The following is a 45,540-nucleotide window of genomic DNA, read 5'->3' on the forward strand; positions in this document are numbered from 1 at the left end:
TATAAGCATTTAACACTTTGTCATTAGCGCTCTAAATAATTCTTTATTAAAAAACTGTTACTTTAAAGCTGTTACTTTTTACGCAAGCTTACTTAATAATTAATAGTTAACGGTCAGCCGCTATAGGATGGACAACAGCTTTAGTTATTTTACCAAATTGTTCTTTAACAATGGGCTCGTTGAGATAACCTGTAAACTTTCGGCTGCGCCATTGCGGTAATAAAGCAGTATTACCTTTGCTATTAGCATTAACAATATTATTCACCATTAAATCAGTCGACACACTACGGTTAAAATCAACGCTTAAGTTAATAATTAAGCCTGTTGATTTTTGCTCTTTCGTTTTATTTTTACGGTAAATATTATCTTTATCTACATAAGTATCTACCGTTGCTTTAGCAAAGCTTTTCTCACGGCTAGCGGCAACAATACAAATTCTATTTTCAGTTGCTCGAGCTAATAAATTATATTCAACTTCAATAGCTTCCTGAATATCAAAGGGTGCTAATAACAACTGCCCTCCACTTTTAGCTGTTAGCTCAAACATTTCAGCAATATTGACATCATCAGCGGTAAGCATGGCTAGCTTCACTATACCTTGCTCTAAAGGTAACGCTATTATATTGAGTTTATTAGCTAAGACAGTCCATTGATAACGTTTACAAAAATGCAGTTGTTGTTGAGATGCGATTACGCCTTTATTACCAATGATCACAGCTTTGTGTACATCATTGTCAATAATACTTGTACACACATACTGAAACGGCCTGAGCACTGCGCTCACTTGTGTTATTAGCTGCTGACATAAATGCGCTATTTTTTGTCGTTGTTGTGCATTATGAGTAATTGTTTTATCAGCAATAAAAAATAGCTCTGGTAATTGAATAATATCACTGAGGTTATTTTCAATATAATGACAAACATCTTCAATTGCTTCTTCATCTGGCTTATAAGTAGCAAATATCGCAACATTTGCCGTGGCGGCTGTTGTTACTTTGTTTTCGCTATTCTTTATTACGGCAGTTACTTCGCTTTGTTTTTGACTATTTAAATAAAGTTCTGGCCGGCGTTGTTGTTCGATTAAAGTGCTATCAGGACGCTGCTTGCTGCTTAACCCGAGTTTTTTTTCTGCCGCTAAATCGATATCAGCAAAAGTAAACCCTTCATCGTTATGATTTAATTTGGCAAGTACGATACCTTGTGGTGAAATAATTTGGCTTTGCCCTGCACCGATTAAATATTGTTGGATAATCTTGTTTTGTGGCTCGTCATTTACATTATCACTGTGATACAAAGCACCTACTTTGTTCGCTGTTGCGAAAAATACATTGTTGTCACTAGCTCTAACAAAGTCGTGTACCTTGCTTTGGTCTATAGCAAAGGTATTAATCGAATTACAAAGTAATTTAGCCCCAGCTAACACTAATTGACGCGATACAGCATGCTCCATACTGTCATCCCCCGATAATAAAGCAAGATTAACCTCTCGCTCAGATTCATTAAACGGTATTGATATAACGTTTGCTATGTCATTACCCTTTATAAAATAGTGACTTTCATGGGGGCTTAATTTTTGTTTATCTTGGCTGTGTATTAGTTTTCCATTGGGTGCCAGTAAACAAGAGGTAATACTAATATTAGATTTAACCAAACCATCATCAGTATTGCGGGAGCTATCTCGTTGTAAACTCACATTCAGTATAATGTAGCAATGATACTTTTTAGCTTGTGCCGCTATTGTTGCAATAAACTCTCCATCAATTGCCACAGCCTCTTGCCAGGCTTGATTGTGATCTACATACGAAGGTAAAACATGGGAAAATTGTGTATTACAATATTCAGGTAGCACGATTAAATCGGGCTTACATACGGATATTTCGTCAATCATACGCTTACAAGTAGCAAGGTTATGGTGAATATTTGAAGTAATAGCAAACTGTGAAACGGCTACGCGCATGTTTTATTCCAAGTAAATGAGTCTGAGAAGTAATTTGATATGTTAGCCCAAGGCAAACTGTTATGTAATGTTTAGCTTACTATTGTGATTTATAAAACGATAAGCTCGGTGGTTCATTATATGTTGTGTTCAGAGCTGACTTTTTTTAGCTCTTTTTCAATAAATAACTCAACAGCAATAAAAGCAAACGGAATAAGTGATGCGATGAAGACTAATAACCATACAAATATTGACCAACTGCGTTTATGAGCCACATAGAATGACAAAATAATATAGCTAACAAATAAAGCACCGTGTGCCATACCTATAGCAAATACATATTCTCTATTAATGAAACCAAGTGTCACGCTAAGAATAAGTAAATATGAAAAACCTTCTAACAAGCTGACTAACCTAAATGCTTTCACAGCAACCTCTTCAACTGAGTACCATAATTTTATGGGCGCTATAATACCCTATAACTAGCTAAAAAACTTAATCCTTTAGCGCTTGTTTCTTGATGAATAACAAACAACAAAACTTTACATATGAAATTTCATATATATAATATTATTTATATTTTATTAAGTGGTAAAACTTATGAAAAAATTAAAATCCCTCAAAAAACAAAAAATACTTTTTCTCTGCACAGGTAACTCTGCAAGATCACAAATGGCTGAAGCTTTATTAAAACATAAGGCTGGAAATCAATTTGAAGTATTTAGTGCGGGTACATTACCTGAGCAAGTCGATGAACGTGCCATTGACGCCTTAAGTAAGTTTGGCTTAAACACTTCTGAGTTGGTCTCCAAAGATATCTCTGTATTTGAAGAAACAAAATTTGATTATGTGATCACCCTTTGTGATAAAGCGAATACTGAATGTAGAAATTATCCTAATGCTAAAAAGCAACTCGCTTGGGATTTTCCAGATCCAAAAGATCGCGCTGGTAGTAATGCTTTTTCAGTCACACTTAATGAATTAAATAATCGTTTATCAATGTTTTTATTAGTCGAAGACAAAGCATTACCTAATGCAAATGATGAACAAATAAGTGCTAATTCCAATGTAACAGCGGATGCAAATGCAGTAGACAGTAAATTACATAAAATAGATAACGATCTTAGTCAATTTGAAGATGAAAACGATACATTAACGGATATTATTCCAACAGATTTCTTCAAATGTTTAACCGATGAGATTCGTTTAAAAACATTAATGCTTGGTCATTATCATGGTGAACTTTGTGTGTGTGAATTGATGGAATCTTTAGACGAAGACTGCCAACCAAAAGTATCGCGTAACCTTGCTGTTCTAAAAAGAGCACGCGTTATTGTTGATAGAAAGCACGGCCAGTGGGTGTTTTATCGAATCAACCCTAAATTACCTCTGTGGGCTAAATCAATCATAGCGTACACAACAGAAAATAATATTCCTTTAATAAGTGAAGAGCTATTACGTCTAAGTGTGATGAAAAATAGGCCTGGGAAAAGTGATTTCTGTAAGTAATTGGCAATAATTTTTAAAGCATATTAAAGGCAAAGTTAAGGGCTTACTTAACTTAAAAAATATATAAAAAAGGAAATGAACATGGGTGTTTTTGAGCGTTACTTATCAGTTTGGGTAGGATTAAGTATTATCGCTGGTGTTGCTTTAGGTTTATGGCAGCCTGATGTTTTTCAAACAATTGCCAACCTTGAAATAGCACACGTTAATATTGTGGTTGCTGTTTTTATTTGGGTAATGATTTACCCAATGATGGTACAAATTGATTTTTCCGCCATTAAAGATGTTGGTAAAAACCCAAAAGGTTTAGTGTTAACTGTTGTCGTTAATTGGTTGATAAAGCCTTTTACTATGGCCGCTTTAGGTTGGTTATTTTTTAATGGCTTATTTGCTGATTTAGTCGACCCTACTTCTGCACAAGAATACATCGCCGGTATGATTTTATTAGGTGTTGCGCCCTGCACCGCCATGGTATTCATTTGGTCACAATTAACCAAAGGTGATGCAAACTATACCTTAGTACAAGTCTCAGTAAATGATGTGATCATGATTTTTGCTTTTGCGCCTATTTCTGCATTATTGCTAGGTGTTAGTGATATTCAAGTACCTTGGGAAACCTTACTTATCTCAGTGGTACTTTATGTATTGCTGCCGTTAGTTGCAGGTATTATCACCCGTAAAAAATTAAACAGTGCTAATAGTAAAGCTGATAACGGTAAATCACTTGAACAGTTTTTAGCTGCGATGAAACCTTGGTCTGTTATCGGCTTATTAGCAACGGTGGTTTTATTGTTTGGTTTTCAAGCTGAGACGATTGTTTCAGATCCACTCACCATTGGCTTAATTGCTATTCCGTTAATGATTCAAACTTACGGCATTTTCTTAATTGTTTTTATCGCCGCAAAATTGATGAAATTACCGCACAAGATTGCAGGCCCTGCGTGTTTAATTGGTACTTCAAACTTTTTTGAATTAGCAGTAGCGGTTGCTATCTCATTATTTGGCTTACATTCAGGTGCCGCACTCGCCACGGTTGTGGGTGTATTAGTTGAAGTGCCTGTGATGTTGTCATTGGTTTATATCATTAATAAAAGTAAACATTTATTTAAGTAGTGGAAACAACGTATTTAATTTTAAGTTAGATATTTTTTAATAAACAACGCGTGTAGCAATAGTAAGCACGCTTTATTCATCATACAAAATTACAAGGTTATACCATGCAAACTCATCCTTTTGATATTTTAACCCTAGACGATTCGGCCAATGAAAATAGCGCGAAACTTATTTTCACTCCTTGCCCAGGGACGAAAGAAGCCAACTTAGAAGACTCTATTGCCACACTTAAATCAGCAGGTACCGATATGTTGCTGACATTAATGTTTGATGACGAAATGGAGAAAAACTCAGCGCTTAACTTACCTGATGAATGTGCCAAACATGGTATTGAATGGGTGCAGCTGCCTATTTTAGATGATGCCGCGCCAGACGAAGTGTTTGCAACACAATGGCGAGCTTATAAAGCCAATATCCTTAACGTAATAAATAACAAAGGTACTATTGCCGTACATTGCAAAGGTGGCTCTGGCAGAACAGGTTTGGTTATTGGACTAATCATGTTAGCGACAGGTTTATCTGGCGATAAAGTTATCAGCGAAGTACAAAAAATTCGCCCTAACTCACTTAAAAATCCAGTGCAACTTAACTACTTCAACTCGTATTTATAACAAATGACTTTTAACCGACAATTTTAGGAGCAAAATGATGACAATTAAAATAGGAATTAACGGCTTTGGTCGTATGGGACGTTTATCTATGCGTGCAGCGTACGATTGGGATGATGTTGAAATTGTTCATATTAACGATCCCGCTGGAGATGCTGAAACACTGGCACATTTAATGACCTTTGATTCAGTACAAGGACGTTGGCATCATCAAGCAACGGCTAATGGCAACGTTATGATGATTAATGGGAAGGCTATTACGTGTACACAAAATAAAGCGACAGAAGACACAGATTGGTCTAAATGTGACGTTGTTATTGAAGCGTCGGGAAAAATTAAAACCAAAGCGCTTTTACAAGCTTATTTAAAACAAGGCGTTAAGCGTGTTGTTGTGACCGCTCCGGTTAAAGAAGATGGCGTATTAAACGTTGTTATGGGTGTAAATGATGACTTATATGACAAAGCCATTCATCCAATAGTGACTGCCGCTTCATGTACCACTAACTGTATTGCCCCTGTGGTAAAAGTTATTCATGAAAAACTAGGTATAAAACACGGTTCAATTACCACGATTCATAACATTACCAATACACAAACCATTATTGATGCGCCGCATAAAGATCTACGCCGTGCACGCTCGTGTGGTACTAGCTTAATTCCAACAACCACAGGCTCTGCTACCGCAATTACCCATATTTTTCCTGAGCTTAAAGGTAAATTAAATGGTCACGCTATTCGCGTTCCTTTAACCAATGCCTCTATTACCGATTGTGTGTTTGAATTAAATAAAAACACTACCGCGGAAGAAGTTAATCAATTACTAAAAGAAGCTGCTGATGGTGAGTTAAAAGGTATTTTAGGTTATGAAGAGCGTCCATTAGTCTCTGTTGATTATAAAGGCGATCCGCGTTCAAGCATTGTTGATGCGCTTTCAACCATGGTTGTTAATGATACCCAAGTGAAAATTTACGTGTGGTATGACAACGAATGGGGTTACGCAAACCGCACCGCAGAGCTTGCTCGCATGGTTGGTTTAGCTGACTTAGCCAATTAAATTTTTTAATCAATTTTGAGTTACTAAAGGAATATCCCTATGGGGCTTTTATCGTTTAAATCATTGTCATTGCAAAACTTGTCAACGCAAGTGAAGCAATATTTGGTGATAACGGGAAATTATTGGGCATTTACCCTAACTGATGGCGCACTGCGCATGTTAGTCGTGTTGTATTTTCATCAATTAGGTTACAGCCCACTAAATATTGCCATGTTGTTTTTGTTTTATGAAATCTTTGGCGTGATCACCAACTTGGTTGGTGGTTGGTTGGGCGCAAGGCTTGGTTTGAATAAAACCATGAATATTGGTTTGAGTTTGCAAATTATTGCCTTGGCCATGCTTGCCGTACCTGCAGAAATGCTTACTGTTGTTTATGTAATGATTGCCCAAGCATTGTCAGGTATAGCCAAAGACTTAAATAAAATGAGCGCTAAAAGCTCCATTAAGCTTTTAGTTCCGCAAGAAGCTGAAGATGGCGAAGCACGCTTATATAAGTGGATTGCTATCTTAACAGGATCTAAAAACGCCTTAAAAGGGGTTGGCTTTTTCCTCGGTGGTTTATTACTTACCTTAATTGGATTTAAAGGTGCGGTAATATTAATGGCGGTTGTTTTAGCGCTAGTGTGGGTATTTAGTTTAATCACCTTAAAAGAAGATTTAGGTAAAGCAAGTTACAAGCCTAAATTTAATGAAATATTCTCTAAAAGCCCAGCTATCAATACGTTATCTGCTGCTCGTATGTTTTTATTCGGTGCTCGTGATGTTTGGTTTGTGGTGGCGTTACCGGTATTTTTAGCCGTTACTTTTGGTTGGAATCATTGGTGGGTTGGTACCTTTATGGCAAGCTGGGTAATAGGCTATGGCATAGTGCAATCTGTCGCGCCAATGTTAACGGGTAAAAGTGACGGTAAAGTACCATCAGGTAAAGCGGCATTTATGTGGGCAAGTTACTTAACAGTTATTCCTGCTGCGATTGCCCTCACCTTGTATTATGATTTTTATATTCAAATATCAATCATTGTTGGCTTATTAATTTTTGGTGCGGTGTTTGCCGTAAACTCATCACTACATAGTTACCTTATTGTAAGTTACGCCGGTAAAGATGGTGTATCACTTGATGTTGGTTTTTACTATATGGCAAACGCGATGGGAAGATTAATAGGTACAGTGCTTTCTGGCTGGGTTTATCAAGAATATGGTTTAGCTGCCTGTTTATGGATATCGTGTGGATTTTTAGCCACCGCATCTTTATTGTCATTAAAGTTGCCTAATATTTCACAACCTCAAGTTAACATTAATACAAAGACTAACGCGGCGTAGTGTAGTAGCTGCTCTTAGCGCAATACAAAAATAAGTAACCTGAAATAAGGATGATTCAGGTTATACCAGTTTCATTAATTAGGTGGTCTATTATATACACAGTAAAAATCATCAAATACAAGGCATTTATTTAACTAACTAGTTATTCTAATTATTAAATAAATAACGCCGTAGTTGGTGATTTTAGTCAGTAGAAATAATCACATAATTATTGAGATTGGTATTAATTATGCCATACCTTTCCGCCTATCATCTTAAAAGCTGGCGTACCTCTAACTAAACAATCTCGAGCAAATTGCTTTTCACATTGCGGACATACGCAGGGTGTTTCAGTAAAATCTTGGCTGATCCGCTCTTTAAAACATTTAACCAAAGCGCCCTTACCGCCTTTTCTATATTTGAAAAGCAGAAAGTTACAGCTTTTACAAAATATATCGACGGTTTTTGTCGGACCTTTTTTATTGGGTTTTGCCATTAAATATATGCCATTAAGCCATTGCCATTAAGTATTTACTATTTAAGGAATAACCGGTTACATAACTTTTTTAGCTACACCTAAAGCCCCTAGCGTATTAGCCATATCTTCTGCGGCAGTTTTTGGTGAAACATCATCATCAATTTTAATGATCTTACCTTCTTTAGAAATATAGAAAGTCACACGACTGGCAACTCGAACAAAATTTAATACATCGTATGCTTTAGCTGTTTCTTTCGTCGGATCGCTTAACATAGGAAAGTCTGCACCGGTTTTTTCTGCAAAGTCACGATTATCATCTAGTGGATCGACACTCGCCATAAAATAACTTACGTCATATTCACGAATTAAATGGCCTTGCTCGGTTAACGATTTACATTCGATAGTACAGCCACGGGTATTTGCCATAGGATACCAAGCAAGTACCACTGCTTGTTTACCTTGGTAATCGCTTAGTTGATAAAACTCACCGGTAGTTGCTTGTAAATTAAAGTTAGGTGCATCATCACCTACTTTAAGATCGGTCGCTAGCGCAGAAAAACCAATAACGCTGGCGAGACTACATATTAATTTAATCGAACTTTTAATTTTATTTTTCATGGTGACTTCTCATATAGTTATTTTCAAAATGGCATTAATCCAACTAATTCCAAACTAACCCCAATTAAGCCAAATTAAGCATTAATTTGAATTCAGCTAAACAGCTAAGCGCTGTAGGAGTTTTAAGGTATGTACTGTTATTTTTTGATATCCAATATATAAGATATACGTAGCAACAAATAATAGGATCACATTATTTGTTGCTATGTGCCAGTAATAACTACCAACAATTACCATGAGTATTATTTCATTGCAGCAAATCGTTACAAGCGGTTAATTGCCATTAACTTTCGGGTAATAGCCGGAATGTCAGTTAATGACTCTCCTTGATTAACAAAACTTAATTCATCATCTAAGTATTCTGGAGCGGTAGAATAGTCAACAGAAGTCTTTTTTATGTCAGGCACTGTTGTGTCAGCCTCAGTTGTAGACATCAACGGTGTTTGCTCAGCTATTTTTATTGTTGGTTTTACTGTTGTATCGCTGCTAATGCCAGATCCTATAATCAATATTTCTATTTCAGAAGACAAGTTTGGATCTAAGGTAACCCCTGGTACTATTAATACTGATTGATTAGTGATTTTAGTGCGGATATGGTCAATTAAGCCATTATATGTTGAGAGTTTCGGCTCAGACTTACAAAATAGCTGAAAGATGATCCCTTTAGCAGTATCAATGTTTGCGATAGAAACTAATGGATTATTCAGGGCTTGATCAAGAGCATCAAAAGCTTCTTCTTCTGAATTGGCCTTGCCAACGCCTAATATCGATTCACCTTCGTACGATAATATGGTTGAAAAGTCATTCTTATCAACATTAACGTAGCCTGTTTCATTTAACATTTGTACCAAAGCTATTAATAAGTTTTTTAACACTTCATTACTTTGGTTAAAGGCTGAGAATAAGCCAACGCTTTCTCCTAATCCTTTTAATAACAAATCATTAGATAAGGTGATAAAAGCATGGATAGGCTCTTTTATATCGTCAATGCCTTGTAATGCATAATCTAATCGCTTTTGCCCTTCTGACTCAAAAGGTAGAGTAACAATAGCTAAGCAATTGATCTTTAGCTCTCGACATATTTTAGCAACTAACGGACTTGCACCTGTACCCGTACCACCACCAAAACCTGCAGTAATAATAACAATATCACTATCAACAATAGCATTGCGTAACAGCTCTTCACTTTCCTGTGCTGCTTGAAAACCAATATCAGGATCAGCACCTGCACCGTAACCATTGGTTAGGTTCTCGCCAATCAGGATCTTCTTTTCTACATTGATACTATTAAGTGCTGCTAGATCAGTATTTACAGCGATTAAGTTTACTTGCCCTGATAAATTGTTTTCGTGCAGCATATTAACGGTGTTGCAACCACAGCCGCCAATACCGATGACTGTTATTAATAATTCTGGATTACCGTGTAAAAGTTCTTTCATAATAGTCCCTATGAATAGCCTAATAAATAGTAAAATTATTTGTCTAAATTAAATTTTAAGTAGACAAATACGGCCTAATTTTTAATGCAATAATTGTTCAATAAAACGACAGAAAAACGCGTCATAATCTGTACATTTATAAACCAATATTAGGTCTTACTGATGATAATTTTAACTACATTGTATTTTCATTATAGAGATCAAACCCACCACGATCCACATAAAAGATAACTCTTAGATCTCTTTTATGATCCTTACCCTTTATCTTGTCACTTACTCAATTTTATAGTCATTTTTCAATAGTTATCTGACTTAATATTTATTACTTAAAAATAAACCCTAATTTAATTGTAGCTCTAAAAAATAGTAAACAGTCACCTACCTAAAAACATTAGAGTTATTAGAACCCCAAACAAAAACAACAAGGAGTTATCAGGGTTATAGATACAATTAACAAAGGGGTTGTCAGGGTTACTAATGTATTTACATTCAGGGTCATTAGGGTTATCATGGTTTTTACCCTGTTTTAGTGCTGTTAGGAGCTAAAAATGAACTATGCTGTGATGTTTATATTTGATGAAAAAAAAGACGATTATCAGGTGTCTATTCCTGACTTACCAGGCTGTGGAATTAGTGCTAAATCGATTGATTTAGGTATTGAAGAAATTACCAAATCGATAAAATCTCATTTAGCGATTTTGGCTGAATATGGAGAGAAAGTGCCAAACGCAACTAGCTTAGAATTACATAGAAAAAATTATATGCAGGAAAACCCATATACCTTTGCCCAAGCTTTTTGGGCAATAGTGAGTATAGATATAACGCCCTACTTGGGTAAAAGTCATAAAATAAATGTGACTTTGCCTGAATTATTGATCAGCCAAATTGATGAGAAGGTAAGTAAGTCGACGGATTATAAAACCCGTTCAGGTTTTATTGCCAGTGCCTGCTTTGCAGAGCTAGCGAAGTAAAATAATTGATAGATATTTACCTAAAAATTAAAATTAAGTTCACTTCAAGAGTTAATGATTACAAGTAAGTGTCGAAGACAAAAAAATCCGCTCAATTAACCTTGAGCGGATTTTTTGTATTGTATATCACTGTTCACATTTTAATGGTTGTCTTTAGAAGCTACGTGCTTATCTAATTACTTCGTTGAATGTAAGCCAAAATATTACCTTCAGTATCGATAGCCAGTGAAATATTTCCAAGTTCTCCAATAGACATTTTGCTTTGTTAAACCTTCCTCTGTCGCAATTAAATCCGTTTAAAACTGAATAAGTTTTAACCTGAAATATCAGCAGAGCCTAATATGAGTGAAAAAGGTTAACAAAACACTGCTGACTCGAGAATAATAAACATGCATTTTTAAAGAGTTAAGGCTTAAAACTGAAATCAAGAAAAGTTAACTTTGCTTAAATTATCTCTCTTTTCTTCAAACAGATAACCTTTATTTCTTATCGTTAATATTACATCTTTTGAAAAACCAGAACTCTTTAATTTACGACGCATATTACTGATATGCATATCTAAGTTACGATCTAGTATTGAATACTCTGTTCGTAATACTGCTCTTTGCAACTCTTCTTTTGAAACAGTTTTATTTTTGTTCTTAATTAAATGGTTCATCAAACCATTTTCTGTATTTGTAAAAGGGACTTCCTCAATTGCTTGCCTAAACCGCTCTGTGGATATTTGAGTTTTATAGGTAGACCTTGTCAATAAAGTACGTCTAAGTAAAGATTTCACTCTCATTAATAATTCCATATTATTGAAAGGCTTTGCTAAGCATTGATCTACACCTGCATCAAAAGCTTTTATTCTTGAGTGTTCATTATTATTAGTTAATAACATTAATATAGATAAAGTAAACTGTTGACTCACTTCTTTAATTATTTGCAAGCTATTAAAATTAGGTGTGATTATATCAAGTAATAATAAATCAATATTCACTTCACTTAATATAGGGTTCACTTCTTCAATAGTGGTAGCGATATAAAGTTGATATGGCTCTGTTAATATTTCTTGTAATAAGTTACGAGTTAGCAAGTCAGCTGCACAAATGAGTATTGACGGCATAAAAAACACCCCATGCAAATAGAAATTGTTATTATTATCCTTTAAATACAAAGATAAATGCAAGAAAAATCACTTAATGCTTTCTAATAATCTCGCCTTCTATTTGTAAAGATTGTAAAAAAACTGCAAACGATAACAATTATCATTTAGACTGCGCAAAATTATTTAAACACATAAGGTTTGTTCAACATGAAAATAGGTTATTTATCATTAATAATAGCAGCTGCCCTAAGTAATCAAGCGTATGCTAATGATATACAAGTATTAGAAACTAGCAAAGTTACTAGCCAAAAAGGCGATGATATCGAAGTTTCTAAAGAAAGATTAGAAGAAACTCAAACGACTGATATTAAAGGGATATTTAAAGAATCTGTTGGTATCAATGTCAGTAATAGTACTCCTTATAGCCAAAAAGTATACTTACGTAGTGTTGAAGAACATTCAGCTAATGTAACCATAGATGGTGCTCGCCAAGACGGTCAAATGTTCCACCATTCTGGAAATACGATGGTTGATGCATCTATGTTAAAAGCTGTTTCTGTTGAGCTAGGTGCTTCATCTGTACTTAGTGGCTACGGCGCTAACGTCGGTGCAATTAAATATGAAACAATGGATCCGTTAGATATTTTAGGTCCTGAACAAAAATTTGGTTTTAAAGCCACTGCTGGTATGGATACAGCAACTGAATATAGAACATTTAGTTTAAGCACTTACGGAAGATTAACCGATAACTTTAGTGCCCTAGCCGCTTTAAATTGGAGTGAATCAGGTGATATTGAAACACCTGATCAAGATCCTATTGTTAATAAACATAGTGAATTAGAAAGTGGTTTACTTAAACTTGTATATGACTTTAGTGATGTTGAACAACTTGATTTTTCAGCACAACGCTACGATGACAGTGGTTACAGAACACTTTCAGGAGAAAAACCAGGGGCTACAACAATCGATGAAGCGTTAGGCTTTAATGGTTATGTACGTGATACATACACCCTTAATTATCATAACAGTAGCGATAATCCTCTATTAGACTTATCGGTAAATGCTTATTTTAATGAACAAAAAATGGTTAGAGGTGGGAGCGAAGCTCCATATCAACCGGGTGGTAGTGATGTAGCATTAGGGACAATAGCAACACCAGATCGTGATTACTCATACAAAACAATAGGCTTAGAAATTCGCAATACCTTTATAATAAATGATATTGCTTGGACCGGTGGTATTGAAAGTTTTAAATCTGAACAGGCTGTTAGTGCTCGTAATTTAGAGATTATCAGCTTAGACGACGGCACTACTATGTCAAATGACCTATCTCTTAATACCACTCCTGAAGCATCTTTAATTGGTGCATATATACAAGCCGAATTATTATTTGGCGATGTAACAATCACACCGGGTGTTCGTTATGATGATTATAAATTAGGCGGATCTTACGATAATTCATTTAATCAATTTTCGCCTAAATTAACGGTTGACTGGCAAGCTAATGACAGTCTGATGCTTGGCTTCGATTATGGCCGTATTTTTAAAGGGCCTGGTTTACCGGAAACATTAACGCTCTCTGGCGGAGTAATAGATTCAAGCGATGCTAAAGCTGAAACAGGTAATCATTACGAATTTAACCTTATTCAAGATTTATCAAGTACGTTAAATGTTGATAGCGCTAATTTTTACCTAAATGTTTATCACTTTATTATTGATAATTATTACCACCCTACTAAAAATAATGCCCTTACAAGTAACTATGACTTATCGATGACAGGTACTGAAGCTGGCTTTAGATTAAATCATCAAGCGTATAGTACTTATATAGCTTATAGCTATGACAAAGGTGAAAACGCTTACCCGAATTACACTACTGACAATTTATATTCAGGTACCAATACTGTAAAAATAGGCGCTACTTATCAAGCTTCTGATTTTGTTGTTATTGGCTTTGACAGCGAATTTGCAAGTGGTGTTAATTTAGATGAAACATTTATTGAAGATGGAAACCTTGAAACAGCTGATATTAAAAAGAGCGGTTATGGGATAACTAATATCTGGCTTGATTATCAAGTATCACAATTTGACGGTTTATCTGTACAAGTAGCTGTTGAGAATTTATTTGATAAGGCATATCAAAACCATGAAAGTTTTGGCATGTATTTCGGTGATGCTGATTATAACGATAACGAAGTTGGTCGTAATTTCAAAGTTACAGCTAGTTATCAATTTTAATTAAGTAATACTCTTAATAAATGCAAATAGGTAATTTTTGAAACGTCATCTTTGAAGTGTTGATATAATCTCAATGATATTTTAATAAATGGGTTTCCGACAAGAAACCTCGAAGATGACGTTTTAGAACCAAGTGCATAGGAATGTTAATAAAAGGAAGAGTTATCTGCAGAAAAATTACTCGGATAATTTCTTCACTTTTTAGTATTGGACTTAGCATAAATGGAGGGTTAAATAATAAATTGCGTATACAGAATAAAGTTAAGAAAATAACGGCGCTAAATCAATTTGATTTTCGGTACGTTGAATTTTTTGCTCGAAACTTACTTTATTGTTCTGTTCATCAATATCCGCGATAAAATCAAACTGGGCAATTTTCGGCACAGGCAATAGTTGTTCAAGCTCCAAAATATTTTCAGTTAAATTACTCATTGGCTCTTCACTGGCACAATTCGCAACCCAACCAATACAAGTTAACCCGTCAGCTTTAATTGTTTCATAAGTTAATAACGCATGGTTTAAACAACCTAATTTCATATTAACGATTAAAATTACTTGTAGGTTTTCTGTAATAGCAAAGTCCGACAAAAATTGATATTTGCTTTCTTCACTATCGACACGTCCCAATGGTAAACGCCAACCGCCCGCCCCCTCGGTTAACACAAAGTCAGCATTACTTTTTTTAGCTTCTGTTTTGACTGACTCATAATGCTGGCTGATCTCACTAATAGTAATTTTCTGATTATGTTTTTTGGCGGCAATATGTGGCGCAATAGCTTCTTCAAAAGCGATTGGATTAATGTTTTGAATACTTTGCCCGCAATTAGCAAAATCACTGAGCAGTTTTGCATCTTCATTAATTAACTGTCCGTTAATTAACTCGCAACCAGCCGAAATAGGTTTAAACGCTGCTATTTTTATTGATCGTTTTGTTGTTAAATTTTGTTGTTTTGATAATGCATAGATAATTGCACAACTAACAAAGGTTTTTCCCGCATCGGTATCGGTTGCAGTAATAAATAATTCTTTCATTTGAAATCTTAAAGTTTTGAGCTAAAAAATAGAATGGCTATACACTATGGTTATACATTTATATAGCAGATAACTCGTTTGGTAATTAATCAGGAGTTAACGTTAAAAATAAAAAATAACCTTTATATCAAAGGTTAATGATTTAACTTAACCACTAATCCTGAAAATAATCGATAGGTAGCAGGGTAAATACCATCTGGCTCTAAAAAGTCTTGATAGTGTTCGGTCATTTTAAACCACTTATCTTTACCAGAAAGCCCGCGGTTTTTCTTTTCTGCTAAATGGTTTGCCCCTAAGCCTTTTAATTCACGGGCTAAATGAATCACATTTTGGTATTCCAAAATAATATCTTGACACTTTTGCTCTATCAACATAGATTTTTCATTGTGAAATAAAGTATTTATTTCTTTTACCGTTTTAAAATCAATCACGTGTTGGTCTTCATCAACTTTCGCCCATGAAGATTTTAGCTCGTGTAATGTTCCGTCAACAAGTGTGGTAAAAATAATTAGACCACCCGGCTTTAACACACGCAACATTTCAGTTATGGCTTCATCAAGAGGCTCAAACCACTGGATAACTAAATTGGAATATATAAAGTCAACGCTGTTATTTTGAAGTGGAATTTTATGTGCGTCACCTTGTAGCCATAAAATGCTTTCTTTTCTATTTTCTTCAGAAAATTTAAGCATCTCAAACGAGATATCTAAGCCAATTACTTGTTTATAAGTACTCGCCAATAAGTCGGTAAAAAAACCAGTGCCTGAGCCTAAATCTAACACGGTAAGATCATGACGGTTTGGCAACCAAGACATTAAGTGTTTACCGGAAAAACGTTGTAGCCTTGCCGAAACATCATAAGATTTACTGGCAGATCCAAAGCTTTTAGCAATATTTACTCTGTTGTTTTTTTCTTGTTCTATATTTGCCATTAAGCTATTGCCTTATTAATACATCCCGCTAGGTATATGATATCTTTAGTGTTGTGGTTTGCGCATATCGTAACGCGTAACCTAGAACTATTAACTGCAACCGTTGGTGGACGTATTGCTGTTAACCATATGCCTTGTTTTTTCAGTAAATCACTTACCGCTAATGCTTTTTTTTCATCACCAATTATAATGGCGTGAATTGAAGATTGTGTAGTGATTAATTCAATATTATCGGCGAGTAAACGGGTAAATAATTCACTTAATTCACTAATTTTTTCTCGTCGCCATTGCTCTTTTTGAGCTAATGAAATACTGGCTTTAGTTGCCCATGCAATCGCTGGCGAAATCGCTGTTGAATAAATATAGTGACGTGAAAAATTAACTAAATAATCATGTAAGTTTTCATCGCAGGTTATAAAAGCGCCACTCGTCGCTAATGCTTTACCAAAGGTTGCCATAGTAATATCAACATTAGCAAGACTATTACTGCCCTGTCCTTCACTGCCAACTATACCAATGCTGTGTGCATCATCTAAATAAAGCCATGCCTGCTTAGCTTTTGCTAATTGAGCTAATTCGTTAACATTGGCTTGGCAACCGTCCATGCTAAAAACACCTTCAGAAGCAATAAGCTTGTTTGGTGATTGTTCACGACGCTGCAACAGGTTTGATAAATGATCAATATTATTATGGTTAAAACGCTTAACGGTTGCATTACTTTGGTAAGCACCATCAATCATAGACGCGTGACTGAGTTTATCAAGAAAAAAATGACTACCCGCTGTTTTGCCTAAAGCATTAAAAATAGCTAAATTAGCACTAAAGCCGCTAGAAAAGAGTAAACATTTAGGTTTATTCAACCATTGGCATATTTCATCTTCAAGAGATTGATGTGCATAATGATAACCGGTAACTAGACTTGAGCTGCTTGCACAAGTGCCAAACTTATCGGCGCCTTCTTGCAGAGCTTGATTGATTAATGGGTGATTATTTAAACCTAAATAGTCATTAGATGAAAAATTAAGATAAGACTTATCATTAATCACAATCATATTGTCATTAATTACGGTATTTACAACGCTACTTTCTATTTGAGCACAAACCAGTTGACGATAACGAGACTTAGTTTTTTGCTCGTTAACGTCGGCGCGAATAAAATCAAAGGCCATATTTATACTTTCTCAGGGTAATTTATCAGAATAAGGTATTAGCCATTCTGATAAATTTACGCACTAACTTACTCGTTATAATTACACTGAAGCATTATAGAATAAGTCACTGTGCTGCTGATCAACAATAGCTGTTTTTAAGATTTTATCAGATAATTCGGTATCGCCTGCAACTGTTTCGGTATTGATACCTAGTTTTTCAAACAAGGCGATATCTTGATTAGTTTCAGGATTTTCAGTAGTTAATAATTTACAACCGTAAAATATTGAGTTAGCGCCAGCAAGGAAACACATAGCTTGCATTTGCTCGTTCATCGCCGTACGACCTGCTGATAAACGGACATGGCTTTGTGGCATCATGATACGGGCAACGGCAATACAGCGTATAAAATCAAAACTATCTAAATCGTCAACGTCTGCTAAAGGTGTCCCTTCAACCTTAACCAGCATGTTAATTGGTACACTTTCAGGTTGCGGGCTTAGGTTGGCTAATTGAATTAATAAAGATGCGCGATCTACCGCTTTTTCACCTAAACCAACAATACCGCCACTACATACTTTCATACCAGCACCACGAACATTGTCTAAGGTATCTAATCTATCTTGATAGGTACGTGTAGTAATAATTTGGTTGTAATGCTCAGGGGACGTATCTAGGTTATGGTTGTAGTAATCTAAACCTGCGTCGTTTAATTGATCTGCTTGTTCACCTGATAACATACCTAATGTCATACAAGTTTCCATGCCAAGCGCTTTTACACTTTTTACCATATCTAGTACGTAAGGCATATCACGCTCTTTCGGGTTACGCCATGCAGCGCCCATACAAAAACGGGTTGAGCCCATTTCTTTAGCACGTTGTGCAGCTTCTAGTACTTTTTCAACCGCTAATAAGCTTTCTTTTTCTAAATCAGTTTTATTACGAGCACTTTGTGAACAGTATTTACAATCTTCTGGACATGCACCGGTTTTAATCGAAAGCAAAGTACTTACTTGTACTTCATTTGGATTAAAGTTCTCACGATGAACCGTTTGCGCTTTAAACATTAGATCGTTAAAAGGCATAGCAAATAATTCATTTACTTCTTTTAAATTCCAATTATGGCGTACGATAGAGTTTACTGACTGGGCTTGTGACATTGTTATTTGCTCTGCTTAAAGTACTTACGACAGTACTTATTTATAAATAATAAGACGTAAATAATAGTTAAAAGGACAATTTATTTTTAAGCTCATAATTTGGTAATTAAGGCTATAAATTAAGGCTATATATGACTTAATTGCCAATTGCATCTAGTTTGCTTAACAGGTAGTCTAACCACACTTTTTATGATGTCAACGACACAAGAGACTCTTAGTTAACAAATGAGCAATAAACAATCAACACTACTCTCTGAACAAAACTCTTTGTTGCAGTTTGATAAAGAAAACGTATGGCACCCTTATACATCTATGTCTGAGCCATTACCAAGTTATTTAGTAGAAAGCGCACAAGGCGTGATGATTAATCTCGCAAGTGGCGAGCAACTGATTGATGGCATGTCGTCTTGGTGGTCAGTTTTACACGGTTATAACCACCCTATTTTAAATAAAGCATTGCAAGATCAGGCAGCTAAAATGTCACATGTGATGTTTGGCGGCTTAACACATCAAAGTGCCATCACTTTATGTGAAAAGTTAATTCGATTAACCCCACAGGGTTTAGATAAAGTCTTTTTATCTGATTCAGGCTCGGTAAGTGTTGAAGTAGCGATGAAAATGGCTCTGCAATATCAGCATGCTGTTGCCGCTAACAATAAAGCGCCCTTAACAAAAACTAAGTTATTAACCGTTAAAAATGGCTATCACGGCGACACCTTTGCTGCCATGTCGGTTTGCGATCCTGTTACTGGAATGCATCAAATATTTGAGCAAGTACTCATGCAACATTATTTTGCACCTGCACCAAGTATTAAGTTTGGTGAAACGTGGTCAACTGATGAAACGATTGAGTTAACTAAGTTGTTTGCCAATCACCACAATGAGATAGCGGCTTTTATCATTGAGCCTATTGTACAAGGTACAGGTGGTATGCGCTTTTATCACCCTGAGTATTTAAAAGCCTGTCGTCAACTGTGTGATCAATATGATGTCTTAATGATTGTTGATGAAATTGCGACAGGTTTTGGCCGAACAGGTAAGTTATTTGCGTGTGAATGGGCTGATATTAGCCCGGATATTATGTGTTTAGGTAAAACTTTAACTGGCGGCTACATTACCCTTGCTGCAACTTTATGCTCTAGCCATATTGCTAAAACCATCAGTAAAGGTGAAGCGGGATGTTTTATGCATGGTCCAACTTTTATGGGCAATGCCCTAGCCTGCGCTGTAGCCAACGCCAGCATTGATTTATTGATTAAAAACGATTGGCAAGCGCAAGTAAAAAATATTGAAAATACCTTAACTACCCTACTTAACCCGTTAATTCATCATCAACGTGTTAAAGATGTGCGAGTATTAGGCAGTATTGGCGCGGTTGAATGCAAGCAAGCGGTTAACGTAGCTAATATTCAAAAACGATTTGTTGAATTGGGTGTGTGGATCCGCCCTTTTGGTAAACTTATTTATATTATTCCGCCACTTATTATTACCACCGAGCAATTAACGTGTTTGGCCGGTGCAATAGCGACAGTGTTAGCAGAAGATGAGTGTTTTTCTAGTTAACAATTAATGACTGAGTTGGTTAATTATTTACGAAAGTAAGTAGCCAACCATTATTTGCCCTGCTTTACGGGCTTGTTAGCCGCTTTTACCGTTGAGACAATTAATTAAAAGGTCTAAGTCTCTAGCTTCATATATTTTATCGTAAACAACTGAATCATCAGTTGTAATCTCATAATTAATATTTGAAAAAGATATCGCAGTTTTTCCCCACTCTCCAAGTTCACCGTCGAAAAGAACTATAAGAGTTTTAAAGCAAGTTGATATGTATCTATAAACTTCAAAAGGAAATACTCTTCCATCATCGTCATTAGTCCTAACATTTAAATCGCACTTCATACCAATACAACTTAAAATACGATCGGCTACCTCACATATTTCAACAAAGCGACATAGTGTTTCATTTTGCATTTTAATATTGGATTTATAATCTGTTAATAGTGAAATAAGCCCCTCTATTTCAGTTGATAAAATTAACAGAAAACCTGAATTTAAACTAAAGTCTCCGAATTTAGCTGAATCATAAAAATTATGGTAAGCAACCATACTTTTAGTTTGAATTGAAATATTTTCAATGTAGCCTGCTTCAATATATTTAAGATTATTTCTAAAGTGCTCAATATGATTTTTATATTGTAAAAGTTGATTGTTGTTTTTTAACTCTTTGAGGTTTTTATTTTGTAAATCTATTACGGTTTCTTGTTGGTGAAATCTGAGGTAAGAAAATAAGACACCCATGAGCACGAAAAAACCGGCGATTAATCTAAATGCTTCGCTGTACTTACTTACTAATTGAGAAATACAATTATTATCTACATAGTTTAACGATACTAATAATATTAAAGATATACATAAGATAGATCCAACAATCAAAACTACCTTTAAAATGAACTTACCCAATACTTACTCCGAAATTTGACTTTGAACAAACGGCTAACGCCTGAATTCAGCGGCATTTGATGCGACGCCTGTTTTTGCGGAAGAAAAAATGGGTGGCGGGTCAAATGTCCTCTGCAATGATTTGTTGGGCGTCAACTCACCCATGCTCTGAATTTATGAAATTTGCTAAATGCAGACATTAGATTCCAGTCTTTTTTTACTTCGATATTACGGTTAGTACCCCATAGCGGAACCGGTAACTTCCAGAATGCCCATAATCACGCTAAAAGATGAACCGCCTCTTTCTTCTGACGTCGTTGTCTCGACAGGAGCAAGGGCGAGGAGTTGACGGCGTTTAGTTTCAATCCGCTGAAAGCTGCCAGCATAGCTTTTTGCAAGTCGACCTGTACTGTCCGGTCGATTCAGATCTGCTCCGAGCTCAATCAAAGTGGCTGCATAATCGTTCTTATCGAAAAATCGCGCCATGTGTAAGGCTGTTACTTGGCGCGTTTGGCGGTTGTAGGCGTGCGGGGAACTGGCATCGTAAACAACTGACCTCGACACTAGCTTGTTTGCCTGTGCGCCATATTGAACCAGCATTTTCGCCGCGGCTGAGGCCATCACTTGATCAGTATAGATAGCTAGGTTGGTTAGCATGGTCTCTTTAGCGTTTAAGTACGGATATTCCGTGTTGGGATCAACTCCATGATCGAGCAAGATTTTTAGTAGTGCCAATCGCTCAGACGCCGTTGATCTATTTATAGTTAGATCATGTAACACATCAAGTTGCATTGGCCTGCCATATTCCGGCAAGACCATGGGGTCACCACCTAAAGCCAGAAGCTTTTTCACTCCGCTATTGATTTCGGCTTGAGTACGTTCGTGCCTAAAGGAATACTTCATGGAGACGTACCCGGAACCGACGAGGTAATGCAGACAGTTTGTATAGTTTACTTTTTGAACAGGATAAGTCTTCTCCAGCAATTCCATAATATCGAATGCCCCTAATCCACAGGCCAACTCAGCTGCAGGCACATTGACTGGTGTGGCTCTGAACCCACCTTCAACCGGCCGATGCCAAATAGATACGTTGTGCACTGCATCCTGCGAAATCAAATAGCGAACCGCGTCAATATTTCTATGATAGATTGCCGGCGCTGTGGCATTCGGATATAAATCACCCGCACTAAAAGGGCTTTCAGCCTGCAAAATGTAAGGGTTGTTTTTATATCGCTTAAGTTCGTCAGCTCCCCCTCCCATTAGAGCATTGTTAATACGAACAGCGTCTGCAGCATGGTTGGCACAACCCGACAGCAGCAGTGCAGAAAAAAAACAAATGAGGTATCGCATGATTTTAGTTTTCCTGTGTGGGAGGAGTGCTAGATTATAACTTACTATGCTACCCATGATTACGTCAATCAATCAAAGTATATCGCTTTGAAAAATAAAGTTAGAACAGTTTAAAGAACTTACTATGCCACCCATGATTACGTCCTTTCCCCCTTAGTTCATCATCAACGTGTCAAAGATGTACGAGTGTTAGGCAGTATTGGCGCGGTTGAATGCAAGCAAGCGGTTAACGTAGCAAATATTCAAAAACGATTTGTTGAATTGGGTGTGTGGATCCGCCCTTTTGGTAAACTTATTTATATTATTCCGCCGCTTATTATTACCACCGAGCAATTAACGTGTTTGGCCGGCGCAATAGCGACAGTGTTAGCAGAAGATGACTGTTTTTCTAGTTAACAATTAATGACTGAGTTGGTTAATTATTTACGAAAGTAAGTAGCCAACCATTATTTACCTTGTTTGTTTGAAAAACTTGTTATAAGCCACTTACTCTACACTATTTCTTAATATTTTTTGAAATAAAAGCAAGTAGTTGTTCAGAGCTTTGAATCGTTAAACGCTGCTCTGGAATCTGGTGCAATTTAATATTTAAGTACTCAGGTAAACGACCACAAAACCAAATTGGAATCGTCTTGATCTTCGATAATAGTCCAGCTACCTTGGACGCTTAGTTTTGTTCCGGCTTTATTTTGCAGTGCTTGAAGAGCGAGGTAGACTGTTTTATACCCGATAGAGCTGCTTTCATTGGAAAAGGACGGAAAAGCGATTAATGCGCTCAAGAACGCTATAGATATAATTTTCACTAAACTCTCCGTGTTACATAACACCAGGTTCACCGGCTTGTTCGGTGAAACCCTTTGTTAGCTTCTGCATTTGCCTCTGACTTTTTCACGTCATTTAAAACCCACTCTAAAATATTATCTTCTCCAGCAATGTATGACTCCCATGAATACTTTACTTTAACATCTGGAATCAAGGGCTCATTAGGTTTTCCTTGCAGTCTGAACACCCTTTTAGAGTAAGAAATCATCAATCCAGAATGTGGCAATTCGAAAGTACCCATATCTTGTACTCCATTAGGATTTGACCCTGTTGGTTCACCAACAATTTTTGCGTTTAAGAGCTGTTTGAATTGAGTTGCATTTATCGTAGCAGCTGAAAAGGTATCTTTATCAACAAGAGTGTATACACCATTAAGCCAATCAATACTATCAGCTAAATTTAGATAGTAAGCCAACCATACACCAACATAAAAATCTCCTCCCCAGTTTCCCCTGAGATCAAGAATTAGCTGTCTAACATTATTCTCGTTAATATAATTTAAAAGATTTTGGCCGAATTTATCCATTTGTTCAAAAGAAGGATATTGACCAAATTTCACATAGATTGCATTACTGTTTAGAACCATTCCATACCATAACGCATCAATGCCTGCCCCCTTAATTTTTTCCAGCTTTGGTTTGTAAACTTGATATCTTAGCAACTCCATATCTGACGATGTTGACTGCAATTCAATTTCTATTTTTTCTTGTCCTTTTAAAAAGGTGAAAGTGGAGATTTCTTCGCTATCAATCAGTCCCAATTCAAACAATAATTCTGAATACCTTATATATTGGGAGATTCGTTGCTGTAAAGAATTTTCATTTTCAACAAATTGAACGACTTTTGAAAGTGTCTTTTTAAGCTCTTCTATATTGTATTTTCCAATATGAGTAAATTGCGCACCCAATATGTTTTTATTTTCTTCAGCTATTCCAATGACTCTCCAAGTACCTGAATCATCATAAAGCTCTATTGGGAATGTTTTGAGGTCGGTGTCATTATGAAAGTGAACCGCAGTATGACCATCACCAATTTTTCTTGCAATCTTCATTAATTCTACAATTATCTTTGTATCACTAATGCTTTCTACATCTCTCTTCAAGATTGATATTTCATCCAGAAATTCTTGCTCTGATATTTTCGAAAAAGGGTTTATATGGTTTGATACCAGCCCGTTGTAAAACGAATCAATATCATTTGACCAGTTTTGTCCTCTATCACACCACCCGTAAGCGGGTAGAAAAATGGCTATCAATAGATAAATTTTTATATATTTCATAACGAGAAACTTAAAGTAGAGTTGAATTGACTTATAGTATTTTACTCGGTGCAATTAAGTACATCTGAGTGGGAACCTAATAAGTCAAATGTGCCACTAGGATCTTCGCAAATACTCGAAGAAATACTTCCTTCACCATGGCTATCGTAAAACCAAGACTCAACAACACTACTTGAACTCATTGATATAGCGTAAGACACAGTAGAATCAAAACCCTGAACATTATAAAAGGCATAGAAAGGTGTGTTAAGAATAAATGAGCCTGAAACACATGTATTCACCGTAAATGGAGATTCGTTAATCTCGACTTTACCGCAATAAATAGCCTGCTTTCCTGCTGAGTTGACTACCTGTTGCTCAAAAGATTCGATTGGTGTGGATAGTTCAGCATCGTCATCTTCATTACACCCACTAAGTAAAGCTAAACCAAGAGTACAAATAAGTGTTCTATATTCCATTAATAATATCCTTTTTATGATGAGTTAAATAGATTTTGATAATATGTAAAATATAATCTGACAGTAATCAATTATTACTGAATGACGCTCCGACTCTATTTTACGTATAACAGCTTATTAGACAGGAAATAATCCTTTTTTCTACAAAAAATCATCTAACATTAAATTTATTAGGCGTTAAATTATCGCTTTAATCCATTATTATCAAGTTCTTATTTACGTTAATCATTTTACCTATTTAAAGCCAATCTTATTAATACAATTTTTAGGTGAAGGCGTGCAAACCAACTACACCTAGGGGTGAATGATAATTAAATAGGGATATTTATGACGTCAGTATTCTTAAACCTAAGATTTAATATTAATAAGAATAAACACCAACCAAATCATGTTTACGGTGATTAAAAACAGTAGGTTAAAATGAGCATTGTCACTTTGTCGTCTGCTGCGGTATTTATCAACTAACAACGCACAATAACTGCCCAATGCGCTTAACCATAACAATATGTATAAATACCCTGTTAATGGTGTTAACCAAAACTGGCGTACTTCAATATCATAATAACGTAGTACACCATATTCAGTGTCAGGTGCGGCGTAATATGCCATGACTAAAGCCATTAAAAACATTACCCAGCTAATAATCGTTAAGCCTATTTTAGCGTATACCCAAATGTCTGTTGCTTTTCGACGCTCGGTGCTACTCTTCGATTGAGTATCAACAGATTGTTCTTCGGTTTGTGTCATAACTATTAACAGCCTTATGTGAAAGTAATATAATCGCTATTTATACCGTTACCATTCAAAGTGCTCGATTTAAATTACCATTGAAGAAGTACATGAATAAAATCTAACTTAGCTGCTATTTAACGGCAAGTTAATTACGAATTCAGTATAACTTAACCCCCAAATTGTTTTAGCTTGATTACTTTTGGGGTCTATTTAAGCCGTTTTTCTGCTGTTTTGACGGCTTCTATACAATTAAGCATTGCATTTATGCCTTGTCACGGTAACATGACACCCAATTTTTAGCATAATACCGTAAGCATAATATAAGTAGATTTTAACACCCCCCATTTAATCCATGTAAATAACTCATGTAAATTTAAGTGGAGTCGCATGTTAGGACTATATTTTGCATTTCAATTCATTAAATAAGTATAAGAGGTCATTAATGTCAGTTATAGCAATTACTGATGTATTAGCAGGAAAGTTTCCAGTTAATGAAAGCATTACCGTACACGGTTGGATCAGAACTCGCCGTGATTCAAAAGCAGGTATTTCATTTTTAGCATTACATGACGGCTCATGTTTTGACGCTATTCAAGCTATCGTACCTAATGAACTCGACAATTATGAAAGCGACATTCTTAAATTAACTACAGGTTGCTCGGTAAAAGTAACAGGTGTGTTGGTTGAATCTCCTGGCCAAGGTCAAGCGTTTGAAATTCAAGCAACGGCAGTTGAAGTACTTGGTTTTGTTGAAGACCCTGATACTTACCCAATGGCGGCTAAGCGCCACAGTATTGAATTTTTACGAGAGCAAGCACACTTACGCCCGCGCACTAATATTGGCGGCGCAGTAACTCGCGTTCGTAACTGTTTAGCACAAGCCATACATCGCTTCTTACATAGCAAAGGTTATTTTTGGATCAGCACACCACTAATTACTGGTAGTGATTGTGAAGGTGCTGGTGAGATGTTCCGAGTAAGTACCTTAGACAATGAAAACTTACCACGTAACGATAAAGGCGTAGTTGATTACAGCAAAGACTTTTTCGGTAAAGAGACCTTTTTAACGGTATCTGGTCAGTTAAACGTTGAGACATATTGTAACGCGTTATCAAAGGTTTATACTTTTGGCCCAACATTTAGAGCTGAAAACTCTAACACAAGCAGACACTTAGCTGAATTTTGGATGGTTGAGCCTGAAATCGCCTTTGCTAACCTTTCTGATGCGGCTGATTTAGCAGAAGAAATGCTGAAATACGTTTTAGCAGCGGTTTTAGAAGAGCGTCCGGACGATATGGCCTTCTTCCAACAGCGTGTAGATAAAACTGTAATTGAGCGTTTAAACTCTGTAATCAATACTGAGTTTGTTCGTCTTGATTACACAGACGCGATTACTATTTTAGAAAACTGCGGTAAGAAATTTGAAAACCCAGTTTCTTGGGGCGTAGATTTAAACTCAGAGCATGAGCGTTATTTAGCAGAAGAACATTTTAACGGTCCTGTTGTTTTACAAAACTACCCGAAAGATATTAAATCATTCTACATGCGTTTAAATGATGATGGCAAAACCGTTGCGGCAATGGATATTTTAGCCCCAGGTATTGGTGAAATTATTGGTGGTAGTCAACGTGAAGAACGACTTGATGTATTAGATAGTCGTTTAGGCGAAATGGGCTTAGATACTGCAGATTATTCTTGGTATAGAGACTTACGTCGTTACGGTACTGTGCCACATTCTGGTTTTGGTTTAGGTTTTGAACGTTTAGTAGCTTACGCAACTGGTATGCAAAACGTTCGTGACGTAATTCCTTTCCCAAGAACGCCAAATAACGCAGCATTTTAATCTGACGATTTAAAAGATTATACTGCACTGAGTACAGATAAAACTGTAAAAGCTCAATCAATAAAAAATAAAAAGGCGACATCATATTTATGATGTCGCCTTTTTTATATTATCGGCTAATTAATATTCTCAGCTAACGCCTTTAAGTTAAGGCTTATTCAAAGGTCTTGTATTTAATCATTACAACAAGTCACTGCGGGAATATAAACTAACTTATTTTGTGTAAAAAGTTTAAACACCAAGTTTAATTTAGCCTTAACTTCACTCTCTATTGCTGGTGGTGCCTGAGCGGATACTAAGCTAGGCGACGAAATAGCCTCTTTCTCTACTTGATATAACCACCCTGCACAACCAAAACCGACTAAAGGTAATTGTTGGGCTTCAATCGCTTGATCTTCTGCGATTTCAACAAACCATGAGTGCTCTTTTCCTGAAAACACCAAGCATAACCATTGATAAGGCCTTCAGCCTTTACATTATTATTTAAATACTCAATGCTAGCTTGTTGATGAATGCTCTTTTGACAAATCAGCCCAGACCAATTTTCACCTGATATTTCAGCCACTATGTTATTGCCAATAAGTTACGTGCTCTTGGTAATCTTTTGCAGGTTTCACCCCTGCTTCTTTCGTTGGCGTGCCTACATATAAAAAGCCAACAATATCGTTATTACCCTCAATACTTAAACCCGCTTTCACTATGTTGTTGTAGGCTAAATCACCGGTTCGCCACATAGCACCATAACCTAAAGAAAACGCTGCCATTTGCATGGCATGAGCACAACAACCTGCTGCAACAAGTTGTTCTTGTTTTGGCACTTTTGAATGCTCTGCATAGTTAGTTGAAATAACAATGAGCATTGGCGCTCTAAAAGGCATTTTTGCCGTCTTCGCTTTTTTATCAATAATGGCTTGATCTTCTAAATCAGAATGCGCTAATTCAACAGAAATGGCTTCAAGGTATAAATCACTTAACTGTTGTAATCCCTGCCCTGAAATCACATGAAAATGCCATGGTTTTAAACCGCCATGATCAGGAGCGCGCATACCAGCGGCTAATAATGTGGATAAATCAGCGTCATTAGGTGCTGGCTCGGTTAGCATTGGAGTAGATTGTCTTTGTAATAATAATTCAATAGCAGTCATTGGGGATTCTCATATTAATTAAAAGTATTCATTTTTAATTCAAATATTAAATTGTCTAAGAGTTTATCGTTAACTGTAATCATGTGCACGTATATCTCAGCAATATTAAAAATTAAATGAACCTAAAGGCAGCACTTGTTTGAAATTTATGCGGCGTTATCACATGTGACGTGTAGCTTGCTACACGTCACATGCTCTGCATTGCCTATTCTTAATACAAAGAAGTCCAAACAAGTTGCTGTAAAAGTAATCTCGAAAGATCAACAGACCCTAGTAACTAAAATATTATGCTTGACTTAAATTGATTCCCTCGCCACTATGCATACGAACAAATTATTTAATTACTTATTTAGAGAATTTGTTCGTTGTCTGTATTTCTCACGTATTATCGGAAAACACTATTATGTATAACTTACTCGCCATGAATACCAATCGAGCCCATAAAGCAGCAGCGCTTCGCTGTGCGCTTATGCATGTTCGCCTGTGGCTAGTCAAAAACATATTAGTAGCCACCTACTGCGGAGAAATGAAAAGACAAAGGTTAATGAATTATTAACATTAACTAACTTAAGTCACTACTTAACAAGTTCATTTCTAAACCGCAACAGTCACCTCTTGCGGTTTTTTGTTTTCATAGACTTACTCCGCAATATTTGACTTCTTTTAACGCAGTTTACTAATCAACATCATCAATTGAGAGAATATCAAGGAGAAGGAAAATGTCTGTGTCTATAGCCTATTTGGCTGTTTTATTAATATGGTCAACCACACCATTAGGAATTGTGTGGAGTAGCGAATCAATTAGCCCAAGCTTTGCCGTGTTATTGCGTATGGTTATTGCCGTAATACTCGGTATTTTAGTGGTTAAAGCGCGCCGTATTGATTTGCCATGGCATAGAAAGGCATTAACTCTATACACCTATTCTGCCATAGGCATTTTTGGCGGTATGATGTTTTCTTATCTTGCGGCAACGTATTTATCGTCAGGCATTATTTCATTAGTTTTTGGATTTTCGCCAATTATCTCTGCCGTATTAGCAAAGTATATTTTAACTGAGCCAAAAATAAGTTTAATGAGAAAGCTGTCTATGGTTATTTCAATTATAGGCTTAGCTATTGTTTGCTCGGATAATTTTAACTTGGCAGATAATGGTATCTATGGCGTTGTCTTTATACTTTGTGCGGTATTTTTCTTTAGTTTGAGTGGCGTATTAGTTAAAAGTGTTACATTAGCTATTCACCCATTAGCAACAACGGTTGGTGCTTTATCTATTGCTACCCCAATGTTTTTAATCACGTGGTTGATACTTGATGGCACTTTACCTATTGAACAGTGGCAAGCAAAGTCTTTATGGGCCACCTTATATTTAGGTGTATTTGGGTCATTAATTGGTTTTTATGCATACTTTACCGTATTGCAAAAATTGTCGGCAAGCAATGTCACTCTAATTACCTTGATCACGCCAATTATTGCCTTAACATTAGGTGCCATACTAAATGATGAAACCATTAATGATAAGTTAATTTTGGGAGCTTTCTTAGTATTACTAGGGCTAAGCTTGTATCACTTTGGTCACCGTCTTAGCGTTATTAAAACCAATGCCACCAAGGCAAAGCTAAATGTAAAATAAAAGCTTAATGTGATTGTTAGGGTGTTAAACCAAGCGAAATAATTCAAACGATTATTTCGCTTTCACTTTTCACTTCAACTAAACCGTTATAAATACTTACCATCTTAACTCTGTAGATGGTTAAGTTATTATAAAGAGTAAGGTAATATAGCTTAAAGTTAACAAATTGTTCTTAATAGTTGAATTCAAGAAGAGATAAAATAATGAATAATAAACCTGGAATTTTTAAACGGATTTTTACTGCAATTTGGCGTGTTATTACATTTTCACGAGCCCTTATTGTAAATTTAGTATTTTTTATATTGTTATTCGCCTTTATTGCTGTTTTATCCGGTAGTGAAGAACATATAACTGTTCCTGAAAAAACAGCACTAGTATTAAACCTTAAAGGCGATGTCGTTGAGCAAAAGCGTCAAATAGATCCCATGGAAGCCTTTTTAAGTGAAGCCATGGAGCAACAAGAAGAAAATCCTGAGATATTATTATCAGATATTATTGAAGTGATCAAAAAAGCAAAAAGTGATGCTCGAGTACACATATTAGTAATGCAACTACACGGTCTTAACCGTACCGGGTTAAATAAATTACAAGATATTGCTACCGCGATTGAAGACTTTAAAACCTCAGGTAAAAAAGTTATTGCCCTTGGCGACCAATTTAGCCAAGACCAATATTATTTAGCAAGTACTGCGCATGATATTTGGTTAAACCCACAAGGCTTTATGTTGCTTGATGGTTACAGCCGTTACCAAACCTATTTTAAATCTGCATTAGAAAAATTATCAATTAACCAGCATATCTTTAGAGTCGGTACGTTTAAATCTGCAGTTGAACCTTTTATCCGTGACGATATGTCTAAGGCGGCCAAAGAAGCGAATGAGCTTTGGTTAAATGACTTATGGTCACAATATAAAGACGACGTTGCTAAACGCCGTAATTTTAGTGTTAATAATTTTGATGAAGATATTGATGTACTTATTAAAAAGTTTACCGAGGCTGATGGTAGTTTTGCACACTACGCCTTAAATAATGAATGGGTTGATCAATTATTATCACGCCAAGAAATGCGTAACGAGCTGATTAAATTAGTAGGGCTTAATAAAAAAGGAGATAGTTACAGTAGTATTGGTTATAAAAATTACCTTACTGCGACGAACTCCCCGTTAGCAGTAAACATAGAAGATAATACTGAGCTAACTATAGCGTCTACAGATAAAGTAGCCATCATTGTGGCTAAAGGTAATATTTTAGATGGTAAACAAAAATCCGGTACTATCGGTGGTGACAGTACTGCTCAATTATTACGTAAAGCCCGTAATAATGACAATGTTAAAGCAGTAGTACTGCGTGTTGACAGCCCTGGTGGTAGTGCCTTTGCTTCTGAGATTATTAGTCAAGAGGTTGAATTATTAAAACAAGCTGGCAAACCTGTTGTTGCTTCAATGGGCACTTATGCGGCTTCAGGTGGTTACTGGATATCAGCGCCTGCTGATTTAATTTACGCCTCTCCTGCTACTATTACTGGCTCTATTGGTATATTTGGTATGATGATGACTTTTGAAGATTCATTAAGTAAGTTAGGTGTTTATACCGATGGTGTTGGTACTACTGATCTTTCCGGTTTTGGTCCAACTCAAGCACTAACGCCAGGTATGGCGAAGTTATTTCAATTATCTGTTAACAGAGGTTACCAAGAGTTTATTCAATTAGTTGCGAAAAACCGCAACATGACAGAACAACAAGTTGATGCTGTTGCTCAAGGCCGTGTTTGGTCTGGGCGAAAAGCCAAAGAACTTGGTTTAGTTGATGAATTAGGTAATTTGGATGATGCGGTACTTGCCGCGGCAACACTTGCCGAGTTAGTAGAATACGACACATTATTAGTTGAAAAGGAACAATCACCACGAAGTAAGATACTTCAACAGTTTTTCGGTCAATCAGCTTCATTCATGGCGTTATTGACTGGTGATTTTAACGAAGACACTTTAGCTTTAGGTATAACAGCTAACTCCCTCACTAATACAGGAAATACGCAACCGCTAACACAATTGATGAGTAAGATGAAAGCTGAACTTACCCAGCTTAATCAGTTTAATGATCCGCAAGGTCGATATACTTTATGTCTTGCATGTGGTGTTAATTAAAAAGATGAATTAAAGAAATAGAAATAAGGTTTTTAGGACTTAATAGCGAGTAACCGCAGGCAAACTGTCGTTGCTCGCTATTATATAAACGGTATTATATGATCGGGTATCTATTTGTTTTCACTTTATCACTAGAAAAATTTTAAGATAAAAGTTACTTACCACAACACTTTTTATATTTTTTACCACTACCACATGAGCAAGGTTCGTTACGGTTTGGTGTTTTATCAAACGTAGTCGTAGTTGCTTTAATCAACATGCCATTTAACTCAGAAATATCTTCTTCAACTGTATTGTCTACAGTGATCTCAGCATAAAGTTTATTTTCAGCAACAATCTTAGCAACTTCTATTTTTCTTTCTTCGTTGGTAACTGATAGCGTTAAGGGATGCTTTTGTGTACCAATTTTTGCTTTACGTTTGGTATTGAAACCTGTGGTTATGTGATTATGACGTGTATGAATACGTCCTTTATAATAGAGGTCGTGCATGATGTTCTCCACAGTTAAATGCTTTTTCAATTAAGGTTATTAACCCAATTGGTAATTAGTTCTTTATGCGCGGCAGTATAACGTAAAGTAATAAATAGTCGACTGTTGAATGACTACTGTGACTGTTTTTTAATTTTATGGCGCATATAAAAAACTCACTTAAACCGAGTCCAAGTGAGTTTTAAAGTATTAATGCGCTTGTTGGCTTAAGTTAGATGTTAAGCTTTATCTAACGCTTGGCTAACATCAGCAATAATATCATCAATATGTTCAATACCTACTGAGATCCTAATTAAATCAGCGCTAACACCCGCAGACGCAAGCTCGGTTTCATTTAATTGTCTATGTGTTGTCGAAGCAGGATGACATGCGAGAGATTTTGCATCACCAATATTAACTAATCGTAAAATCATTTGCAGTGCATCAATAAATTTAGTGGCTGCTTCAATGCCGCCGACAATACCAAAACTTAAAATGCCAGATGCTTTACCCGATGTTATTTTTTCACAATTTTCACGATATGGACTATCAGCTAATGCCGCATAATTAACCCAAGTAACTTTGTCGTGTTGTTGTAAGTAGGCGGCAAGTTTTTCAGCATTTTCACAATGTCTTTCCATACGCAAACCAAGCGTTTCTAAACCTTGTAATATTTGGAATGAATTCATTGGAGAAATCGCTGCTCCAGTATTTCTTAAAGGCCCAACTCTACAGCGACCAATATACGCGGCAGCACCTAACGCTTCAGTGTATACAACCCCATGATAAGCCGGATCAGGCTCATTAAGTACAGGAAAGCGATCTTTGTTAGCAACCCAGTCAAACTTACCTGAATCAATAATAGCACCACCAATTGAAGTACCATGGCCACCAATATATTTAGTTAATGAATGCACAACAATATCAGCACCTAACTCAAAAGGTCGACATAAAAATGGTGTCGCTACCGTGTTATCAACAATAAGAGGAACACCATGTTTATGAGCAATTTCAGCTAAGCGTTCAATATCAACAACATTACCCGCTGGGTTGCCAATTGATTCACAAAATATGGCTTTGGTTTTATCATCAATAGCATTGTCGAATCCGGTAAAGTCATCATGCTTTATCATACGCGTTTCAATACCTTGGCGAGGTAGTGCATGCGCAAAAAGGTTATAAGTGCCGCCGTAAAGCTCACTGGTACTAACAATATTGTCTCCTGCTTCACATATACATTGTAAAGCATAAGTTATTGCTGCCATTCCCGAAGAAACACAAACAGCGGCAATGCCACCTTCCATTGCCGCAACTCTTTGTTCTAATACATCGGTAGTTGGATTCATAATTCGCGTATAAATGTTACCAGGAACTTTTAAGTCAAATAAATCAGCTCCATGTTGAGTATCGTCAAAAGTATAAGAAGTGGTTTGGTAAATAGGTACCGCTGCCGCTTTCGTTGTTTCTTCCGATTTATAACCTTCATGTAACGCTATTGATTCGAGTTTCATTCACTTTATTCCTTACGTTTATTGGCGCGTTATTAATTTATAATGACGCTATTTTATTGGAGTACGTTAAAATTTTTAAGGCTTTATTACTAGCTAAGTAAGTACTTTTTGTAAAATATGTTAGCTAGCTAACAAATCATCAAGCATAGTTCAGAATGCATAGTTCAGTATACTAGTTACTGATTATTTTCAATCAACGCTTTAATTTTTAATGCTTTTTCAAAGTGGTCTAATTGATGTGTTGTTATCCACCAAGTAGCGGCTTCCATTAAGAGTTCAGGATCATCATTCTTATTCGCAAAGAAAGCATAAAACGACAAACCAACATTACTGCCCTTTTGTGCGATTTTTTTATCGCACACCTCTATTATTTTTTTACGCAGATTATTGCGCATCAACTATTCCTTTTTTATATTTCTTTATTGTCTATGCATAATGAGTTAATTGCATCACGAATATTTAAAAAGTGGATCTTGGTTAAACAAAGTTCAGCTTTTGAAAACTCATGAGCACGTATTAAATGAGTAACTTCTTCGACAGTAAATATTCTCGTTTGTTTTATTAAATTTACATTATTTATTGTTAGGCTATTTGTGATTGAATTATCTATTTCCGAACAGCCTGTTACTGAGCCGTTTGTTACTGAAAAAGACTGACCCATCGAATCGATGAGGCAATCGCCTTCTGTTAAAATTAGATCAGTATATTGCAAGGTAAAGGCTTGTTTAGTGTCAACATAAAGTAATTCATTATCTCCTTCAAGCTTAAACATACAGGGCCAGTTAATAATGGGCGTCTCCTTAGAGTTATAAATATGATAACTACTCAGCATTAAAGTCAGGCTATCAAAATACAGCGGTATAAACAAAAAATCAGCTTAGCTTCTTAAAAGTTAAACTGATTTTTAAAGATTTTATCTACACCCTATTAATGACAATAGTTTATTACTTGCTGTAAATAAGGTTTAACCTTGCAATTAAAGGTAAATCGTTTTCTGATAAAGTACCTAACATTAACCAATCGACTAATAATTGAGTTAAGTCTACCTCATTACCTGAAAGCATTTGTTCTTGCATTAGTTGCACTTGCACTTTCATACGTTGATTAGCTAGTTCACTCGGTGATTCACTGTTGCTAAGTATTTCAATTTCTAGAGTTTTATCAAAACGATTATTACCTTCAACAGGTTTTGTCAATTTGACCTGATCTAAGAAACGTTTTTGCCAAAAGCTCGTCATAGCATTAAAGCTATCTAATCCTTGTAACTCTGTAATCTCTTGGCTTTTTTGGGCCTGTAATGTCATTAATTCAAATAAGTTTACCCAGGTTTGCTGCGCTTTATTTTTTGCAGCTTGTTCAATTAACTGAGCAACTTGTTTGATGACTTTTTCACAGCCCATCGCCACTGATTTAATAACTGGTTTATGAGTTATGCTCTCTTGCAGTAAAGCTTCTGCTTGTGCTTTTACCGTTAATAACGCTTGGTTATTATCGTTATTGTCTGCCTTAGCTTGTACAAAGTCAGTTTCAATTGACGTTAATTGTGTTTCAAATACTTGTTGTTGTTCTGTCAAAGCAGCATCTTGCTCAGATTTTACTTTGCTGCGTTTAGCAAATAACTTATCGTTTGTTTCTCTAAACTGTTGCCATAACATGTTTTCTTTTTGATTACCGGCAAAGCCAATCTCACGCCACGATTTTTGTAATTGTTTAGCTGATTCTATCGCGGTAAAAATATCATCATTGTCAATAAGCGCTTCTGCTTTAACAATTAAGGCTTGTTTAGCTTCTGCATTTTGTAATTGAAAACTACTGATCGCTTGTTGAATTGGCGCTGTAGCATTTCTAAATTGCTGTTGTAATTTTTTATATTGGTTACGATCAACTTCACCCGCCTTACTCCATAACTTTTGTAAGGCGTTAAGTTGCCCTTCAAGCGCTTTAAAGTCGAAGGTTATTTGTGAGTTTTCTTCCGTTGTTTGCTTAGTTAATGGCGCGGCAAGTTGCTTAGCCTTTACCAGTATTTCTTGACGCGCTACTAAATGCTGCTCGCGTATTTTGTCTTGCTCTGCATAAAATAAACGACATGGTGCAAAAGCTTGTTCGCAAAGTTGGTTGAACTGCTCATTTAATTCTTTATCAACATCTTCATCAGCATGACCTAATGAGTTCCAAGTGCTACGGAATGTTTTCACTTTAGCGGCTTGCTCATTTGGGTTATCTAGTGGCGTTTCAACTAATGCTTGGATTGATGTCAATAATTCTTGTTTGCGTGGTGTCGCTATGTAGTGCTCCCAATCACTTAGCTCTGCCATTTTTTCGCTGACTTGATCAAAATCACGCTGTAGTTGCTGCTGCTGTTGAGCTGATAATTGTTCGATGCTTTCTTTAACACCCTTAAATAAACCAAAACACACTTTAAACTTACCTGCATTAAGTAGGCGTTTAATGTCTTGCAGCTTTTTCTTGTGTTGGAAAAATAATTCTTTCTGCTGGTTTTGTAAGGACTTTAAACCGCTTTGCCAAGTGCTCACTATTTGTTTTTGTGCTTGCACTATTTCTTCAGGTAAAATACCTGCGGTTTTTTGTTCAATAACACGCCATGCGCTTAACCAATCACTGTAAGTTTGCTGACGGTCATTTAATTCGAGCAAGGTTTTAGGTAGTGTTAGTTGTGATATTTTCGAGATCAAGTGTGTTGCTTGACTTACCGACTCAGCTATTTCAGGTATTTGATTTAAACGCTCAATTAACTTCTCAACTTGGTTAATAAATACTGATTGTTCACTTTTATTCAGTACGGAGGCTTTAATATCGGTTGTTAAGCTTGCTAATAAGTCTTTAAATATCGCATCATCAACCTTATCACTTGAAAATACCGCCGTAGTGATCCCTTTGCTAATTTGATTAAGCTGTTGGGTAAACTCTTTTTTATCTTGTTTTTTGTCGTGTTCTAATTTATCGCTGATAATTTGTTGTTGATATTGCTCTGCTTTAGCAATAAATAATTTATCTAAATAATCGGTAATCGTTTGATATTTTTCATTAAATAATGATGCTTCATCATCAGGTAAAACATTAAAATCAGTCGTTAGCGTTTGCCAGTCTTTAATTAATGCGGCTTTACGTCTTTTATAGTCCGCATAGTCCGACACATCTTTTAGTGCTTGCAACTTGGCTAAAGTAAGTTGTACTTGTTTGGTTAACTTTTGTGGTTTTTCAATTTCAGTTTGAATCGCAGTTATTTTTTCTTGAATATGTTGAGATATGGCACTGTTACAGGCTTTTTTACTCAACTTCTCTAATAACTTTACGTCAGTTACTTGATCAATAATGTAGTTTTGAAAGGCGATATTTTGTTTTTGCGTAAAGCTTTGTATTAATAAGTTAGCTGACGTTTTACGTTGACTTATTAGTTGATAAAGAGAAATCATTAAAGCACTGTTTTGCTCGTGCGTTAACCATGCTTCTAATAATGGCGTAGTTAGTAGCGCTTCTTTTTCTTGCTCTGCTAATAGTTTTTCTTTTACCTGAGAAGATAAAACAATACTGTGATCGGTTGTCAAAATATCATGTATTTGCTTTGCGGCAAATTGTTTTACTTTTTCTTGTGAATTATTACGACTCGCTTCAAGGTAATGTTCAAAAGTTCCTACTTTAATCAAGGCCGCGCGTCTGACTAAGTCACTGCTATCTTGATTAATTAACTCTGTTAATATGACTAGTTGCTCTGGATTATCAGCTGATAACTCATCATTAATTGCGGTAATACGGACAGTTGCGTCTTTATGTTGCCAATTGATTTTTGTTTTAAATAATTTGGAGAATATCATAGTGTTCAATTCATTCTGTTAAAAAGCACAGTCAAGCTAAGCTAAGTTTTAATCAACAATCGTAAATAACCTACTGTGAATTAAATTAGTTTAATGAAGTGTTGGGATTATAAATAGTGCTTAAAGTTAAGTATTACAGCTCGTTGTTACTGAAGTAAGCAATGTCAGCTTGTGTTGGTTTGCTACAGCTTTTAATTTCTTCTTCAGCTTTATTACCTGAAAATTCTGCTTTTAACTGTCGCTTGTTTTTTTCAACTATCTGGCCATTAGAGCCGATAGTCAACATTTGATCATTATCTAAATGTCGTGCTTGATATGCCATGCTCAATTGTAGAGCTGTTGCACGTTGAGCTTCGTCTACTACTGTACCTTCAGGCCACTTGCCTGTTTCTGCTGCGCACTGTAAACGTAAATACATATCGTTTGACATTGCGTCTATGGTTTTAAGTAAATCCATTAAAATTCCAAGATAAAAATATATAATATAAAAAGTAAAACTCGCAAAAGACTATGTCTATAAGCCAGTTTTACGTTTGTTAAATAACAACATGGTACGAATAACAATATACATGATAAAACCGATAACGGTAACGATCATAGCGCCGGTATGCTGCCATGTTCCGGGCGCTACATTATCCCAAAACATGAGCAAAAAACCACCACAAAATAGTATCATCGCAAAAAATGAATAATTCATTAAACGTTGTGTTTTATTGATTAAACTCACACGGTTCAAATTATCAATTTTATCGGCATCAAGATCAGATAAATCAAGCTGACAATGATTACAAATTTTTGCTTTATCTGAAATTTTCTTTTTACAATTTGGACAATTAATTACGGCCATGTATATACCTTTACAATGATACTAACGCTAATGTCGATAATAAATGAAATAATACGCTATAAGTCGAACAAGACTGTTTATGAGTACAATTTTATTAGTATTGAGCCACTTAGCATAATTTTGCATAGTATACCTGACCTCATAAGCTATTTCACTAGTCACTGTATGCATTATTGCTAGGTAAATTAACTGCTATGGTTATTTTAAACGTCTTTGTTAATAGGCTTATCAACCTTATTAGCATCTTGCAAAGCTGCCTGCTTATCGGTAAAACGTTGCTGCCAAAAGTCAGCATTTTTTATGTCTAATGACTTCGGATCAAAACTGTAATTTTTAACCCCTGATTTTTTTTGAGCTTCATAATCTTTTAACGCTTTAATCGCAGGTTTTGACATAAAGAAGATAATAATAATACCAATGATATTCAGCCAAGCCATAATGCCTACGCCAATATCTCCCATACCCCAAGCTAAATCAGCCGCTTTAACTGTGCCGTAAAAAGTAGCAATAGTTATTATAATTTTTAATAACAGGTGTAAGCCCGGGATCTTCAAGGTTCTTTTTATATAATAAACGTTACTTTCGGCAATAAAGAAATACGCTAAAATAGTGGTAAAAACGAAAAAGAATAAAGCAACAGCGACAAAAGGTTTGCCTATACCAGTAAAGACACTTTCAACCGCCAATTGAGTAAATGCTGGTCCGTTAGCAGTAACATCTGCGGCAACATTTTGAATTAAAAAAACTTCGCCAGCACCATGAACGTTGTAAGCACCGGTAATTAAGATCATAAATGCGGTGGCTGAGCAGATAAATAAAGTATCAATATAGACAGAAAAAGCTTGCACTAAGCCTTGTTGCGCTGGATGTTCAACTTCGGCAGCCGCTGCCGCATGTGGCCCTGTCCCCTGACCTGCTTCATTAGAATACACTCCTCTTTTTACGCCCCAACCGATTGCAGCGCCAACACCTGCCATAGGACTAAAAGCATCGTTAATAATCATCATAAACACTGTAGGTAATCTATCTATGTGTAAACCAATAATGATTAAAGACACTAAAATATAACCAAGCGCCATAAATGGTACGATGACTTGGGCAAAAGTGGCAATCCGTTTAACACCACCAAAAATGATGAACCCTAGTAAAAGTACAATACCTGTTGCGGTATACACTTTAACAGTACTTAAATTACCAAGAGATGTCTCTAATATGTCACCTCGACCAAAAACTAAAGTTATAGCTTCACCAAGACCATTTGACTGTACCATAGGAAGCATAACCCCACAGGCAATAATGGTCGCAATAGCAAATATCCACGCGTACCATTTTTGCCCCATCGCTTTTTCTATATAATAAGCAGGGCCACCACGATAAAAACCATCGGTTTCTTCTTTGTATATTTGCGCATTAGTTGATTCAATATACGCAGTAGCGGCACCAAAAAAAGCAACAACCCACATCCAAAATACAGCGCCAGGCCCACCAAAACCGATGGCCGTAGCTACCCCTGCAATATTACCCGCGCCAACGCGGCCTGATAATGAAATAGACAATGCTTGAAAAGAAGATAAGCCTTGCTCTGAGCTTTTACCTGACAATAGTAAGCGCCACATTTCACCAAAATGGCGTATTTGCACTCCGCGTGTTACTACTGTGAAAAACAAGCCTGCACCTAAACATAAGTAAATAAGTGCTGGGCTCCAAATAATGGCATTAATACTGTCGACAAAATCTTGCACGATTAGCTCCTAACGTGTGGGTGTTCTTTAGTTAATTGCAGTTGCTCTAGCTAAGGATAATTAATGTAAAAATAACACTATCGTAAATCATCAACCATGTGATAAATGCCTGTTAAAAAATCGCGCCCCAAAATACGGCTTCTTTCATCAGACCAGCCTACAGTGTCATCGGGTAAAAATTTATTATCTTTAAAAGGCATTTCAATAGTGTACGCTAAACATGTAAATTGATTGCCAACCCAGTGAGTACCTATTGTAGGGTTAGCTTTACCTGGCTGCTCCTTTTCATAGCCTAATTCATCTTGAAACTCAGGGGTAATGGCAAGCATAATTTCTTTGAACTTATCTTCTAAAGCTTTGTGCCGTGTATCATAAGCAACAACACCTTCACAGCCTGCAACAAAATTAGCGGGGATGGTTTCATCACCATGCACGTCAAGGAACATATCGACGCCTACGGCTAACATTTTTTCTCGTACCAAATACACTTCCGGACTTCTATCCATTGTTGGCTCAAGCCATTCACGATTTAAGTTAGCGCCAACAGCGTTTGTTCTAAGGTGACCGCGTACGCTACCATCAGGATTCATATTTGGCACAATATAAAAAACAGCTTTGTTTAATAAAGCACGGGCTACACCGTCATCTTCATCAAGTAACCTATCAAGCATGCCTTCAACAAACCATTCGGCCATTGTTTCGCCAGGGTGTTGTCGCGCTGTGATCCAAATATTGCGCTTGCCATCGCCAGCTTCGCCTATCGTTAATAAGCTCATCTCACGACCATCGATTGTTTGACCCAAAACTTGTAACTGACAATGTGTATGCATTTGCGCGTTATGCAGTAAATCTTGATGACGTTCATAACTGTACGGTGCAAAGTAAGCTAAATAAGCGGAGTCAAATTCTGGTGTAAAAGTAATAGTTAGCACACTATCACTATATTGAGTGGGAACACGAAACCAATATTGGCGATCATAAGAAGCTACCGCTTGATAGTTTTTCCAACCACCGGGAAACGCTGAGTTTTCTGTATTTTTTATCTGCATTATATGTTCTTGACGATTGCCATTTACATCTAATTCATTGTGTAGTTTGAAGTGAAACCATTGATAAAAGTCCGATTGATTATCGTGTTTGATTTCTAATTGGATATTGTTTGCGTCCGCGGCAGTAATAACACGAATATTGCCGCTGTCAAAATTGTCCGTAATGTGCATCTTAATATTTCTTATTTTTATAAGCTAATAATATTAACAGTGTACACAAACCGTGCAACGATCACTATCGACAAATAAGCGAAAGCTAATCAAAAATTAATGGAAAGTTATAAAGAGCGCAAGTATAAACCTAATTGGGAAGAATACCCCATAGACTTTCCTACAATTACATTGTCGATATTTAACACGTAATAACTCGGATAACCGCTTACCTCGAATGTTTTTTTCAAGGCTTGTGTTCCTAGTGCAATAGGAAATGTGAGTTGGTGTTGGCTAGTAAAATCTAAGACTTCATCGGTACTACTATAATCCATAGCAATAGCCACCACATCAATGTTTTCATTTTTTTCAAACAATGTTTGTAGATTGCCAATACTGGCGTGACAGATCTTACACCAAGGGGCGAAGAAATATAAAATAGTGGTTTTACCTTGAGCTTTTAATGACGCCGTTTCGCCCATCAATGTTGGAATATTTTCTATATTAAGGGTTTGTTGAGCGGGTATAGCTTTATTTAATGGCGTGTCAGTTGATAACATACTAGTCTCCCTTAACAAAGAGATCAGTTGAAATGCTATAACAAAAACGATGGCTTGGAGTACTAGACGACGTAACACGTTAATTTCCTATCATGAACAATTTATTTTAATACCTTTGTAACCAAGCTATAGCGTAACCCACTTAAGTAATATAGCTGAGCTAATATGACTTAACTTATGTATGTCTTAATTTATAACCTTGCTAACGCTAAATGTTAAGACGTAAATGGATTTCTATAAATTGGCATTGGTATCAGTAGTCATTAAATAGACCTGATTAATCGCTATTTAATTTTACTTCGCTTAATTAATTTAAACTAATTAAAATTTATTCAAGATAAGGCTAGGTTGTTAACTTCAGATATGTACTCGTAAGTTGAATTACCTTGGAATATTTAGCCATTTCCTCAGTAATTTAGAGACAAAAAATGAAACACCAAAACCAACGACAAAATAAAGCGCTAATACGTATTCGGCGATACCTGAATCATATAATTGACCATCTTTTAGTAAACACTTAGCGGTAGCATACTCAAACTCACCACCTTGGTTTATGCAATCATTAACCATAAGGAATGTATGCAAGGCCCAAATCGCAAGTAAGCTGGTAAATGCACCAAGTAATGTAGGTAAAACGGCTTTATTCATCAGCTTAGCGCTTTTTGTTTTTCATATTGACGACTTCACGCGCGATAGCTAGCAATGCAGGGGAAATATCATCCGCCCCTGATTTGATTAACTTACTTACATCACCTGATGAAAATAATGAACCACGCTCTGATTTAACACCTAATGAACGAACAAAATCTTTTGTTTTACCTGTACTTGCCGTATCAATGTATTTAAAAATAACTTGTTCGTTAAAACTTTGTGGCTCTTGTTTTAGGGTACTAATTTTCTCAGATAATACTTCTATTTGATTTTCTAATGCTGCAATTAATTCTGCGGTATCTGTGTATGGATTTAATATCATGGAGTTTTGACTCTGTTAGTTTACTAACGATTTGTTAGTAGTTTGAAGATGGACTGTTAATCGCGAATTTTTTATTGACGTTATTGTACATGCTAAAAACGATAGATTGAAATAGGCCTGTGCATGGACATTTTTAAGTTACCTATTCTCTTCTCGTTCTTCGATACATTCTGGCGAACCCATTTCGAAGATCCTACATACCCATGGCCTATTTTCATAAATAGTACACATCAAGGTATCTCGGTCTAACGCTGAGCACCAACCATCATCAGCACGTAACATAGTTTCTTTGCCGTGCTGATCTACATGAACATATTGATCTGGCACTCCTGTATCACTAAGCAACATAACCTCTAAACGACAACAACAAGCTTCACAATTAGCACAGCTTATGTTTGTACTTGTTGCTACGTTTATTAGAGAAGTGGCTAGGTTTTTAACTTTAATACTCATATATAAATAGTCATAGACTGCTCACTAGAACAATAGCTTTAATGTCGTTAATAACTAATGGGATACGCTAAACCAACTTTACACAATAAGAAAAAGTTAACTTACAATCAATGTACTTTAGCATTTTGTTAACGATAAGCGGAATATCGACAGCGCCATTAGCCTGCTCAGCAGATACCGAAACTAAAATATCACATGCTTCTAACGCTATTCTTTGTCTTACGTAGTAATCATTAATCACTTCAAAGTTTTCAGTGGTTAATGGCACATGCGCTACGTATTCTTGTTTATTCAAATTATTCGCTTCGCTATGGCTGGAGCCTATAATTTCACGCACTAACGAATAAGCTTGAAATTTATCAAGTTTTAAAAAGCGAAAGCTGATTTCTGTGTTTAACAGTGTTGTCATCTGAGACTCGTTATCAATGGTTAAATTGTTCCAGCCAACCAATAAAAGAATCGGCTACTTGTTCGATGGTACGTAAATCATGATTATAAAAATATACAGGTATGTCTTGCTGCTGATGACAATCTTCTCGCTTGAAGCAAAACATATTTCCTTCACAGTCTGAGGCAAATAAAATATGCCCTTTTGGCATACCACTCATCTCATATAAATTTGTTAATGAAAATACATCATCAAGACTTAAAAAATCTTGTACTTGTGTAATGGCGACATTCAAGTCACATGTTTTAGTTAATACGTTCGGTGTATGCACTAATCCATAAGTGGAAATTAAGTATTTATATGACACGGGTAAATGAACCGATAACTTATGCTCAAGTTCTGTTACTTGCTCAGTAACAATTGGTACCATTGTCTGCTTGCTTTGCCATTGTTGTACAAAGTTATCAATACGCTTCATCACTTCAATTAATACCCTTTAATAATACTCTTTAGTAACACATTAAAATTCGGCACAGATAATAACATCAATGGTATGATAAGCGTATCAGCTTAATCGTTTTATATAGGTTATTTAGCGGCTTAATGGTTTATTTCAGTACGGTGTAAAGGTTTAGTGACAATATGAAAGATTGTAATCAATGTGGAAAATGTTGCATTAAATACGGCGGTGGTGATTTAGCGGCGAGCCAAGAAGAAATAGATCTTTGGGAGATTTTTAATCCTGAAATATTCGATTATGTTAAAAAAAATGAGATTTGGTTCGATCCTAAAACGGGTGCTAAACTTAGCCGCTGTCCATTTTTAGAGGTAACTACGGAAAACGCTCCAACAGCAGTCAACATTTATACTTGCAGTATTTATATAAACAGACCTGAAGATTGTCGTGTTTACCCAAGCTTGATCACTGAGATGATCAAAGATGACTGTGAAATGATTGAAATAACAGATTTAAATAATCTTGACCAAGCGCAAACACTCATAGAGAACAAAGGCTAATTAACACCCTTACTTTTGCTCACTCAACACGTTCTACTTCTTTTTATGGCAATAATACCAATCTGATTAAATTTCTTCCCAA

Annotated in this window: 44 protein-coding genes and 1 pseudogene; 13 read left to right on the forward strand and 32 right to left on the reverse strand. The window is 36.1% G+C overall.

From position 1 onward, the window contains the following. Positions 1 to 106: 106 nt before the first annotated feature. Both KO502_RS07510 and KO502_RS07515 read right to left on the reverse strand, forming a co-directional pair. Complete coding sequence (locus KO502_RS07510; RefSeq protein ID WP_216021961.1) at positions 107 to 1,957, reverse strand: nitrilase-related carbon-nitrogen hydrolase; 1,851 nt, start codon at positions 1,955 to 1,957, stop codon at positions 107 to 109. Positions 1,958 to 2,073: 116 nt separating this feature from the next. Further along, positions 2,074 to 2,364 (reverse strand): DUF3817 domain-containing protein, encoded by a 291-nt coding sequence (locus tag KO502_RS07515; protein WP_216021962.1) that lies wholly within the window; start codon positions 2,362 to 2,364, stop codon positions 2,074 to 2,076. A gap of 172 nt (positions 2,365 to 2,536) precedes the next feature. Here KO502_RS07515 and KO502_RS07520 point away from each other — a divergent pair, with 172 nt between their 5' ends. From KO502_RS07520 to arsJ, 5 genes are all read left to right on the forward strand, one after another. Further along, positions 2,537 to 3,445, forward strand: coding sequence for a metalloregulator ArsR/SmtB family transcription factor (locus KO502_RS07520; RefSeq protein ID WP_216021963.1), 909 nt, complete (start codon positions 2,537 to 2,539; stop codon positions 3,443 to 3,445). Between the two features lie 81 nt (positions 3,446 to 3,526). Beyond that, complete coding sequence (gene arsB / locus KO502_RS07525) at positions 3,527 to 4,555, forward strand: ACR3 family arsenite efflux transporter (protein WP_216021964.1); 1,029 nt, start codon at positions 3,527 to 3,529, stop codon at positions 4,553 to 4,555. Positions 4,556 to 4,659: 104 nt separating this feature from the next. After that, the gene (locus tag KO502_RS07530; RefSeq protein ID WP_216021965.1) at positions 4,660 to 5,166 is read left to right on the forward strand and encodes a tyrosine-protein phosphatase; all 507 of its coding nucleotides are present in this window, start codon (positions 4,660 to 4,662) and stop codon (positions 5,164 to 5,166) included. Positions 5,167 to 5,203: 37 nt separating this feature from the next. Continuing rightward, positions 5,204 to 6,217, forward strand: a complete 1,014-nt coding sequence (locus KO502_RS07535) for an ArsJ-associated glyceraldehyde-3-phosphate dehydrogenase (protein WP_216022027.1) — start codon at positions 5,204 to 5,206, stop codon at positions 6,215 to 6,217. A 39-nt stretch (positions 6,218 to 6,256) separates the two neighbouring features. Then, positions 6,257 to 7,537: an organoarsenical effux MFS transporter ArsJ gene (gene arsJ, locus KO502_RS07540; protein WP_216021966.1), complete on the forward strand. Its 1,281-nt coding sequence runs from the start codon at positions 6,257 to 6,259 to the stop codon at positions 7,535 to 7,537. 223 nt (positions 7,538 to 7,760) lie between these two features. Here arsJ and KO502_RS07545 read toward each other — a convergent pair whose 3' ends face one another. The 3 genes from KO502_RS07545 to KO502_RS07555 form a co-directional block, all read right to left on the reverse strand. Next, positions 7,761 to 8,012, reverse strand: coding sequence for a hypothetical protein (locus KO502_RS07545; RefSeq protein ID WP_216021967.1), 252 nt, complete (start codon positions 8,010 to 8,012; stop codon positions 7,761 to 7,763). A 57-nt stretch (positions 8,013 to 8,069) separates the two neighbouring features. After that, positions 8,070 to 8,612 (reverse strand): redoxin domain-containing protein, encoded by a 543-nt coding sequence (locus KO502_RS07550; RefSeq protein WP_216021968.1) that lies wholly within the window; start codon positions 8,610 to 8,612, stop codon positions 8,070 to 8,072. A gap of 263 nt (positions 8,613 to 8,875) precedes the next feature. Beyond that, a complete protein-coding gene (locus KO502_RS07555) occupies positions 8,876 to 10,051 on the reverse strand; it encodes a cell division protein FtsZ (RefSeq protein WP_216021969.1) in 1,176 nt (391 codons plus the stop codon). A 548-nt stretch (positions 10,052 to 10,599) separates the two neighbouring features. Between KO502_RS07555 and KO502_RS07560 the strand changes: the two genes are divergently transcribed. After that, positions 10,600 to 11,022, forward strand: coding sequence for a type II toxin-antitoxin system HicB family antitoxin (locus KO502_RS07560; RefSeq protein ID WP_216021970.1), 423 nt, complete (start codon positions 10,600 to 10,602; stop codon positions 11,020 to 11,022). A gap of 424 nt (positions 11,023 to 11,446) precedes the next feature. Here the strand turns inward: KO502_RS07560 and KO502_RS07565 are convergent, their stop codons facing one another. Then, on the reverse strand, positions 11,447 to 12,130 hold the full coding sequence (locus KO502_RS07565; protein ID WP_216021971.1) for a response regulator transcription factor: 684 nt from the start codon (positions 12,128 to 12,130) through the stop codon (positions 11,447 to 11,449). Positions 12,131 to 12,319: 189 nt separating this feature from the next. Here KO502_RS07565 and KO502_RS07570 point away from each other — a divergent pair, with 189 nt between their 5' ends. After that, positions 12,320 to 14,350 carry a TonB-dependent receptor gene (locus KO502_RS07570; protein WP_216021972.1) on the forward strand — a complete coding sequence of 677 codons (2,031 nt, stop codon included), beginning with the start codon at positions 12,320 to 12,322 and terminating at the stop codon, positions 14,348 to 14,350. A 261-nt stretch (positions 14,351 to 14,611) separates the two neighbouring features. Here the strand turns inward: KO502_RS07570 and bioD are convergent, their stop codons facing one another. The 4 genes from bioD to bioB form a co-directional block, all read right to left on the reverse strand. Then, entirely contained in the window at positions 14,612 to 15,382 is a 771-nt protein-coding gene (gene bioD / locus KO502_RS07575; RefSeq protein ID WP_216021973.1) for a dethiobiotin synthase, read from the reverse strand. Positions 15,383 to 15,516: 134 nt separating this feature from the next. Then, on the reverse strand, positions 15,517 to 16,314 hold the full coding sequence (bioC, locus tag KO502_RS07580; RefSeq protein WP_216021974.1) for a malonyl-ACP O-methyltransferase BioC: 798 nt from the start codon (positions 16,312 to 16,314) through the stop codon (positions 15,517 to 15,519). Beyond that, positions 16,314 to 17,483, reverse strand: coding sequence for an 8-amino-7-oxononanoate synthase (locus tag KO502_RS07585; protein WP_216021975.1), 1,170 nt, complete (start codon positions 17,481 to 17,483; stop codon positions 16,314 to 16,316). Before KO502_RS07585 ends, bioC begins: the two co-directional genes overlap by 1 nt. A gap of 81 nt (positions 17,484 to 17,564) precedes the next feature. Beyond that, positions 17,565 to 18,629 (reverse strand): biotin synthase BioB, encoded by a 1,065-nt coding sequence (bioB, locus tag KO502_RS07590; RefSeq protein WP_354668311.1) that lies wholly within the window; start codon positions 18,627 to 18,629, stop codon positions 17,565 to 17,567. 219 nt (positions 18,630 to 18,848) lie between these two features. Between bioB and bioA the strand changes: the two genes are divergently transcribed. Continuing rightward, entirely contained in the window at positions 18,849 to 20,186 is a 1,338-nt protein-coding gene (bioA, locus tag KO502_RS07595; RefSeq protein WP_216021977.1) for an adenosylmethionine--8-amino-7-oxononanoate transaminase, read from the forward strand. A gap of 75 nt (positions 20,187 to 20,261) precedes the next feature. Here the strand turns inward: bioA and KO502_RS07600 are convergent, their stop codons facing one another. Both KO502_RS07600 and KO502_RS07605 read right to left on the reverse strand, forming a co-directional pair. Next, positions 20,262 to 21,083, reverse strand: a complete 822-nt coding sequence (locus KO502_RS07600) for a hypothetical protein (protein WP_216021978.1) — start codon at positions 21,081 to 21,083, stop codon at positions 20,262 to 20,264. A 213-nt stretch (positions 21,084 to 21,296) separates the two neighbouring features. After that, on the reverse strand, positions 21,297 to 22,412 hold the full coding sequence (locus KO502_RS07605) for an ankyrin repeat domain-containing protein (protein WP_216021979.1): 1,116 nt from the start codon (positions 22,410 to 22,412) through the stop codon (positions 21,297 to 21,299). A 159-nt stretch (positions 22,413 to 22,571) separates the two neighbouring features. On the opposite strand from KO502_RS07605, the pseudogene KO502_RS07610 reads away from it, so the two are divergent. Beyond that, a pseudogene (locus KO502_RS07610) lies at positions 22,572 to 22,808 on the forward strand (aminotransferase class III-fold pyridoxal phosphate-dependent enzyme); the annotation flags it as partial. A gap of 436 nt (positions 22,809 to 23,244) precedes the next feature. Here KO502_RS07610 and KO502_RS07615 read toward each other — a convergent pair. The 3 genes from KO502_RS07615 to KO502_RS07625 all read right to left on the reverse strand — a co-directional run bounded on the left by KO502_RS07615 (position 23,245) and on the right by KO502_RS07625 (position 25,718). Then, on the reverse strand, positions 23,245 to 24,513 hold the full coding sequence (locus KO502_RS07615; protein WP_216021981.1) for a S41 family peptidase: 1,269 nt from the start codon (positions 24,511 to 24,513) through the stop codon (positions 23,245 to 23,247). 41 nt (positions 24,514 to 24,554) lie between these two features. After that, on the reverse strand, positions 24,555 to 24,971 hold the full coding sequence (locus KO502_RS07620; protein WP_216021982.1) for a hypothetical protein: 417 nt from the start codon (positions 24,969 to 24,971) through the stop codon (positions 24,555 to 24,557). Positions 24,972 to 25,319: 348 nt separating this feature from the next. Continuing rightward, positions 25,320 to 25,718, reverse strand: a complete 399-nt coding sequence (locus KO502_RS07625; RefSeq protein WP_216021983.1) for a hypothetical protein — start codon at positions 25,716 to 25,718, stop codon at positions 25,320 to 25,322. A gap of 427 nt (positions 25,719 to 26,145) precedes the next feature. Here KO502_RS07625 and asnS point away from each other — a divergent pair, with 427 nt between their 5' ends. Continuing rightward, positions 26,146 to 27,546: an asparagine--tRNA ligase gene (asnS, locus tag KO502_RS07630; protein ID WP_216021984.1), complete on the forward strand. Its 1,401-nt coding sequence runs from the start codon at positions 26,146 to 26,148 to the stop codon at positions 27,544 to 27,546. Positions 27,547 to 27,719: 173 nt separating this feature from the next. On the opposite strand, the gene KO502_RS07635 is transcribed toward asnS, so the two are convergent. After that, positions 27,720 to 27,986, reverse strand: a complete 267-nt coding sequence (locus KO502_RS07635; protein ID WP_216021985.1) for a hypothetical protein — start codon at positions 27,984 to 27,986, stop codon at positions 27,720 to 27,722. 129 nt (positions 27,987 to 28,115) lie between these two features. Beyond that, complete coding sequence (locus tag KO502_RS07640) at positions 28,116 to 28,691, reverse strand: NAD(P)H nitroreductase (RefSeq protein WP_216021986.1); 576 nt, start codon at positions 28,689 to 28,691, stop codon at positions 28,116 to 28,118. Positions 28,692 to 29,410: 719 nt separating this feature from the next. On the opposite strand from KO502_RS07640, the gene KO502_RS07645 reads away from it, so the two are divergent. Then, positions 29,411 to 30,322 carry a DMT family transporter gene (locus KO502_RS07645; RefSeq protein ID WP_216021987.1) on the forward strand — a complete coding sequence of 304 codons (912 nt, stop codon included), beginning with the start codon at positions 29,411 to 29,413 and terminating at the stop codon, positions 30,320 to 30,322. Between the two features lie 203 nt (positions 30,323 to 30,525). Further along, positions 30,526 to 32,466 carry a signal peptide peptidase SppA gene (gene sppA, locus KO502_RS07650; protein ID WP_216021988.1) on the forward strand — a complete coding sequence of 647 codons (1,941 nt, stop codon included), beginning with the start codon at positions 30,526 to 30,528 and terminating at the stop codon, positions 32,464 to 32,466. 154 nt (positions 32,467 to 32,620) lie between these two features. Here the strand turns inward: sppA and KO502_RS07655 are convergent, their stop codons facing one another. The 15 genes from KO502_RS07655 to KO502_RS07725 all read right to left on the reverse strand — a co-directional run bounded on the left by KO502_RS07655 (position 32,621) and on the right by KO502_RS07725 (position 44,919). Then, positions 32,621 to 32,956, reverse strand: a complete 336-nt coding sequence (locus KO502_RS07655; protein WP_216021989.1) for a PBPRA1643 family SWIM/SEC-C metal-binding motif protein — start codon at positions 32,954 to 32,956, stop codon at positions 32,621 to 32,623. Between the two features lie 218 nt (positions 32,957 to 33,174). Continuing rightward, positions 33,175 to 34,446 carry an aminotransferase class I/II-fold pyridoxal phosphate-dependent enzyme gene (locus KO502_RS07660; RefSeq protein ID WP_216021990.1) on the reverse strand — a complete coding sequence of 424 codons (1,272 nt, stop codon included), beginning with the start codon at positions 34,444 to 34,446 and terminating at the stop codon, positions 33,175 to 33,177. Positions 34,447 to 34,622: 176 nt separating this feature from the next. Then, complete coding sequence (locus KO502_RS07665; RefSeq protein ID WP_216021991.1) at positions 34,623 to 34,841, reverse strand: DUF6500 family protein; 219 nt, start codon at positions 34,839 to 34,841, stop codon at positions 34,623 to 34,625. A 14-nt stretch (positions 34,842 to 34,855) separates the two neighbouring features. After that, on the reverse strand, positions 34,856 to 35,218 hold the full coding sequence (locus tag KO502_RS07670; RefSeq protein ID WP_252730626.1) for a DUF4144 domain-containing protein: 363 nt from the start codon (positions 35,216 to 35,218) through the stop codon (positions 34,856 to 34,858). Between the two features lie 172 nt (positions 35,219 to 35,390). Beyond that, positions 35,391 to 38,279, reverse strand: a complete 2,889-nt coding sequence (locus KO502_RS07675; RefSeq protein WP_216021992.1) for a DUF349 domain-containing protein — start codon at positions 38,277 to 38,279, stop codon at positions 35,391 to 35,393. Positions 38,280 to 38,412: 133 nt separating this feature from the next. Then, positions 38,413 to 38,736 carry a DUF1315 family protein gene (locus KO502_RS07680; RefSeq protein ID WP_216021993.1) on the reverse strand — a complete coding sequence of 108 codons (324 nt, stop codon included), beginning with the start codon at positions 38,734 to 38,736 and terminating at the stop codon, positions 38,413 to 38,415. Positions 38,737 to 38,793: 57 nt separating this feature from the next. Continuing rightward, complete coding sequence (locus KO502_RS07685; RefSeq protein ID WP_216021994.1) at positions 38,794 to 39,126, reverse strand: hypothetical protein; 333 nt, start codon at positions 39,124 to 39,126, stop codon at positions 38,794 to 38,796. Positions 39,127 to 39,329: 203 nt separating this feature from the next. Further along, complete coding sequence (locus KO502_RS07690; RefSeq protein ID WP_216021995.1) at positions 39,330 to 40,868, reverse strand: alanine/glycine:cation symporter family protein; 1,539 nt, start codon at positions 40,866 to 40,868, stop codon at positions 39,330 to 39,332. A gap of 77 nt (positions 40,869 to 40,945) precedes the next feature. Continuing rightward, entirely contained in the window at positions 40,946 to 42,088 is a 1,143-nt protein-coding gene (locus tag KO502_RS07695) for a M14-type cytosolic carboxypeptidase (protein WP_216021996.1), read from the reverse strand. Positions 42,089 to 42,195: 107 nt separating this feature from the next. After that, positions 42,196 to 42,627 carry a TlpA disulfide reductase family protein gene (locus KO502_RS07700; RefSeq protein WP_216021997.1) on the reverse strand — a complete coding sequence of 144 codons (432 nt, stop codon included), beginning with the start codon at positions 42,625 to 42,627 and terminating at the stop codon, positions 42,196 to 42,198. Positions 42,628 to 43,008: 381 nt separating this feature from the next. Beyond that, positions 43,009 to 43,275, reverse strand: a complete 267-nt coding sequence (locus KO502_RS07705; protein ID WP_216021998.1) for a hypothetical protein — start codon at positions 43,273 to 43,275, stop codon at positions 43,009 to 43,011. Between the two features lie 4 nt (positions 43,276 to 43,279). After that, the gene (locus KO502_RS07710) at positions 43,280 to 43,600 is read right to left on the reverse strand and encodes a hypothetical protein (protein ID WP_216021999.1); all 321 of its coding nucleotides are present in this window, start codon (positions 43,598 to 43,600) and stop codon (positions 43,280 to 43,282) included. Between the two features lie 138 nt (positions 43,601 to 43,738). Then, the gene (locus tag KO502_RS07715) at positions 43,739 to 44,053 is read right to left on the reverse strand and encodes a YkgJ family cysteine cluster protein (protein WP_216022000.1); all 315 of its coding nucleotides are present in this window, start codon (positions 44,051 to 44,053) and stop codon (positions 43,739 to 43,741) included. A gap of 67 nt (positions 44,054 to 44,120) precedes the next feature. Further along, on the reverse strand, positions 44,121 to 44,462 hold the full coding sequence (locus KO502_RS07720) for a hypothetical protein (protein WP_216022001.1): 342 nt from the start codon (positions 44,460 to 44,462) through the stop codon (positions 44,121 to 44,123). Between the two features lie 13 nt (positions 44,463 to 44,475). Then, positions 44,476 to 44,919 (reverse strand): SMI1/KNR4 family protein, encoded by a 444-nt coding sequence (locus KO502_RS07725; protein ID WP_216022002.1) that lies wholly within the window; start codon positions 44,917 to 44,919, stop codon positions 44,476 to 44,478. 164 nt (positions 44,920 to 45,083) lie between these two features. Between KO502_RS07725 and KO502_RS07730 the strand changes: the two genes are divergently transcribed. Next, positions 45,084 to 45,458, forward strand: a complete 375-nt coding sequence (locus tag KO502_RS07730) for a YkgJ family cysteine cluster protein (protein WP_216022003.1) — start codon at positions 45,084 to 45,086, stop codon at positions 45,456 to 45,458. Positions 45,459 to 45,540: the final 82 nt, after the last annotated feature.

The sequence above is a fragment of the Colwellia sp. E2M01 genome (assembly GCF_018860585.1).
Lineage (GTDB): Bacteria > Pseudomonadota > Gammaproteobacteria > Enterobacterales > Alteromonadaceae > Colwellia.

Coding starts and splice junctions, on each gene's coding strand:
- KO502_RS07510 (WP_216021961.1), bottom strand. CDS start 1,957: ATGCGCGTAGCCGTTTCACAGTTTGCTATTACTTCAAATATTCACCAT.
- KO502_RS07520 (WP_216021963.1), top strand. CDS start 2,537: ATGAAAAAATTAAAATCCCTCAAAAAACAAAAAATACTTTTTCTCTGC.
- arsB (WP_216021964.1), top strand. CDS start 3,527: ATGGGTGTTTTTGAGCGTTACTTATCAGTTTGGGTAGGATTAAGTATT.
- KO502_RS07530 (WP_216021965.1), top strand. CDS start 4,660: ATGCAAACTCATCCTTTTGATATTTTAACCCTAGACGATTCGGCCAAT.
- KO502_RS07535 (WP_216022027.1), top strand. CDS start 5,204: ATGACAATTAAAATAGGAATTAACGGCTTTGGTCGTATGGGACGTTTA.
- arsJ (WP_216021966.1), top strand. CDS start 6,257: ATGGGGCTTTTATCGTTTAAATCATTGTCATTGCAAAACTTGTCAACG.
- KO502_RS07545 (WP_216021967.1), bottom strand. CDS start 8,012: ATGGCAAAACCCAATAAAAAAGGTCCGACAAAAACCGTCGATATATTT.
- KO502_RS07550 (WP_216021968.1), bottom strand. CDS start 8,612: ATGAAAAATAAAATTAAAAGTTCGATTAAATTAATATGTAGTCTCGCC.
- KO502_RS07555 (WP_216021969.1), bottom strand. CDS start 10,051: ATGAAAGAACTTTTACACGGTAATCCAGAATTATTAATAACAGTCATC.
- KO502_RS07560 (WP_216021970.1), top strand. CDS start 10,600: ATGAACTATGCTGTGATGTTTATATTTGATGAAAAAAAAGACGATTAT.
- KO502_RS07565 (WP_216021971.1), bottom strand. CDS start 12,130: ATGCCGTCAATACTCATTTGTGCAGCTGACTTGCTAACTCGTAACTTA.
- KO502_RS07570 (WP_216021972.1), top strand. CDS start 12,320: ATGAAAATAGGTTATTTATCATTAATAATAGCAGCTGCCCTAAGTAAT.
- bioD (WP_216021973.1), bottom strand. CDS start 15,382: ATGAAAGAATTATTTATTACTGCAACCGATACCGATGCGGGAAAAACC.
- bioC (WP_216021974.1), bottom strand. CDS start 16,314: ATGGCAAATATAGAACAAGAAAAAAACAACAGAGTAAATATTGCTAAA.
- KO502_RS07585 (WP_216021975.1), bottom strand. CDS start 17,483: ATGGCCTTTGATTTTATTCGCGCCGACGTTAACGAGCAAAAAACTAAG.
- bioA (WP_216021977.1), top strand. CDS start 18,849: ATGAGCAATAAACAATCAACACTACTCTCTGAACAAAACTCTTTGTTG.
- KO502_RS07605 (WP_216021979.1), bottom strand. CDS start 22,412: ATGCGATACCTCATTTGTTTTTTTTCTGCACTGCTGCTGTCGGGTTGT.
- KO502_RS07615 (WP_216021981.1), bottom strand. CDS start 24,513: ATGAAATATATAAAAATTTATCTATTGATAGCCATTTTTCTACCCGCT.
- KO502_RS07620 (WP_216021982.1), bottom strand. CDS start 24,971: ATGGAATATAGAACACTTATTTGTACTCTTGGTTTAGCTTTACTTAGT.
- KO502_RS07625 (WP_216021983.1), bottom strand. CDS start 25,718: ATGACACAAACCGAAGAACAATCTGTTGATACTCAATCGAAGAGTAGC.
- asnS (WP_216021984.1), top strand. CDS start 26,146: ATGTCAGTTATAGCAATTACTGATGTATTAGCAGGAAAGTTTCCAGTT.
- KO502_RS07640 (WP_216021986.1), bottom strand. CDS start 28,691: ATGACTGCTATTGAATTATTATTACAAAGACAATCTACTCCAATGCTA.
- KO502_RS07645 (WP_216021987.1), top strand. CDS start 29,411: ATGTCTGTGTCTATAGCCTATTTGGCTGTTTTATTAATATGGTCAACC.
- sppA (WP_216021988.1), top strand. CDS start 30,526: ATGAATAATAAACCTGGAATTTTTAAACGGATTTTTACTGCAATTTGG.
- KO502_RS07655 (WP_216021989.1), bottom strand. CDS start 32,956: ATGCACGACCTCTATTATAAAGGACGTATTCATACACGTCATAATCAC.
- KO502_RS07660 (WP_216021990.1), bottom strand. CDS start 34,446: ATGAAACTCGAATCAATAGCGTTACATGAAGGTTATAAATCGGAAGAA.
- KO502_RS07665 (WP_216021991.1), bottom strand. CDS start 34,841: ATGCGCAATAATCTGCGTAAAAAAATAATAGAGGTGTGCGATAAAAAA.
- KO502_RS07670 (WP_252730626.1), bottom strand. CDS start 35,218: ATGTTTAAGCTTGAAGGAGATAATGAATTACTTTATGTTGACACTAAA.
- KO502_RS07675 (WP_216021992.1), bottom strand. CDS start 38,279: ATGATATTCTCCAAATTATTTAAAACAAAAATCAATTGGCAACATAAA.
- KO502_RS07680 (WP_216021993.1), bottom strand. CDS start 38,736: ATGGATTTACTTAAAACCATAGACGCAATGTCAAACGATATGTATTTA.
- KO502_RS07685 (WP_216021994.1), bottom strand. CDS start 39,126: ATGGCCGTAATTAATTGTCCAAATTGTAAAAAGAAAATTTCAGATAAA.
- KO502_RS07695 (WP_216021996.1), bottom strand. CDS start 42,088: ATGCACATTACGGACAATTTTGACAGCGGCAATATTCGTGTTATTACT.
- KO502_RS07700 (WP_216021997.1), bottom strand. CDS start 42,627: ATGTTATCAACTGACACGCCATTAAATAAAGCTATACCCGCTCAACAA.
- KO502_RS07705 (WP_216021998.1), bottom strand. CDS start 43,275: ATGAATAAAGCCGTTTTACCTACATTACTTGGTGCATTTACCAGCTTA.
- KO502_RS07710 (WP_216021999.1), bottom strand. CDS start 43,600: ATGATATTAAATCCATACACAGATACCGCAGAATTAATTGCAGCATTA.
- KO502_RS07715 (WP_216022000.1), bottom strand. CDS start 44,053: ATGAGTATTAAAGTTAAAAACCTAGCCACTTCTCTAATAAACGTAGCA.
- KO502_RS07720 (WP_216022001.1), bottom strand. CDS start 44,462: ATGACAACACTGTTAAACACAGAAATCAGCTTTCGCTTTTTAAAACTT.
- KO502_RS07725 (WP_216022002.1), bottom strand. CDS start 44,919: ATGAAGCGTATTGATAACTTTGTACAACAATGGCAAAGCAAGCAGACA.
- KO502_RS07730 (WP_216022003.1), top strand. CDS start 45,084: ATGAAAGATTGTAATCAATGTGGAAAATGTTGCATTAAATACGGCGGT.